This window comes from Paraburkholderia kururiensis JCM 10599 = LMG 19447 (genome assembly GCF_003986935.1).
GTDB lineage: Bacteria > Pseudomonadota > Gammaproteobacteria > Burkholderiales > Burkholderiaceae > Paraburkholderia > Paraburkholderia kururiensis.
Window position 1 is genome coordinate 113,833 of the sequence record NZ_RJZE01000018.1, and the last position, 56,512, is coordinate 170,344.

At 64.3% G+C, this 56,512-nt stretch carries 53 protein-coding genes (2 of these 53 running past the window's edge); 38 read left to right on the plus strand and 15 right to left on the minus strand.

Going from position 1 to position 56,512, the window contains the following annotated elements; genetic code table 11:
* On the plus strand, window positions 1-1,686 hold the 3' portion of the coding sequence (locus PKKP23_RS21740; protein WP_168724587.1) for a heavy metal translocating P-type ATPase. 474 nt of this gene lie to the left of the window's left edge; the window shows 1,686 of its 2,160 coding nt (coding positions 475-2,160); the start codon falls outside the window, past its left edge; its stop codon occupies window positions 1,684-1,686.
* Window positions 1,687-1,831: 145 nt separating this feature from the next.
* Here the strand turns inward: PKKP23_RS21740 and PKKP23_RS21745 are convergent, their stop codons facing one another.
* The gene (locus tag PKKP23_RS21745; protein ID WP_126878434.1) at window positions 1,832-2,722 is read right to left on the minus strand and encodes a LysR substrate-binding domain-containing protein; all 891 of its coding nucleotides are present in this window, start codon (window positions 2,720-2,722) and stop codon (window positions 1,832-1,834) included.
* Window positions 2,723-2,823: 101 nt separating this feature from the next.
* On the opposite strand from PKKP23_RS21745, the gene PKKP23_RS21750 reads away from it, so the two are divergent.
* Together PKKP23_RS21750 and PKKP23_RS21755 are read left to right on the plus strand one after the other, a co-directional pair.
* Entirely contained in the window at window positions 2,824-3,414 is a 591-nt protein-coding gene (locus PKKP23_RS21750; RefSeq protein WP_126878380.1) for a LysE family translocator, read from the plus strand.
* A 2-nt stretch (window positions 3,415-3,416) separates the two neighbouring features.
* Window positions 3,417-3,800 (plus strand): cupin domain-containing protein, encoded by a 384-nt coding sequence (locus PKKP23_RS21755; RefSeq protein WP_420873243.1) that lies wholly within the window; start codon window positions 3,417-3,419, stop codon window positions 3,798-3,800.
* A gap of 244 nt (window positions 3,801-4,044) precedes the next feature.
* On the opposite strand, the gene PKKP23_RS21760 is transcribed toward PKKP23_RS21755, so the two are convergent.
* The 4 genes from PKKP23_RS21760 to PKKP23_RS21775 all read right to left on the minus strand — a co-directional run bounded on the left by PKKP23_RS21760 (window position 4,045) and on the right by PKKP23_RS21775 (window position 6,097).
* Entirely contained in the window at window positions 4,045-4,761 is a 717-nt protein-coding gene (locus PKKP23_RS21760) for an O-methyltransferase (protein ID WP_126878381.1), read from the minus strand.
* A 132-nt stretch (window positions 4,762-4,893) separates the two neighbouring features.
* On the minus strand, window positions 4,894-5,190 hold the full coding sequence (locus PKKP23_RS21765) for a 4Fe-4S dicluster domain-containing protein (protein ID WP_126878382.1): 297 nt from the start codon (window positions 5,188-5,190) through the stop codon (window positions 4,894-4,896).
* A gap of 1 nt (window position 5,191) precedes the next feature.
* Window positions 5,192-5,500, minus strand: coding sequence for a hypothetical protein (locus PKKP23_RS21770; RefSeq protein ID WP_026121760.1), 309 nt, complete (start codon window positions 5,498-5,500; stop codon window positions 5,192-5,194).
* A gap of 12 nt (window positions 5,501-5,512) precedes the next feature.
* Window positions 5,513-6,097, minus strand: coding sequence for an RNA polymerase sigma factor (locus PKKP23_RS21775; protein ID WP_176049051.1), 585 nt, complete (start codon window positions 6,095-6,097; stop codon window positions 5,513-5,515).
* Between PKKP23_RS21775 and PKKP23_RS33795 the strand changes: the two genes are divergently transcribed.
* Both PKKP23_RS33795 and PKKP23_RS21780 read left to right on the plus strand, forming a co-directional pair.
* Window positions 6,096-6,248: a hypothetical protein gene (locus PKKP23_RS33795; protein ID WP_161978130.1), complete on the plus strand. Its 153-nt coding sequence runs from the start codon at window positions 6,096-6,098 to the stop codon at window positions 6,246-6,248. The genes PKKP23_RS21775 and PKKP23_RS33795 overlap by 2 nt on opposite strands.
* A 90-nt stretch (window positions 6,249-6,338) precedes the next feature.
* The gene (locus PKKP23_RS21780; RefSeq protein ID WP_126878384.1) at window positions 6,339-6,812 is read left to right on the plus strand and encodes a DUF2501 domain-containing protein; all 474 of its coding nucleotides are present in this window, start codon (window positions 6,339-6,341) and stop codon (window positions 6,810-6,812) included.
* Between the two features lie 202 nt (window positions 6,813-7,014).
* On the opposite strand, the gene PKKP23_RS21785 is transcribed toward PKKP23_RS21780, so the two are convergent.
* Window positions 7,015-7,809 (minus strand): DNA-binding transcriptional regulator, encoded by a 795-nt coding sequence (locus PKKP23_RS21785; protein ID WP_017776317.1) that lies wholly within the window; start codon window positions 7,807-7,809, stop codon window positions 7,015-7,017.
* A gap of 152 nt (window positions 7,810-7,961) precedes the next feature.
* Here PKKP23_RS21785 and mhpA point away from each other — a divergent pair, with 152 nt between their 5' ends.
* From mhpA to PKKP23_RS21815, 6 genes are all read left to right on the plus strand, one after another.
* Window positions 7,962-9,770 (plus strand): bifunctional 3-(3-hydroxy-phenyl)propionate/3-hydroxycinnamic acid hydroxylase MhpA, encoded by a 1,809-nt coding sequence (gene mhpA / locus PKKP23_RS21790; RefSeq protein WP_126878385.1) that lies wholly within the window; start codon window positions 7,962-7,964, stop codon window positions 9,768-9,770.
* Window positions 9,770-10,711 carry a 3-carboxyethylcatechol 2,3-dioxygenase gene (locus PKKP23_RS21795; RefSeq protein ID WP_126878386.1) on the plus strand — a complete coding sequence of 314 codons (942 nt, stop codon included), beginning with the start codon at window positions 9,770-9,772 and terminating at the stop codon, window positions 10,709-10,711. Before mhpA ends, PKKP23_RS21795 begins: the two co-directional genes overlap by 1 nt.
* Window positions 10,712-10,735: 24 nt before the next feature.
* Window positions 10,736-11,521: a 2-keto-4-pentenoate hydratase gene (gene mhpD / locus PKKP23_RS21800; RefSeq protein WP_126878387.1), complete on the plus strand. Its 786-nt coding sequence runs from the start codon at window positions 10,736-10,738 to the stop codon at window positions 11,519-11,521.
* Between the two features lie 39 nt (window positions 11,522-11,560).
* On the plus strand, window positions 11,561-12,526 hold the full coding sequence (locus PKKP23_RS21805; RefSeq protein WP_126878388.1) for an acetaldehyde dehydrogenase (acetylating): 966 nt from the start codon (window positions 11,561-11,563) through the stop codon (window positions 12,524-12,526).
* A gap of 15 nt (window positions 12,527-12,541) precedes the next feature.
* Entirely contained in the window at window positions 12,542-13,573 is a 1,032-nt protein-coding gene (dmpG, locus tag PKKP23_RS21810; protein ID WP_126878389.1) for a 4-hydroxy-2-oxovalerate aldolase, read from the plus strand.
* Window positions 13,574-13,671: 98 nt separating this feature from the next.
* The gene (locus PKKP23_RS21815) at window positions 13,672-14,547 is read left to right on the plus strand and encodes an alpha/beta fold hydrolase (RefSeq protein ID WP_126878390.1); all 876 of its coding nucleotides are present in this window, start codon (window positions 13,672-13,674) and stop codon (window positions 14,545-14,547) included.
* A gap of 18 nt (window positions 14,548-14,565) precedes the next feature.
* Here PKKP23_RS21815 and hcaR read toward each other — a convergent pair whose 3' ends face one another.
* A complete protein-coding gene (gene hcaR / locus PKKP23_RS21820) occupies window positions 14,566-15,459 on the minus strand; it encodes a DNA-binding transcriptional regulator HcaR (RefSeq protein ID WP_126878391.1) in 894 nt (297 codons plus the stop codon).
* Window positions 15,460-15,585: 126 nt separating this feature from the next.
* Between hcaR and hcaE the strand changes: the two genes are divergently transcribed.
* From hcaE to hcaD, 5 genes are read left to right on the plus strand one after another with little or no spacing between them, the layout of a single operon-like run.
* Window positions 15,586-16,944, plus strand: a complete 1,359-nt coding sequence (gene hcaE, locus PKKP23_RS21825) for a 3-phenylpropionate/cinnamic acid dioxygenase subunit alpha (RefSeq protein WP_017776325.1) — start codon at window positions 15,586-15,588, stop codon at window positions 16,942-16,944.
* The gene (gene hcaF, locus PKKP23_RS21830; protein WP_126878392.1) at window positions 16,941-17,483 is read left to right on the plus strand and encodes a 3-phenylpropionate/cinnamic acid dioxygenase subunit beta; all 543 of its coding nucleotides are present in this window, start codon (window positions 16,941-16,943) and stop codon (window positions 17,481-17,483) included. Before hcaE ends, hcaF begins: the two co-directional genes overlap by 4 nt.
* 2 nt (window positions 17,484-17,485) lie before the next feature.
* Window positions 17,486-17,809, plus strand: a complete 324-nt coding sequence (hcaC, locus tag PKKP23_RS21835) for a 3-phenylpropionate/cinnamic acid dioxygenase ferredoxin subunit (RefSeq protein ID WP_126878393.1) — start codon at window positions 17,486-17,488, stop codon at window positions 17,807-17,809.
* Complete coding sequence (gene hcaB / locus PKKP23_RS21840; protein WP_017776328.1) at window positions 17,806-18,618, plus strand: 3-phenylpropionate-dihydrodiol/cinnamic acid-dihydrodiol dehydrogenase; 813 nt, start codon at window positions 17,806-17,808, stop codon at window positions 18,616-18,618. Before hcaC ends, hcaB begins: the two co-directional genes overlap by 4 nt.
* A 20-nt stretch (window positions 18,619-18,638) precedes the next feature.
* Window positions 18,639-19,871 (plus strand): 3-phenylpropionate/cinnamic acid dioxygenase ferredoxin--NAD(+) reductase subunit, encoded by a 1,233-nt coding sequence (gene hcaD / locus PKKP23_RS21845; protein ID WP_126878394.1) that lies wholly within the window; start codon window positions 18,639-18,641, stop codon window positions 19,869-19,871.
* A 25-nt stretch (window positions 19,872-19,896) separates the two neighbouring features.
* Here the strand turns inward: hcaD and PKKP23_RS34850 are convergent, their stop codons facing one another.
* From PKKP23_RS34850 to PKKP23_RS21860, 3 genes are all read right to left on the minus strand, one after another.
* Window positions 19,897-20,520 carry a YadA C-terminal domain-containing protein gene (locus tag PKKP23_RS34850; RefSeq protein ID WP_126878395.1) on the minus strand — a complete coding sequence of 208 codons (624 nt, stop codon included), beginning with the start codon at window positions 20,518-20,520 and terminating at the stop codon, window positions 19,897-19,899.
* A 46-nt stretch (window positions 20,521-20,566) separates the two neighbouring features.
* A complete protein-coding gene (locus tag PKKP23_RS21855) occupies window positions 20,567-22,111 on the minus strand; it encodes a methyl-accepting chemotaxis protein (RefSeq protein WP_017776331.1) in 1,545 nt (514 codons plus the stop codon).
* 177 nt (window positions 22,112-22,288) lie between these two features.
* Window positions 22,289-23,857 carry a methyl-accepting chemotaxis protein gene (locus PKKP23_RS21860; RefSeq protein WP_161978131.1) on the minus strand — a complete coding sequence of 523 codons (1,569 nt, stop codon included), beginning with the start codon at window positions 23,855-23,857 and terminating at the stop codon, window positions 22,289-22,291.
* Window positions 23,858-24,309: 452 nt separating this feature from the next.
* On the opposite strand from PKKP23_RS21860, the gene PKKP23_RS21865 reads away from it, so the two are divergent.
* The 3 genes from PKKP23_RS21865 (at window position 24,310) to PKKP23_RS21875 (ending at window position 28,008) form a co-directional block, all read left to right on the plus strand.
* On the plus strand, window positions 24,310-25,749 hold the full coding sequence (locus PKKP23_RS21865) for a purine-cytosine permease family protein (RefSeq protein ID WP_126878397.1): 1,440 nt from the start codon (window positions 24,310-24,312) through the stop codon (window positions 25,747-25,749).
* Window positions 25,750-25,858: 109 nt separating this feature from the next.
* Window positions 25,859-26,401, plus strand: a complete 543-nt coding sequence (locus PKKP23_RS21870) for a VOC family protein (RefSeq protein WP_126878398.1) — start codon at window positions 25,859-25,861, stop codon at window positions 26,399-26,401.
* Window positions 26,402-26,421: 20 nt separating this feature from the next.
* Window positions 26,422-28,008: a phytoene desaturase family protein gene (locus tag PKKP23_RS21875; protein ID WP_126878399.1), complete on the plus strand. Its 1,587-nt coding sequence runs from the start codon at window positions 26,422-26,424 to the stop codon at window positions 28,006-28,008.
* A gap of 63 nt (window positions 28,009-28,071) precedes the next feature.
* Here the strand turns inward: PKKP23_RS21875 and PKKP23_RS21880 are convergent, their stop codons facing one another.
* Window positions 28,072-28,983 carry a LysR family transcriptional regulator gene (locus PKKP23_RS21880; RefSeq protein ID WP_017776336.1) on the minus strand — a complete coding sequence of 304 codons (912 nt, stop codon included), beginning with the start codon at window positions 28,981-28,983 and terminating at the stop codon, window positions 28,072-28,074.
* Window positions 28,984-29,162: 179 nt separating this feature from the next.
* On the opposite strand from PKKP23_RS21880, the gene PKKP23_RS21885 reads away from it, so the two are divergent.
* The 6 genes from PKKP23_RS21885 to PKKP23_RS21910 all read left to right on the plus strand — a co-directional run bounded on the left by PKKP23_RS21885 (window position 29,163) and on the right by PKKP23_RS21910 (window position 35,260).
* Window positions 29,163-30,185, plus strand: coding sequence for an AraC family transcriptional regulator (locus PKKP23_RS21885; protein ID WP_161978132.1), 1,023 nt, complete (start codon window positions 29,163-29,165; stop codon window positions 30,183-30,185).
* Between the two features lie 218 nt (window positions 30,186-30,403).
* Window positions 30,404-31,516 (plus strand): porin, encoded by a 1,113-nt coding sequence (locus PKKP23_RS21890; protein ID WP_240659091.1) that lies wholly within the window; start codon window positions 30,404-30,406, stop codon window positions 31,514-31,516.
* Window positions 31,517-31,783: 267 nt separating this feature from the next.
* Entirely contained in the window at window positions 31,784-32,581 is a 798-nt protein-coding gene (locus tag PKKP23_RS21895; RefSeq protein WP_017776339.1) for an SDR family oxidoreductase, read from the plus strand.
* Window positions 32,582-32,617: 36 nt separating this feature from the next.
* On the plus strand, window positions 32,618-33,862 hold the full coding sequence (locus PKKP23_RS21900; RefSeq protein WP_126878401.1) for a styrene monooxygenase/indole monooxygenase family protein: 1,245 nt from the start codon (window positions 32,618-32,620) through the stop codon (window positions 33,860-33,862).
* Window positions 33,863-33,872: 10 nt separating this feature from the next.
* Window positions 33,873-34,418 (plus strand): flavin reductase family protein, encoded by a 546-nt coding sequence (locus PKKP23_RS21905; protein WP_126878402.1) that lies wholly within the window; start codon window positions 33,873-33,875, stop codon window positions 34,416-34,418.
* 47 nt (window positions 34,419-34,465) lie between these two features.
* Entirely contained in the window at window positions 34,466-35,260 is a 795-nt protein-coding gene (locus PKKP23_RS21910; RefSeq protein WP_126878403.1) for a cyclase family protein, read from the plus strand.
* Between the two features lie 83 nt (window positions 35,261-35,343).
* Here the strand turns inward: PKKP23_RS21910 and PKKP23_RS21915 are convergent, their stop codons facing one another.
* Window positions 35,344-36,372, minus strand: a complete 1,029-nt coding sequence (locus tag PKKP23_RS21915; protein ID WP_168724588.1) for an AraC family transcriptional regulator — start codon at window positions 36,370-36,372, stop codon at window positions 35,344-35,346.
* A gap of 442 nt (window positions 36,373-36,814) precedes the next feature.
* Here PKKP23_RS21915 and PKKP23_RS21920 point away from each other — a divergent pair, with 442 nt between their 5' ends.
* The 9 genes from PKKP23_RS21920 (at window position 36,815) to PKKP23_RS21960 (ending at window position 47,902) form a co-directional block, all read left to right on the plus strand.
* Window positions 36,815-39,013, plus strand: coding sequence for a thiamine pyrophosphate-dependent enzyme (locus tag PKKP23_RS21920; RefSeq protein WP_126878405.1), 2,199 nt, complete (start codon window positions 36,815-36,817; stop codon window positions 39,011-39,013).
* A gap of 53 nt (window positions 39,014-39,066) precedes the next feature.
* Window positions 39,067-40,584: an indolepyruvate oxidoreductase subunit beta family protein gene (locus tag PKKP23_RS21925; protein WP_126878406.1), complete on the plus strand. Its 1,518-nt coding sequence runs from the start codon at window positions 39,067-39,069 to the stop codon at window positions 40,582-40,584.
* The gene (locus PKKP23_RS21930; RefSeq protein ID WP_126878407.1) at window positions 40,581-41,006 is read left to right on the plus strand and encodes an acyl-CoA thioesterase; all 426 of its coding nucleotides are present in this window, start codon (window positions 40,581-40,583) and stop codon (window positions 41,004-41,006) included. The genes PKKP23_RS21925 and PKKP23_RS21930 overlap by 4 nt, the downstream gene beginning before the upstream one ends.
* Window positions 41,007-41,019: 13 nt before the next feature.
* Window positions 41,020-43,347 (plus strand): bifunctional salicylyl-CoA 5-hydroxylase/oxidoreductase, encoded by a 2,328-nt coding sequence (locus tag PKKP23_RS21935; protein WP_126878437.1) that lies wholly within the window; start codon window positions 41,020-41,022, stop codon window positions 43,345-43,347.
* A 70-nt stretch (window positions 43,348-43,417) separates the two neighbouring features.
* Window positions 43,418-44,542, plus strand: coding sequence for a cupin domain-containing protein (locus PKKP23_RS21940; RefSeq protein WP_126878408.1), 1,125 nt, complete (start codon window positions 43,418-43,420; stop codon window positions 44,540-44,542).
* Between the two features lie 49 nt (window positions 44,543-44,591).
* Complete coding sequence (locus tag PKKP23_RS21945; protein ID WP_126878409.1) at window positions 44,592-45,542, plus strand: fumarylacetoacetate hydrolase family protein; 951 nt, start codon at window positions 44,592-44,594, stop codon at window positions 45,540-45,542.
* A 37-nt stretch (window positions 45,543-45,579) separates the two neighbouring features.
* On the plus strand, window positions 45,580-46,611 hold the full coding sequence (locus PKKP23_RS21950; protein ID WP_017776350.1) for a carbon-nitrogen hydrolase family protein: 1,032 nt from the start codon (window positions 45,580-45,582) through the stop codon (window positions 46,609-46,611).
* Complete coding sequence (locus PKKP23_RS21955; RefSeq protein WP_126878410.1) at window positions 46,608-47,366, plus strand: maleate cis-trans isomerase family protein; 759 nt, start codon at window positions 46,608-46,610, stop codon at window positions 47,364-47,366. The genes PKKP23_RS21950 and PKKP23_RS21955 overlap by 4 nt, the downstream gene beginning before the upstream one ends.
* 92 nt (window positions 47,367-47,458) lie before the next feature.
* Window positions 47,459-47,902, plus strand: a complete 444-nt coding sequence (locus PKKP23_RS21960; RefSeq protein WP_026121766.1) for a MarR family winged helix-turn-helix transcriptional regulator — start codon at window positions 47,459-47,461, stop codon at window positions 47,900-47,902.
* Between the two features lie 54 nt (window positions 47,903-47,956).
* Here PKKP23_RS21960 and PKKP23_RS21965 read toward each other — a convergent pair whose 3' ends face one another.
* Complete coding sequence (locus PKKP23_RS21965; protein WP_126878411.1) at window positions 47,957-48,580, minus strand: flavin reductase family protein; 624 nt, start codon at window positions 48,578-48,580, stop codon at window positions 47,957-47,959.
* Window positions 48,581-48,793: 213 nt separating this feature from the next.
* Entirely contained in the window at window positions 48,794-49,711 is a 918-nt protein-coding gene (locus tag PKKP23_RS21970; RefSeq protein WP_126878412.1) for a LysR family transcriptional regulator, read from the minus strand.
* A 135-nt stretch (window positions 49,712-49,846) separates the two neighbouring features.
* Here PKKP23_RS21970 and PKKP23_RS21975 point away from each other — a divergent pair, with 135 nt between their 5' ends.
* Window positions 49,847-50,602: an SDR family NAD(P)-dependent oxidoreductase gene (locus PKKP23_RS21975; RefSeq protein WP_017776355.1), complete on the plus strand. Its 756-nt coding sequence runs from the start codon at window positions 49,847-49,849 to the stop codon at window positions 50,600-50,602.
* A 32-nt stretch (window positions 50,603-50,634) separates the two neighbouring features.
* Here the strand turns inward: PKKP23_RS21975 and PKKP23_RS34855 are convergent, their stop codons facing one another.
* Window positions 50,635-51,126, minus strand: coding sequence for a winged helix-turn-helix transcriptional regulator (locus PKKP23_RS34855; protein WP_275094583.1), 492 nt, complete (start codon window positions 51,124-51,126; stop codon window positions 50,635-50,637).
* Between the two features lie 68 nt (window positions 51,127-51,194).
* On the opposite strand from PKKP23_RS34855, the gene PKKP23_RS21985 reads away from it, so the two are divergent.
* The 3 genes from PKKP23_RS21985 to PKKP23_RS21995 all read left to right on the plus strand — a co-directional run.
* On the plus strand, window positions 51,195-51,971 hold the full coding sequence (locus tag PKKP23_RS21985; RefSeq protein WP_126878413.1) for an SDR family oxidoreductase: 777 nt from the start codon (window positions 51,195-51,197) through the stop codon (window positions 51,969-51,971).
* Window positions 51,972-52,355: 384 nt separating this feature from the next.
* Window positions 52,356-55,238: an ATP-binding protein gene (locus tag PKKP23_RS21990; RefSeq protein WP_126878414.1), complete on the plus strand. Its 2,883-nt coding sequence runs from the start codon at window positions 52,356-52,358 to the stop codon at window positions 55,236-55,238.
* 191 nt (window positions 55,239-55,429) lie between these two features.
* Window positions 55,430-56,512: the 5' portion of a sensor histidine kinase gene (locus tag PKKP23_RS21995; protein ID WP_126878415.1), read on the plus strand. 711 nt of this gene lie beyond the right edge of the window; only the first 1,083 of its 1,794 coding nucleotides appear in the window; its start codon is at window positions 55,430-55,432; its stop codon lies off the right edge, out of view.

Sequence of the window (56,512 nt, forward strand, 5' to 3'; positions counted from 1 at the left end):
TTCAGCATAGAGACGCTGATGTCGGTCGCCGCGCTGGGCGCGCTGTCGATCGGTGCGGCACAGGAAGCCGCGGCCGTGATTTTCCTGTTCGCGGTGGGCGAAATGCTCGAAGGCGTGGCGGCCAGCAAGGCGCGCGCCGGCATCGAGGCACTCGTGGCCCTCGTGCCTCGCGATGCGCTGCGCGAGCGCGCCGGCACCCTGGAACGAGTGCCGGTCGGTCTGCTCGTGATTGGCGACGTCGTCGTCGTACGTCCTGGCGATCGCATCCCGGCCGACGGCAACGTGGTCGACGGTGCGGCGGACGTCGACCAATCGCCGGTCACCGGCGAGTCTGTGCCGGTCGCGAAGGCCGCGGGCGCTGCCGTGTATGCGGGCAGCGTGAGCATCAACGGCGAGTTGCGCATCGACGTGCAACGCGCGGCCGCCGATAACACCATCGCGCGGATCGTGCATAGCGTGGAGGTCGCGCAGGAATCGAAGGCGCCCACCGCCCGGCTGATCGACCGCTTCAGCCGACGATATACGCCGGCGGCGATGGCGATCGCGCTGCTGGTCGCCATCGTGCCGCCGCTCGCGCTCGACGGGGCATGGCAAACGTGGATCTACCGCGGCCTCGCGACGCTGCTGATCGCGTGTCCGTGCGCGCTGGTCATCTCGACGCCGGCGGCGATCGCTTCGGGCCTCGCCGCGCTCGCGCGGCGCGGCATCCTCGTGAAGGGCGGCGCGGCGCTCGAAACGCTCGGGCGCATCCGGACGGTCGCTTTCGACAAGACCGGTACGCTGACGGCAGGCCGCCCGGAGGTGACCGACGTCGTCGCGCTGGCGGCCACGCCGGACGAACTGCTCGCGAAGGCAGCCGCCGTCGAGCGCAAGGCGAGCCATCCGCTGGGCGCGGCCATCGTCGCGGCCGCGTGCGAACGCAGGCTCGAACTGCCGGCGAGTTTTGGCGCTGCGCTGACCGTGCCGGGCAAGTCGATTACGGCGCGTCTGAAGACCGGCTTCGTGTCCGTCGGCTCACCGCGTTACGCCGCCGAACAGGCCGCCCTCGACGATGCTGTCGCCGCACAAATGCAGGCGCTCGAACAGCACGGCAAGACGGTCGTCGTCGTACTGGAGGGCAAACGCGTGCTGGGGCTGATCGCGCTGCGCGACGAACCGCGCAGCGATGCGAAGCGCGCAGTCGAGACATTGCACCGGATGGGCGTGGACACCGTGATGCTGACGGGCGACAACCGCCGCACGGCGGACGCGATCTCTGGTGTGCTCGGCGTGCGGTCGGTGGCGGAATTGCTTCCCGACGCGAAACTCGCGGAGATCGCGTTGCTGCGCGAGCGTGGCGCGGTCGCGATGGTCGGCGACGGCATCAACGACGCGCCTGCGCTCGCTGCGGCGTCGGTCGGCATCGCGATGGGTGGCGGCACCGAGATCGCGCTCGAAACGGCGGAAGCTGCGTTGCTGCGCGACGAGATGATGGGGGTAGTCGAGCTGCTCGCCGGGGCCAAAGCGACGCTGGCCAACATCTGGCAGAACGTCGGGCTCGCGCTGGGAATGAAGGCCGTGTTCCTCTGCACGACGCTGCTTGGCGTGACGTCACTGTGGATGGCCATTCTCGCCGACACCGGCGCGACGGTGCTCGTGACCGCGAATGCCTTGCGGCTGCTCCGCCGGAGCGCGGTTGCGGCGTGACGATGGCGATCTCCGGCTCGCCGCGCTGCGCACCCTCGAGTTCGAGGCCGCTATCTGCCTCGTCGCGGCGCACGACGAAAGCGACGCCTTCAACGACAGGGTGAGCCGGCTATTCGCCATCCAGGCGCGCCCATCGCCTCCTGCATCACGCGATTTTCTCGAGCCGCGAGTGTGGGACGCCTGCATTGTTCGACATCGATTCGCGTACGTAGCGCGCGAACGCCAGCGCCGACGGCTGCGCCGTCGAGGGCAACCGCAGACAGATCGCGAACGCCGGAAGTGCAGGCAAGCCGGCTGCGTGTGGCTGGATCGTTTCCAGGTCGGGCGGGACCGTCGAGGCGAGCCACGCCGTGATCGCGAGGCCGGCACGCACCGTTGCAGCGGTCGCCTCGATATTCCCGCTCTCGAACACCGTGCGCCAGGCAATGTCCTCGCTCGCAAGCGCGCCGAGTACCACCGGACGAAACGCGCAGCGCTCGTCCACCATCGAAAGCGGCAACGGCCGCTTTTGCCAGGCCGCACTGCCGCGACAGCTCACCCACACCAGCGGTTCGATGCGGATCACTTCTCCCCTGGCTTCACTCGCGACACATTCGACCAGTGACAGGTCGAGGCGTCCGCTGGTTACGGCGTCGCCGAGTTCCGGCGACGCGGCGCACACGAGCGAAAGCTCCACGCGCGGATGCGCTTCGGCGAATGCTTTCATTGCGGGTGCAAGCGGTGTTACGAGGTCGTAGGGCACACCGATGCGCAGGACGCCCTGCAGCGACTGCGCGTTCATGTCGGCCCAGATGTCGTCGTTGAGCTGCAGCATCTGCCGCGCCTTCGCAAGAAGTTGTTCGCCCTCGCGCGACAGTTCCAGCTTGCGTGCTTTGCGGATGAACAGCTGGCACGCGAGCCCGTCTTCCAGTCGTTTGATCTGCTGGCTGACGGCGCCCTGCGTCCGGTGCAGCCGATTTGCGGCCACCGTCATGCTGCCGCTGTCGGCAACGCTGACGAAGGTTCGGATCAGATCGAGGTCAAGATTTCGGGTCATCGACGCATTATGCGGCTTAATGGATGGCATCAATATTATTGCCTGTTCTGATGCGTGGGCAATCCGTACAGTACGAGCCACGACTACCCGCACGTGCACCCATGAGCTCGATCCTGCCGCTTCTCCTGTTCGTCACCGTCGCGACTTTCACGCCGGGCGGCGCCACCATGCTGGCTACCGCATCGGGCGGCCGCTTCGGCTTTGCGCGTTCGATTCCGCTGATGCTCGGCATCGCGATCGCACTGGCCTCGCTTGCCGCGGTCGCGGCGCTCGGCCTCGGCAAGCTGCTGCTTGCGATACCTGCGCTGCAGACGACCGTGAAAGCCATCGGCTCCGCCTATCTGCTGTGGCTCGCGTGGCGCATCGCGCGAAGCGGTTCGCCCAACGCCGGCGCCGGCCCCGCGCAGCCGGTCACGCTCATGAGCGGCATCTTGCTGCTATGGCTCAATCCGAAGAGTTGGGCCATGACGGTGGGCGCCGCAGCGTCTTTTGCTCTGCTCGCAAGCAGTCCGAGCCGACTCGCGCTGTTGCTGGGCACCGCGTTTGGGGTTGCCGCATGCGTCTCGCTCGCCCTGTGGTGTGCGCTCGGCATGCTGCTGGCACGGCTTTTCCGCACGCCGCTTCATTGGCGCATTCTCAATCTTGTTATGGGCGTGCTGCTCGCTTCATCCATCATTCCGACCTGGAGGTGATCGTGTCAGTCCATCCATTTGCCGAGTCGTTCGCGCTGGAAGCCGCGTTCGGCGATGTGTCGGAATATTGGTCGCCGAAAGTCGTCGCACAGGTCAACGACCAATTCGTGAAAGTCGCGAAAGTACGCGGCCAGCTTGTGTGGCACGACCACGCGCACGAGGATGAACTTTTCTTCGTCGTGCGCGGGCATCTGAAGATCGAATACGAAGCAGGGCGCGTTGTCGATCTGCCCGCCGGTTCGATGCACGTGGTGCCACGCGGCACGCTGCACAACCCGGTTGCCGACGAGGAATGCTGGATCGTGCTGATCGAACCGATGCAGACGAAGCACACGGGCGAAGTGGCGTCGCCGTTGACGAAGACGATCGAGGAGCAGTTGCGCTGAGTACGTTCGGTTCGTCGCTACGCGATGTCAAAGTCCTGACCGCTATCGGACATTGCGTTATCGGACATTGATGGACGATGTCGAATCCAACCTCTTCGGGGCGCGTAGAGCCGACCATCTTCGCTGGCTCGATATGCAGTCGCCAGAGCCGCCAGAGCCGGCAGGCCGAGACTCGGGGTACGGCTTCGGTCACTGGCGTGCACGGTCAGCCTGGTCCGCAGTGTATTCCATCGACGACATCCGTTCAGGAAACGACGACGGTAAATTCGATGCCCGATTCGAAGTCCAGCGTCGTGGTCGAGAAACGCGGATCGTTGTCGAGGTAGTGCTTGTACGGTCGAACGGCGTCCTCGGCGGTGTACATGTTGTCGGCGAGTACGACCGACCCCGAGCGCAGCAGATGCTCGATCTGCCTGAAGAGCCTGAGATAGGTGTCGGCCCAGACGTCGATGAATACCATGTCGAACGCACCGTCCAGTCCTGCAACGGTCTCGAAGACGTCGCCTTCCCTCAGGTCGACATAAGCGTTCAGGGCCGCGGCTTCGACGTGGGTGCGCAGATGTGCGCACTTGAGCGCGTCACATTCGGTTGCTACGACCACGCCACGGCCCAAAGTGCGCAGGGCCTCGGCGAAATACAGCGTGGACACGCCGCAGGAGCTGCCGAGTTCGAGGATTCGGGCCGGCTGTCGCGAGAGCACCATGTTGCGCAGAAATCTTCCCGTCTCCGCCGACACGGCCAACAATAGAGAACTGCCTTGCGAGGATTCGAAGTCTTCGCTGGACAGCCCGAGCGTTTCGAGAAACCGTCCCCGCAACCGGGGCGCGAGCGCTTCGTATTCTTCAGCGAGCGTCAGAAATGCCTCGTTCGACCCCGGGTACTGCGCGCGTGCGCGCGCCATCATTTCGATCTGACTCTGTTCGTGAAGCCGTTGCAGAAGAAGGGCGGTGGATGAAACCATGTGCGTTCCTTGGCGAGATCGATAACGGCGCTGGCGGCGCTGATGTCGCTGATGTGGATTACGCAGTCGGCGACTATTCTTTCGTCGGGCGTCCTGCGCTGTCGTTCCGTCTGCGGCGAATACGGTGGGAGGCTATGCCCTTCGGACCAGCGTGATGGCGCGTTCAGGGCATGCCGTTACACAGAGTCCGCACGACTGGCAGGCGTGCGCATTCGGCGTGTAGGCGACTTTCATTCCGTGCACCCGCTGCTTGAGGCGATGCATCACATTGAGGCCGAGGTAATCGGCCTTATCGATGTGCCGGATCTCAGATACGTTCTCAGGGCAGACAGCGACGCAATCGCCCTTGCCTTCGCAACGTTTCAGGTCGACGACAGGCGCAATTACGCCCGGCTTCTGTTTGCAGCCGCTCGTTGATGTCTCGCGCACGTCACTCTCCTGTGCGCCGGGTGCGGCCCGAGCGCCATGCGGTGCGGAAAAGCTCGCGCTCTTCGGGCGTCATGGATTCCCATTTGCGCCAATGGCGTCGGCCGTGCCAGCCGCGGTGTCCGCGGAATCCGCCGAACAGAATGCGGCTCAACACCAGCAGGCCCAGCGCGTGGGCGAAGTCGATCGCGCGGGCGCCGACGAACAGCGCCGGAATCACCCAGTTCCACAGCGTCATGACAATCCATCCGAGCACGCCTATGGCGATCACCACGAACAGCGCTTTACCCATACATCTGATTCGAAAATTCATCCGCCGACTCCTCTAGAGATCCAGTTCGTCATAAATGGGCTGCAGTCGGGCCCGCAGATGCAAGACTGCGTATCGCTTGCGCCCGAGCAGGGTATTGAGCGTGACGCCGCTTTGCGCGGCCATGTCCTTGAAGGATCGGCCCTCCAGTTCGTGCGCGATAAACACCTCGCGTTGATTCGGCGGCAACTCGTCGAGCGCGTTCTGCAAGGCCTTGAGCAACAGCGCGCGTGCGTACAGCGCTTCAGGCCCGGCATCGTGCGCCGGTAGCGCGAGGTCGAGGCGATACTCGCCGCTGGCGTCGTCGTCTTCGGCTTCGAGCAGTTCGGTGAGCGGCTGCTCCTTCTTCTTGCGAAACCGATCGACGATGCGGTTGCGTGCGGTACGGAAAAGCCATGCACTCGCCTGTTCGATCGGCGCAGGAAGCCGGTAGGCCTGCACGAATTCGTGGAATACATCCTGCAGGATGTCCTCGGCGTCGTCCGGGTCGCGTATTCGGCGCCGGATGAAATTGACGAGCCTTGTTCGTTCACGCATCACGGTCGCGGTGATGTCGCGGTCTGGGTCGGTCATCGGGCGCGAAGTGGGTGGCGATTCCATGCGTCTGAAGACGTTTCAGGCGCGCGAATATTGTGGCGAGCGCGAAAAATCTGCTGCGCAACGCGTCGGGCTGGCGGTGATCCCATTTACTGAGACTGGGCGGGAGAACGCGATGAGCGGACGAAAACCCATGGAAGACGTCCTTCCCTGACCTTTCCAGCCGTAGTGCACGGATATAGTGACGCTGAGGCAACGTATCGTGCCGCGCCTGGCACGACGGCGGCCTGTCCGGAGAACTGCCATGAACACAAAGAAGCTCATTTGTCGATCCGCCCTGGTCGCCTCGCTCGCGGTGGCGTTGCCATGGTCAACTGCGCAGGCGCAGCTCGGAAATTTTCTCAATCAGGCGGGCGGTGCGGCCGCCAGCGGGTCCGGCGCGGGCTCGGGTTTATCGGGCCTCGGCTCACTTGCGGGTGGATTGACCGGCGGCGGTACGTCGCTTATGCCCGGCAGCCTCGGCAACGTCGCAGGGCTGCTGCAGTACTGCGTCCAGAACAACTACCTGAGTGCCAATGGCACGTCGTCGATACAGAACGCGCTCATGGGCAAGCTTGGCGGAAATCCCTCGTCCAGTCCCGGCTACACGAGCGGCACGAGCGGCCTGCTCGATGCAGGCAATGGCAAGACGCTCGACCTGAGCGGCGACGGGGTGAAACAGGCGCTCGCGAAGCAGGTGTGCGACCGGGTGCTGGCGCAGGCCAAGTCGATGTTTTGACCCGAAGCCCGGTGCGCTGCATTGCCGCGTGACGGCCGTCGACCGCGTCAACGTCGCGACGCTCGACGTCCCGGTGCTCGCCAGTATCTACGGTGGGCCGCTGCCCGTGCAGCCTCGGCCCGGCACACGGCCACTCGTGCCGCTCGCCGCCATTTCACCGTGGGCACCGTTCGCGCGGTGCGTTACGCCGGCGCGCTCGTCGCTACGCAATGGCAGGCCCCGCAAGCGCCTCCGCGATTTCTCCGGCCGCCTCTTTCAGCGCGGGAAGAAAGCGCTTCACGGCCTCTTTCGCCGCGATGGCCTTCGACAGGTAGATCACATTGAGGCTGGCCAGCACGCGTTCATTCGACCCCACGGCGACCGCCAGCGCGCCGATCTTCCTTTGTTCGGACCAGTCGCCATGATTGGAGCCGAAGCCGTCTTCCCGCGTTTGACGCACGAGGTTGCGAATGTACGCGTCGTCGCATGCGAGGCTGCGCTGGGCGTCGCCGCCCGCGCCTGAGCGCAGCAGGTCGAGCATGTCTTCGCGTTCGGCGTCGGGGCACGTCGAAAAGTACACGCGGCCTGCGGCCGTCAGCAGAATCGGCAGACGCCGTCCCACCATGGAACGGTGAAACGAGAGCGGGCTGAAGCGGTGCGTCGTCTCGCGGATCAGCATGGCGTCGCCGTCCGGCGTCGTGAGATCGGACGGCCAGACCACGCGCTGCAGCAGCCGCCCCATGATGGGCGGCGCGACCATTGCGATGCGTTCGTCGTCGGTGAATCCTTCGCTTAACGAACGAACGCCGAGCGCAAGCCGGAAACTGTCGTCGGACGTGCTGCGGCGCACGCAGCCTTCGTCTACGAGCGTTTCGAGAAGCCGGCGCACCGTCGTGCGGTGCAGCCCCGTCGCTTCGCTGATCTGTTGGCTCGTGGCCCGCCCGCCCTCCATCGCGTTGAGCGCCCGAAGCACCTGTAAGCCCCGCGCGAGGCCGCGCACGTTGGCGTATTTCGTCACGAAAAATCCTTTAAAAACAGTAATGTGCATTCAGTGCACATTCTTGTCAATTGTTTGAGCACGACGGGGGCGCTCCTTAGACTTTCCTCAAAAGCGGCGTGGACGCATCGCCATATGCCAGTCCCCATGCCGCGTCGACATAGGAGAGAGACATGTCCCCAGTCAATGGAGCGCGCACGGGCGCGCTCTCGGCCGACGTCGCCATCATCGGCGCCGGGCCGGTCGGACTCACGATCGCCAACCTTCTCGGACAGCAAGGTGTCAGCGTGATCGTGATCGAGAAGCTCGATCAGATCATCGACTATCCGCGCGCAATCGGTCTGGATGACGAAGCATTGCGCGTGTTCCAGTCCATCGGCCTCGCCTCGACGCTGCTGCCGCACATCACGCCCGATCACTGGATGCGCTTTACCACCGGCGACGGCCAGTGCTTCGCCTCCATCGAACCGCGCACCGACGAGTTCGGCTGGTCGCGCCGTAACGCTTTCCTGCAGCCGCTCGCCGATCGCGTGCTGTACGACGGCCTGAAGCGCTTCCCGCACGTCGACGTGCTGTTCGGGCACGGCGTCGTGTCGTTCATCCAGAACGACCAGGGCGTGACGATCGAAGCAGAAGATTCGAACGGCGCGCGGCGCACGATTCGCGCGGCCTACATGGTGGGCTGCGACGGCGGCGGCAGCAGCGTGCGCCGCGGTCTCGATCTGCCATTCGAGGGGCGCACCAAGCCGAACCAGTGGATCGTGGTGGACGTGCGCAACGACCCGGTCGGCACGCCGCACGTCTATCTCGTGTGCGACAACGAGCGGCCGTACGTGTCCGCGGCGCTGCCGCACGGCATCCGCCGCTTCGAGTTCATGGTGATGCCCGACGAGACCGAAGAGGAACTCTCGAAGCCGGAGAACCTCGCCAAGCTGATGCGCAAGCTTGTCGCGGAGCCGGACAAGGTCGACTACATCCGCAAGCGCGTGTACACGCACAACGCGCGCCTCGCGAGCACGTTTCGCGTGGGGCGCATCCTGCTGGCCGGCGACGCTGCGCACATCATGCCGGTCTGGCAGGGGCAGGGCTACAACAGCGGCATGCGCGATGCGAGCAACCTCGGCTGGAAGCTCGCCATGGTGGTGAAGGGCACGGCGGGACCGGGCCTGCTCGACAGCTACACCGCCGAGCGCCGCGCGCATGCGCGCTCCATGATTCACCTCTCCGAAGTGGCCGGCGACATCGTTGCGCCCTTGTCGACGCTCGGCAAGGCGATGCGGGCCGTGCTGATCAGAAGTGCATCGATTTTCCCGTCCGTGAAGCGCTATTTCGTGGAGATGCGCTTCAAGCCGATGCCACGCTACGAGCGCGGCGTGGTGCTGCTGCCCGAGCCGAAGCAGACGGGCGGCTGGCTTGCGCGCCGTCTCGAACGGGCGGGCGACGGCCCGCTCGGGCGCTTGCTCAACCTGATGTCGCAGAACCGCGCGTCGCTGATCGGCCGCCTCGCCTATGGCCGCGATCCGCTCGAGAAGTCGCCGGTTGGCCGCATGTTCATCCAGCCGTACGTGCGCACGCCGGCCAATGAGGTCGTGCGTCTGGACGACGCCATCGGCAACGGCTTCACGGTGCTGGCCTGGGGCGCGGACCCCACCTTCGGATTGACCGACGAAGCGCGCGGCATCTGGGAGCGCCTGGGCGGCCGCTTCGTGTTCGCGAAACCCGATGTTCAGATGACCTATACCAACGACGTGCCGCCCGGCGTGACGGCGCTCGGCGATGTTCAGGGGCGCCTCAAGGACTGGTTCGGCGCCCAGCCGGCATCCGTTGTGCTGCTGCGCCCGGACCGCTTCGTCGCCGGCCTGTGCGCACCGCACGAAGTGTCGCGCGCCATTGTCGAACTGGCCGGCAAGCTCGACTTGCGCGCCGCGCCCTCTGTACCGAAGCAACACACTGCCGTCCGCGAGACCGTTGGAGCCCTGTAATGCCGATTCACCTCGAATGTTTGTCCCACACACCGCTGCACGGCTACTACGATCCGGCGCCTGAAGTCGTGGCCGAAGTCGAGCGCGCGGGCGCGGCTGCGCGGGAGCGCGTGCGCCGGTTCGATCCCGAACTCGTGATCGTGTTCGCGCCGGACCACTACAACGGCTTCTTCTACGACCTGATGCCGCCGTTCTGTATCGGCGCGGCAGCGACCGCGGTGGGCGATTTCAAGAGCCTTGCCGGCGCGCTCGACGTGCCGTCCGACATCGCGCGGCAGATGGCCGAAAGCGTTCTCGCCGACGATGTCGACGTGGCCCTCTCGTACCGCATGCAGGTGGATCACGGCTGCGCGCAGGCGCTCGAAGTGCTGACGGGTGGCCTCGACCGCTATCCCTCGATTCCGGTGTTCATCAACTCGGTTGCGCCGCCCATGGCCACGCTGCGCCGCTCGCGCCTGTTGGGCCAGGCAGTGGGCCGCTTTGCGGCGCGCACCGGCAAACGCGTGTTGCTGGTCGGCTCGGGCGGCATTTCGCATGAACCGCCGGTGCCCGAACTTGCCGGCGCGAACGACGAAGTGGCGCAACGCCTGATTTCAGGCCGCAACCCGACGCCCGAGGCGCGGGCGCAGCGCCAGCAACGGACGGTGGCCGCAGCCCGGGCGTTCTCCGCCGGCGACGCGCCGAATATGCGTGCACTCAATCCCGAGTGGGATCAGGCCTTCCTCGCACATCTCAAGGACGACTTGCTGGCTGTGGACGGCATGACCAACAGCGCGATCACGCGCGAGGGGGGCCGGTCGGCGCACGAGATCCGCACGTGGGTGGCCGCGTTCGGCGCGCTGGCGGCCTGCGGTCCTTATGAAGCACACGTCGATTTCTACCGCGCGATTCCGGAGTGGATCGCCGGCTTTGCCGTGATGCACGCGCAGCCCGCAAATTGAACGGTCAGGAAAGGAGAATCAGGAATGCTGAATCAGGACGCCATAACAGCGCTGGCCGTTCGCCTGCGTGAAGCAGGGCGTACGCGTGAAGTCGTGGAACCCGTGCGCGGCGAGATCGCGCTCGACGACATTGCGAGCGCCTACGCTGTGCAGCAAGCCAATGTCGACGCACGCGTGGCGGCGGGCGAGCGCATTGTTGGCCGCAAGATCGGGCTCACTTCGCTCGCAGTGCAAAAGCAGCTTGGCGTGGATCAGCCGGATTTCGGCACGCTGTTCGCGAGCATGGCTTACGGCGACAACCAGCCGATGCCGCTTGCGAGCCTGATCCAGCCCAAGGTGGAAGCCGAGATCGCTCTCGTGCTGAAACGCGATCTCACCGCCGGCAAGCATACGTTCGCCGACCTCATCGACGCGACCGCCTACGCGCTTGCCGCCATCGAAGTGGTGGACAGCCGCATTCGCAATTGGGACATCCGGTTTGTGGACACGGTGGCCGACAACGCATCGAGCGCGCTCTTCGTGCTGGGCAGCCGTCCGGTGGCGCTGGCCGACCTCGATCTGGTGGCAGCCGGCATGACGCTCGAGCGCGACGGCGAAGTGCTGTCGCGCGGCAACGGGGGCGCCTGCCTCGGCAATCCGCTCAATGCGGCCGTCTGGCTCGCAGACCGCATGGCGCAACTGGGCACACCGCTCTGCGCAGGCGACGTGCTGCTCACCGGCGCGCTGGGGCCGATGGTGGCCGTGACCCAGCCGGGTACCTACACCGCGCACATCGAAGGGCTCGGCAGCGTGCGTGCGAGCTTCGCATAACTCCCCGCGAGACACATTCATTTCGTCAAGGAATTCGACATGGCTTCCGCCAAACTCAAAGCGGCGATCATCGGCTCGGGCAACATCGGCACCGATCTCATGATCAAGATCATGCGCCACGGCAAGCACCTGGAGATGGGCGCAATGGTCGGCATCGACCCGAACTCGGACGGCCTTGCACGTGCCGCGCGTCTTGGCGTTGCGACCACACACGAAGGCGTGCAGGGTCTCGTCAATCTGCCCGTGTTCAACGACATCGACTTCGTGTTCGACGCAACCTCCGCCGGCGCGCACGTGAAGAACGACGCGTTTCTGCGCCAGCACAAGCCCGATATTCGCGTAATCGACCTCACGCCTGCTGCGATCGGTCCGTACTGCGTGCCCGTGGTCAACCTCGACGCGCATCTCGACGCAAAGAACGTGAACATGGTCACCTGCGGCGGGCAGGCCACCATTCCCATGGTCGCGGCCGTATCGCGCGTGGCGCACGTGCATTACGCGGAGATCGTCGCGTCGATCAGCAGCCGCTCGGCGGGGCCCGGCACGCGTGCCAACATTGACGAGTTCACCGAAACAACCTCGATGGCGATCGAAGTGGTAGGGCGCGCTGCGCGGGGCAAGGCGATTATCGTGCTGAACCCGGCCGAGCCGCCCGTGATGATGCGCGACACCGTCTACGTGCTTTCGGAAGCGGCGGACCCGGCGCGCATCGAAGCCTCGGTTGAAGAAATGGCGAAGGCCGTGAACGCCTACGTGCCGGGCTACCGCCTCAAGCAGAAGGTGCAGTTCGACGTGATTCCCGAGAGCGCGCCGCTCAACATTCCGGGCCATGGCACGTTCAGCGGCCTGAAGACCTCGATCTTCATCGAAGTGGAAGGCGCGGCGCACTACCTGCCCTCGTATGCGGGCAACCTGGACATCATGACCTCCGCCGCGCTCGCCACTGCGGAGCGCATGGCGCACGCTGCCGTGGCCGCCGCCCTGGCCGCTGACGTGGCTGAATAAGAGAGCGAGGAACGCATGAACACGAGCAAGAAACTCTATATCTCCGACGTGACGCTGCGCGACGGCAGCCACGCAATCCGCCATCAATACTCGATCCAGAACGTGCAAGACATTGCGCGCGCGCTGGACAAGGCGAAGGTGGATTCCATCGAGGTGGCGCACGGCGATGGCCTGCAAGGGTCGAGCTTCAACTACGGCTTTGGCGCGCACAGCGATCTCGAATGGATCGAGGCGGTGGCCGACGTAGTCACGCATTCGAAGATCGCCACGCTGCTGCTGCCGGGCATCGGCACGCTGCACGACCTCAAGGCCGCGTACGAAGCGGGCGCGCGCGTGGTGCGCGTGGCCACGCATTGCACCGAAGCGGACATCTCGAAGCAGCACATCGAATACGCTCGCGAACTCGGCATGGACACGGTCGGCTTCCTGATGATGAGCCACATGACCTCGCCCGAAAATCTCGCGCAGGAAGCGAAGAAGATGGAGCGCTACGGTGCGACGTGCATCTACGTGGTGGACTCGGGCGGCGCGCTGAGCATGAGCGATGTGCGCGACCGCTTCCGTGCAGTCAAAGCCGTGCTCAAGCCGGAAACCGAAACCGGTATCCACGCGCATCACAATCTGAGCCTCGGTGTGGCGAACTCGATCGTCGCTGTGGAGGAGGGCTGCGACCGCATCGATGCATCGCTTGCCGGCATGGGCGCGGGCGCCGGCAACGCTCCGCTCGAAGTGTTCATCGCCGCGGCGCAGCGCATGGGCTGGAACCACGGCACCGATCTCTACACGCTGATGGATGCGGCCGACGACATCGTGCGCCCGCTGCAGGACCGCCCGGTGCGTGTGGACCGCGAGACGCTCGCGCTCGGTTACGCCGGTGTGTATTCGAGCTTCCTGCGTCACTCGGAGGTGGCGGCGAACAAGTACGGCCTCAAGACGGTGGACATCCTGGTCGAACTCGGCAAGCGGCGCATGGTGGGCGGCCAGGAGGACATGATCGTCGACGTTGCGCTCGACTTGCTGAAGAAGCAGGAAGCCGCACAGGCATAACAACGGACATGAACACGAGCGGCGCGCGGATTTCCGCTGCGCCGCTTAGGGTCGTTTTATCGCTGCACGAGCAGCATATTCAAATGAAGGATTCGCACATGAGTGCCAACGCATCTGCCTCTACCGAAGCCTCTTCCAGCCGGTTCGTGAAGGTTCGCGACGGCGAGGCCGAGTTCAACGTCCACTACAACGACGTCGGCCCCGCCTCGGGCCAGACCGTCGTGATGCTGCACGGCTCCGGGCCGGGCGCGACCGGGTGGGCGAACTTCCACCGCAATATCGATGCGTTCGCCGCCGGGGGCTACCGCGTGTTGCTGATCGACATGCCGGGCTGGGGAAAAAGCGACGCATTCCTCAATACCGGCGGCTCGCGCTCGGACTTCAACGGCCGCATCGTCAAGCTCGTGCTGGACCATCTCGGTATCGAACGCGCACACGTGGTGGGCAATTCGATGGGCGGCCACAGCGCCACGGCTTTCGCGCTCGCGAACCCCGAACGTATCGGTAAGCTCGTACTGATGGGCGGAGGCACAGGCGGCCCGAGCCAGTTCGTGCCGATGCCAACCGAAGGCATCAAGCTGCTGAATCACGTCTACCGCGAGCCGACGCTCGAAAACGTGAAGCGCATGATGAATGTGTTCGTCTACGACGCCAGCGCGCTCACTGACGAGTTGCTGCAACTGCGCGTGGAAAACATGCTGGCGCGGCGCGACCATCTGGAAAACTGGGTCAAGAGTCTCGCGGCACAGCCGAAGCAATTCAGCGACTACGGTCCGCGCCTTGCGGAAATCAAGGCTCACGCGTTGATCATCTGGGGACGCGACGATCGCTTCGTGCCGTTCGATATCGGCCTGCGTTTGCTGTGGGGCATGCCGAACGCGGAGATGCACATCTTCAACCGCTGCGGTCACTGGGCCCAGTGGGAACATGCGAACAAGTTCAACCGCATGGTGCTGGAGTTTTTGCAGGGTTAATGCACGTCATAGCGCGCTTCAGGCGCCCGGACGAAAGGACGCTCGCCGCATCAGCTCGATGAGGGCTTCGATCTGCGGCGAGTGCGGCCCCGGGCGCGAAACCATCAACAGATCGATGGAGGGCGCGGGCTGTGCGAGCGGGCGGCAGCACAGCGATTCTCCCGTGAGTGCCGTGACGTACTCGGGCAACAGCGCAACGCCGAGCCCCATGCCCACGAGGTTCAGGTTGAGCAGGATGTTCGTTGCGACCTGTACGACCTCGGGGCGTATGCCGTGCGTCTCGAAGTAGCGTTGCACGATGTCGTAGAGCTGGCCGGCATAGGCGGGGTCGGTGCGAATGAACGGCAGGCCGTCGAGCATTGCCGGCGTGATGCATTCGTGTGCCGCGAGCGGATGGTTTGCCGGCATCAATACGATGAGCGGCTCCGTCAGCACGGTCTCCGTCTGTAGCGCCGCCGTGCGCACCGGTCGACGCATGAACGCGATATCGATGTCGCCGCGCAGCAGCGCGTCTTCCTGCTCCATCGTTGGAAGGCTGCGCAACTCCACGTTCAGTTCCGGAAACTGAAGCCGCAATTTCGGCAACACGGTCGGAAAGATCCGTATCTCGGCAGCGGGCACGAAACCGATCGTCACTGTGAGCGCGCGTTGCTCGCCCACCTGCCGCGCACGCGCAATAGCGTGCTCTACCTGCGCGAGCGCAAGCCGCGCCTCTTCCAGAAACGCCTTGCCGGCCTCCGTCAGTTCGACCTTGCGCTTCGAGCGCACGAATAGCGGCGTGCCCACTTCCTCTTCGAGATCGCGAATCTGCTGGCTGAGCGAAGGCTGTGCCGTGTTCAGACGAAGCGCTGCGCGCGTGAAATTGAGTTCGTCCGCGACGGCAACGAAGTAACGCAGGTGTCGGAGTTCCATTGGATGAATGATCGCCGAAAAGTCTCAGAACCTACAAACAAAGTATTTCACAGCGCAGGCGCGAACAAGGATCATGCACCGCGTGCTTACCGATATGGAATGGGTAATGCCACGGAGGAGACACGGATGACCACCACCAAACTCAACGTCGACGCGCTCGTGGATGCCGGCAACGGACGCGTGACATCGGCAATCTACACCGACCCCGCAATCTACGAACTCGAAATGGAGCGCATTTTCGGGCGCTGCTGGCTGTTTCTCGCGCACGAAAGCCAGATTCCGAAGGCGGGCGATTTCTTCAACACCTACATGGGCGAAGACCCGATCGTCGTCGTACGCCAGAAGGACGGCTCGATCAAGGCATTCCTCAACCAATGCCGCCATCGCTCGATGCGCGTGAGCCATGCCGACAGCGGCAACACGCGCGCCTTCACGTGTCCGTACCACGGCTGGTCGTACGGCGTGGACGGCGCGCTGATCGAAGTGCCGCTCGAACCGCGCGCCTACCCGCAGGGACTGTGCAAGGAGAAGTGGGGCCTGCTCGAAGTGACGCGCGTGGAGACCTACAAGGGCCTCGTGTTCGGCAACTGGGACGCCACGGCACCTGACCTGCGCACCTACATGGGCGATATAGCGTGGTATCTCGACGGCGTGCTCGATCGCCGCGAGGGCGGCACCGAGATCATCGGCGGTGTGCAGAAGTGGGTGATCGACTGCAACTGGAAATTTCCGGCCGAGCAGTTTGCGAGCGACCAGTATCACGCGCTCTTCTCACATGCATCGGCAGTCGAGGTGCTCGGCGCGAAGAGCGGCGATGCGAACAAGGCGCTCGGCTCGGGCCAGACCGCGCGCCCTGTCTGGGAGACCGCGAAGGACGCCGTGCAATACGGCGAAGACGGTCACGGCAGCGGCTTCTTCTTTACCGAAAAACCCGACGCGAACGTGTGGGTGGACGGCGAGGTGTCGCAATACTTCCGCGACACGTATTCCGAGGCCGAGGCACGCCTTGGCAAAGTGCGCGCGCTGCGTCTTGCCGGTCACAACAACATGTTCCCCACGCTGTCGTGGCTCAACGGTACGGCGACGCTGCGCGTGTGGCATCCGCGCGGGCCGCACCAGGTGGAAGTCTGGGCATTCTGCATCGCCGACAAGAACGCACCCGACGATGTGAAAGCGGCGTTCGAGCGCAGCGCCACGCGTGCGTTCGGTCCCGCGGGCTTTCTCGAGCAGGACGACTCGGAGAACTGGGCCGAGGTACAGAAGGTACTGCGCGGCCATCGCGCGAAAAAGACGCGGCTCTGCCTCGAGATGGGGCTGCACGGCGAGCGCGTTCGCGAAGACGGCGTGCCTGGCATAACGAACTACATTTTTTCCGAGACGGCCGCTCGCGGCATGTACCGGCGCTGGGCCGACCTGCTGATGTCGGAAAGCTGGGAAGAGGTCAACGAACGTACGAGCGCGTACAAGCAGGAGGTGCTGAAATGAATGTGCTCGAAGCACCGCAATCCGCCGCTGTCTCTCTGGAACTGCATCACGAGATCTCGCAGTTTCTGTATCGCGAGGCCGCTTTGCTCGACGACTGGAAATTTCGCGACTGGCTGGACCTGCTTGCCGAAGACATCGGCTACGTGATGCGTACGGTGGTGAACGCGCAGACACGCGATCGGCGCAAAGGCGTGCAGCCGCCCACCACGTGGATTTTCAACGACACGAAGTTCCAGCTGGAGCGGCGCGTAGCACGTCTTGAAACCGGCATGGCATGGGCGGAAGAACCGCCGTCGCGCACGCGGCATCTGGTCTCGAACGTCCAGATCGAAGCCACCGATGCGCCCGGCGAATTCGACGTGCGCGTGAACTATCTGCTGTACCGCTCGCAAAAAGAGCGCGACGAAGCGTTTTACGTCGGCATGCGCCGCGATCGCGTGCGTCGCGCGGACACCGCACACGGCTGGCTGCTCTGCCGCCGCGAGATCGTGCTCGACCAGGTAGTGTTGACGTCCCATAACCTCAGTGTGATTTTCTGATCATGAGCCGTATTACCGTTTGCCCGGTCGGCACGCTTGCCGAAGGCGAAGCCGTGAAGATTGAAGGGCCGTCCGAGGCGATCGCCGTCTTCAACGTGCAGGGCGTGTTCTATGCGACGACCGACCGCTGTAGCCACGGCAATGCTTCGATGTCCGAGGGATATGTCGAGGACGACGGCACCGTGGAGTGCCCACTGCATGCCGCACGCTTCTGTCTGAAGACCGGCACGGCGCTCTGCCAGCCTGCAACGGAGCCGCTCGCCACTTATCCGGTAACGGTGGAAGACGGCACGATCTACGTCGAAGTGGCGGAGGCCGAAGCATGAGCTGGCTGAAGGAAGAGGTGGCGCTCATCACGGGCGGTGGCTCCGGCCTCGGGCTTGCGCTCGTGGAGCGCTTTCTCGACGAGGGCGCGCACGTCGGCGTGCTGGAGCGCTCGGCCGAAAAGGTTGCGGCGCTGCAGGCACGCTTCGGCGAAAAAATTGTTGCCGTGCAGGGGGACGTGACGCGTTACGCCGACAACGAGCGCGCGGTGACGGCGGTGACGGCGCGCTTCGGCAAGCTCGACACGTTCGTTGGCAACGCCGCGATCTGGGACCATGCCGCATCGCTGATCAGCCTTTCTCCAGAGCGCCTTGCCGAGGGCTTCGACGAACTCTTCTCGATCAACGTCAAGGGATATCTGCTCGGAGCAAAGGCCGCCGCGGACGCGCTCATCGCATCGCGTGGCAGCATGATCTTCACGCTCTCGAATGCGTCGTTCTATCCGGGTGGTGGCGGGCCGCTCTATACCGCGAGCAAGCATGCGGCGGCCGGTTTGATCCGGCAGTTGGCCTACGAGCTGGCGCCCAAAGTGCGCGTCAACGGCGTCGCGCCGTGCGGGATGGCAAGCGATCTGCGCGGCCCTGCTTCGTTGGGGCAAGACGGCATACGCATCATGGATTCGCGCAGCCCCGAAGACATCGCGAGCATCCTGCCGTTGCAGTTCTTCCCGAATCCGGATGATTTCACCGGGCCGTTCGTGCTGCTCGCCTCGCGTGCGAACAACCGCACGTTGAGCGGCGTGATGATCAATGCGGACGCCGGGCTCGGCATTCGCGGCATCCGCCATGTTGCGGGCGGACTGGCGCTGTGAGACTCGCGCACGAAAACATCATGGATCAGCCCACATTCGTTATCGTCGGCGCGGGCCAGGCCGGCGCGAGAGCAGCGATGGAGTTGCGCCGGCAGCACTTCGAAGGTCGCATTGTGCTGATCGGCGACGAGCCGCATATGCCATATGAGCGGCCGCCGCTTTCGAAGCAAGTCTTGTGGAATCCTGATGAGTGTCAACCCGGTATTCTTCCTCGCGAATTCGAGCGTGAGACTGGCATCGTGCTGATGTCGGGCGTGGCGGTGCAAGTGCTCGATCTACGCGGACACGCGTTGACGCTGGCCGACGGCAACCAGCTTGTCTACGACAAGCTGCTGCTGGCCACGGGCGCAAGGGCGCGCCGCCTGCCGCTGCTCGACCGGCTAGGTGCCGGCGTGCACACGCTGCGCACGCTCGACGAGGCGCGTGCACTGGCGGCCTCGCTTCGCCGTGCGCGGCGCGTGGCGATTGTCGGCGGCGGGGTCATCGGGCTCGAAGTGGCGTCCAGCGCGGTCGAACTGGGTGTGGAGGCGACCGTGATCGAGCAGGCGGATGCCGTCATGGCGCGCAACGCGCCCGCTGTGCTGAGCCGTTACCTTGAAAGCGTGCATCGGCAACGTGGAGTGGCGTTGCTTACGGGGCGCCGCCTCGTGGACGCGCGCCGCGACGGCGATGCATTCGCTCTCATACTCGACGACGGCACGGAAGTCCGGGCGGAAACAGTGGTCTACGGAGTCGGCGCAGAGCCCAACGTGGAACTGGCGCGCGACGCGGGCCTGGCGGTCGGCAATGGCATCGTGGTCGACGCGAACTGCCGCACGTCGGACGCGGACGTGTTCGCTGCAGGGGATAACACGTGTCAATGGGACACGTGGACGGCACGGCACGTGCGCCGCGAAACGTGGGAAAACGCGAACAGGCAGGCCGAAACCGCGGTGAGTGCGATGCTGGGCCACACGCCGGCACTGGGTGGCGTACCCTGGTTCTGGACCGATCAATACGGCATGAACATCCAGTTTGCCGGCGACATGCAGGCGCCCACGTGGGTTGTGCGCGGCACGCTCGACGATCCCGCCTTCGTGCTGTGCGGCCTGCAGGGCGAAACGCTCACAGGCGCCGTCACGGTGAACCGCGGTCAGGACATGCGCAGTCTCAAGGATCTGATCGCGATGCGGGCGGCGGTAGGGGCCGAGGTGCTGACCGACAGTACGCAAAACTTGCGCGCGTTGGCAAAGCGTCTGCAAGAGACGGTTTGAGCGCGACGCGCGCTTCGTCTCTCCGTTACCACTGATAGCTCGCGCCGGCGCCGTAGGAATATCCTCCGGCGCCGCCGTTCACGCCTCCTTTGATCTTCAGATTGTTGGCGATCCGGGCACTGAAGCCGAGCGCAGCGGCGCTATAGCCCTGGTAACTCCCTGTGCCGATTCCGATGGCGAGCGTCTTGCCCCGATCGACCTCGGGGATCATCGTCAACGCCGTGGCCGCTGGAATGCCCGTGTAAGCCGCCCGGCCGTTCTGAGCGGCGGCGGCATGGCCAATGGCGATGGCGCCGTCCCAACTTGCGGTGGCGCCGTTACCGAGAGCAACTGCACTCGCACCCACCGCTACGGCATACGAGCCCGTTGCGCCCTTGTTGTCGTAGTTGCCCAATGTCGAGCCACCGTCGTTCACGCCGTAATAGTGCGGGGCTGACGCCGATACGACCGTCGAAAGAGAACTCACGCTCGCAAAGGTGGATGCCGACAACGTGGAGAGCAGCGAACTTGCGGTGGTCGATATCGAAGTCGAGAGGTTGGCTACTGTGCTGTCGGTTGTGCTCAGGCCGGTGGAAAGCGAACTCACGCCGGCCGGGAGTGAACTGCTCGTAGTCGAGGTCGAAGTCGAGGTCGAGAGGCTGGCTGTCACGGGCGGCTCGCCGTTGCAGCAGCCGCCCGAAGATGATTGGTACGCCTTATTGAACCCGGAAGATCGCCACGGCCGATTTCAACTCGCCCGCTTGCGATTCGAGCGATGACGCGGCGGCTGCCGCCTGCTCGACGAGCGCGGCGTTCTGCTGGGTCACCGAATCCATCTGCGAGACGGCCTGGTTGACCTGGCCTATCCCCTTGCTTTGTTCAACCGATGCGGCGGCGATCTCGCCCATGATGTCGGTCACGCGCCGTACGGACTGCGTCACCTCTTTCATCGTCGCGCCTGCGGAGTCGACGAACTGCGTACCGTCTCGCACACGGTCCACCGATTCCTGAATCAGCTCCTTGATCTCCTTCGAAGCCGACGAAGAGCGCTGGGCCAGCGAGCGCACTTCGGCGGCGACCACCGCGAATCCGCGTCCCTGTTCACCCGCGCGTGCCGCCTCCACGGCGGCGTTCAGCGCCAGGATGTTGGTCTGAAAGGCGATGCCCTCGATCATGCCGACGATGTCGGCGATCCGGTCCGAACTTGCATGGATGCCGTTCATCGTCTCGATCACCTGGCTCACGATATGGCTGCCACGCTCGGCAACCTCCATGGCCTGGGCGGTGACCTGGCTCGCCTGGCGCGCGTTCTCGGCGTTCTGGTTGACGGTGCCCGTCAGCTCTTCCATGCTGGCTGCGGTCTCCTGCAGGGCAGCCGCCTGTTCCTCGGTGCGCTGCGAAAGGTCCTGATTGCCGGCCGCAATCTCGCTGGTTGCGGTAGCAATCGAATCGGTCGATACCTTGATCGAGCGGATCGTGCCAGCCAGCTGGTCCTGCATGCGTTTCATCGAGAAGAGCAGGCTGCTGCTGTCGCCGGGCGCGGTCTGCACCTTGAGAGCGAGGTCGTTGTTGGCGATGTGCTCGGCGATTTCGGCGGCGTACGCCGGCTCGCCGCCGAGCGTGCGCAGGATGCCGCGGTTGATGACCACGACGATGACACTCAGCAGCGCAGCCGCGACGGCCAGCAAACCGATGCTTTGATAGAGTGCGGATCGGAAGGCGGCGTCGATATCGTCGATGTAGACGCCTGTCATGAACACCCAGTCCCACGGACGATAGCTGTCGTTATATGAGAGCTTCGGAAAGACGCCTGTCGCGTTAGGCTTGGAAAACGAGTAGGAAGTGAAGCCGTGTCCATCGCGTTTGATCTGATCGAGCACGTCGCGGTAGAGCAGCACGCCGTTGGGGTCGGCGAATGAAGCCATGTTGCGGCCTTGCAGCTCAGGCCTGAACGGGTGCATCAGTACGACGGGTTGCGAGTCGAGAATCGTGAAGTAGCCCGAATCACCGTAGCGGATGTCGCGTATGACGTCGAGTGCCCGTTTCTTCGCTTCGTCTTCGGTGATCTTGCCGGCTGCCGCCTGCGCGGCGAACGTCTTGACCACACTGAGTGCTGCCTGGGTGGCATGCACGAGATCGGTCTTTCTTTCATCCAGACGGATCGTGCGTGTTCGCCACGCATCGGTCACCGCCAACGTGGCGAGACAGAGCAGGCTGGCCAAAAGCGGCATCCATAACTTCTGCGAAAAAGACAACTTCATCACCGACACACTCCTTGTGGGAAACGAACGCGAGTCCGTCGGCTCGCGCCTCTTCTGCTATGTCAGTGTTTACGACGATCCTTTCGAAAACGTGAGGGTTTAGCGCAAGAATATTTCCTCAGACCTCCATACGATTAGTACTATCTTTCGCAGCGTGCCCACAGCATTGCACGCGTATCAGCGGTCTGTTTCTCTGAGCCTGAAGGCCGCCATCGCAACGTCGAGTGTGCTGCTTTGATCGAGCAACCCCTGCGCGGCCGTGGCAGCTTCGTTCACCATTGCCGTGGTTTGCGCAACCGATTCGCTGAGTTCCGAGACCTTTCCGCCTATCTCGCCGGCTGCGAGGCTCTGCTGGTGCGTGGCATCGGCAATCGAAGCCACGATGCCTTCCACTTCGGCAATCGCTGCGGCAAGCCGTTCGATCGTGCGGCTGTTGGCCACCACCTGGCTTGCTCCCGTGTCGATCTGCGCGAGTGCATTGCTGACCACCTCGCCGATCTCTTTGGCCGCTTCCGCGCTGCGTTGCGACAGCGCGCGCACCTCTGCCGCGACCACCGCGAAGCCGCGTCCTTCGGCGCCGGCACGCGCGGCTTCCACGCTCGCGTTCAAGGCAAGAATGCTGGTCTGAAAGGCGATCGATTCGATGGTCGCGGAAATGCCCGCGATCCGGTGCGCCTGCGTGCTGACGGCCAGCATCGTGTTGTCCGCTTCCTGGGCGGAATGGAGCCCTTGCGCGGCCAGCGCGGTGGCGCCGCGCATTCGTGCGTGCGCTTCGGTCGTGTTGTCGCGGTTGTTCTGCACCGCCTGACTGAGTTCTTCGATGGCAACGGCCGCCTGTTCGAGCGCCGCGGACTGCCGCGCCGCACGATTCGAGAGATCCGCCGTAGCCGACGCGATTTCGCCGGCTGCATGACGTGTGGCGAAGGAGCCCGCACGCATGTCGGAGACGGCGAGCAGAAAGCCCCGTCGCATCACGTCGAGGGTGTGGGCAAGCCGCCCGGCGCGATAGTCTTGCTTGCCCGCCGGCACCGCACGCGAGAGATCGCCGGCTGAAAACAGCCTCACCGCGTCGAGTGCTTCGGTAAGCGAACGCGCGGCCTTGCGACCCTTGCGTGCGACATAGAGCAGGACGCCGGCCGCCGCACCGATGAGCGCGGTATCGGCGCCTTGCATTGCGTCGAGCGGCGAGAGCCGCTGCAACGCGAATGCAGCGCTACCGCCGAGAACCCCCGAGGCGAGGACAGCGAGCACGCGCCACGCCCGTGGGCCGAGCGCCGTGGAAAGCCACTGCACCGAGCCGCGCGCCACGACGGCGCCTGCGCGTATTGCGTAGCGGCCCTTCGCTCCGGCCTTCCATTGACCGTAGGCTGTCTCGGCCAACGCTGCCTGCTCACTGTCAGCACGTGTTCTGACGCTGACGTAGCCCACCACCGCGCCATGACGCACGTCGGCCGCCACCGTGGTGAGCGTCCAGAAACCGCTGCCGTCTTTGCGCCGCAGTTTCTGCAGACCTGTCCACGTGCAGCCGCGCGCGAGGGTGGCCCAGACGTCCGCGCCCACCTGGTCGGGCATGTCGGCGTGATAGAGCACCTTGGTGGAGGCGCCGCGTAACTCGTCGAGCGTGTATCCGGTCACGTGTTCCCAGCGCTCGTTGACGTACGTGATCTTCCCTTGGGCGTCGTTTCGGGTAATGAGGTACTCCTCATCGTCGAGGAGGTCGGGTAACGCGGGCGAAGTGTTTTTCATGAGGAGCGGTGGGAACGCGAGTCGGAACGATGGCTCCGATGGTGCGTAACCTTGCGCGCCGCGACCATCCCGCCACTGCAAGCGGACGTTCAAAGATCCGCCCAGTGCACAAATCTGCATGACATGTGCGCCCAGGCAGGGAAAACCCAATTTCACGCCAGCCGTGGACAGTGAATGCGCTGCATGGATAACCCCCGGCGGGTGGACGACCTATCGTTGTCTTGCATGTCGACACACCTCTTTGCCGCATAGAACAAACGGGCCCGATTCGGGCAGGCGTGCATCGAGCCGGGCGCAGGCGAGGCGCCCTGGTTTCTTCACTTGCGGGATATCTGTTGCCGGAACCGGATAGCCATACGATTTGTGGACCTCGAACATACGCCGGAGCACAGGCCGGTGCGAGGTGAATCTCGCGCCGCATACGAAGAGACCAAATCGAAGAGGAGTGGAGCATGAAGGACGAAAGCCTCGGCAGCGTGATGGAAGATCACGCGCTGGAACGGGTACCCGACAACGCCCGTCAGGGATGGCTCGCGCTGTCTTGGAATACGGCAGGAATCGTGACGACGCTCGTGCAGCTCTTTCTCGGCGCGCTCGTCACCTTCGTCGCGGGATTGAAGATCGCGTTGCTGGCGGGGGTCTGCGTGACGGTTCTCGGCGCGCTGCTCGGCTGGGCATGCGGGCACGTGGCATACCGTTCGGGGCTGTCGAGCACGGTGATGTCGCGACACTATGGGTTCGGGCAGAAGGGATCGATCATCTCGTCGCTGATCTTCGCGTTCATGATCATCGGCTTTCTCGCACTGGAGAATGCGCTGCTGTATCGCGGCTTCATCTTCTACCTCGGCATTGCGGATACCGTGGTGGCACGCATCGTGATCTACGGGTTACTCAGCATTGCCTGGGTTCTGTTGACGGCGTACGGGTTTGCGCTCGTCGCACGCGTTTCGTCGATCACGCTGGTGTTTTTCCTCGCTGTGCTGGCCTATATCGCGCACAGCGTCATCACCGGGGCGGGGCACTCGCTTTCCGAACTCGTCTCGTTCGGCTCGCAGTTTCCTGCCGACGTGCTCAAAGCCATGGGCGCGGACGACGACGTGAAGAAGTTCATTTTCTGCGTGAACGTGCTGATCGGTTCGGCTGGCGCGCTGGCACTCGTGGATGCCGACCTTGGCCGTTACGCGCGGCGTTCGCGCGACATCGGCATCGCTGCGCTGATCGGCAACATCATGATGGACGTGCTGATGCTGGGTCTGGGCGGCGTCATCATGTATGCGGGCATCCCGGCGCTGGTGGACTTCTACATGCGCACGGCAGGCATGTCCCACGAAGCGGCGATGCATGCGGCGCTGCAAAGCCCGGACAGCATCACGGCGGCATTCGTCGTGTTCGGCGGCGCATTGGGCGCGCTTCTCATGGTGCTGGCGCAGAGCAAGGCGCAGGTCATCAACACATATAGCGCGTCGCTGTCGCTTTCGAACCTGTTCGACGCGCTGAACGTGCGCCCTGGCCGCCTCACGTTCGTGATCGTCGCGAACGTGATCGGGCTCTTGATGCTCTACGGGCAGATCCTTGCGCTCGTCAATTCGTGGATCACCATTCTCGGCGTGCTCACGACGGCATTCGCGGGCGTGATCGTTGCCGACTTTTTTATCGTGAGGCGCCTTGCGCCGTCGCTGGATACAGGTGCTGATCGGCCTGCGGAAATCGTCAACTGGGCCGGCGTGCTGACTTCGATCGTCGCAGTCGGGGTGTCGCACTATCTGCTGGCGCGTGTCGTACCGGTGGAGGCGCTCGCCACCATCGCTATCTGCATCGTGTTGTATCCGGTGCTGCGCCTCACCGTGCTCAAGCCGGCACGGAGCACGCAGACGGCTTCAGCGGGCGTGTGAGCGTAGCGGAATCGTTCGGGTAACAGGCTATTGCCTGGCGATCCAAATCAAAAGAAAAGCCGCCCGCGGGGTTGAAGGAAATCCCGCTGCGGCACAACAGGAGAACAGAATGGGACACGCGAGCTTGCCCGGCGTGATGCACGTGGATCACGTCGCATTGACGGTGCCGGACCTCGATGAGGCCGTGCGCTTTTATCGCGACATGCTGGGCGCAATCGAGCTTTACCGGATGGGCCCGTTCGACGCGGCCGAGTTGCCTGCCACAGCGGACGGTACGGACTGGACTGCGGCACATCTGAACATCGCCGGCGCGCGGCTCAACTTCGTGATGATGGCGCTTGGCAAGAACCTGATGCTCGAGCTGTTCCGCTATGAACGGCCGCTCGATGCTGCGCAGAAGCCGCCGCGCAATTGCGATATCGGCGCGAGCCACATTGCGCTCAAGGTCCAGGACCTGGACGAAGCCCTGGCGTTCCTGCGCGAGCGAGGCGTGCGCGTCATGAACGGGCCCATCGTGGTGGACTGCGGCCCGTGCGCCGGCCTGAGGGTGAACTACTTTCTCGACCCGTTCGGCAACCAGCTTGAACTGGTGGAGTACGGGCATCTGCCGTTCATGGACGGTACGGACGCGCCGCTGTTCGGCCGCGCGTAAGCAAACAGACACAGACAGGTATGCAGATGCGGGAAGAAGCGGACGTCGTCATTGTGGGCAGCGGGATCAATTCGCTCGTCTGCGCAGCGGTGCTGGCGCGGCGGGGCAAGCGCATCGTCGTTATCGAGCGCAATGCCGAGGCGGGCGGCTGCATTCGCAGCGAGGAACTGTTTCCAGGCTACGTCCACGACGTGCTCTCGTCGTGGTATCCGCTCTTCGTGGGCAGCCCGGGCTACGCGGAGTTGAAAGACGATCTGCATGCAGCTGGCCTCGAATTTGTTCAGGGTAACTACACAACGGGCGTCGTCACGCCCGATGGTCGGTCCATGGCGTTTCGCCAGGATCTCGACGACACCGCGCGGCAGTTCGACCAGCGGCACTCGGGAGACGGTGCGGCGTTCGCCGCGGCAGCGGGCCGTTTGTTCGGTGCCGATGCGGCGCTGACCTTCGGGCTGATGGGCGAGAACCCTTATGGCTGGAAGATGGCCCGTTTGCTGTGGCGCGAGTGGCGCGCGCGCGGTGTGGACGGCCTCGCGGCGTTCGCGGGCAGTGCGCTGGAGAGTTTTCGACGCTGGAGCGCGCGTGAATTGCATTCGGACCTCGTGCGCGCGGCCATTGCGCCGTGGGCATTGCATACCGGGCTGGGGCCGGACGATGCGGGATCGGCTTTGATCGGCAAGTTGACGTTCGCCGCTGTGGTGGCCGGAGGCATGCCGGTGGTGAAGGGCGGCAGCGCGAATATCGTCAAGGCATTCCGTTCGGTCATCGAAAGAAATGGCGGCATCGTGCTGACCGGCACGGAAGTGGAACGCGTCGTGATCGAGCGGGGTAGGGCCGTTGGCGTGGATGCGGGTGGCCGGACGTGGCGCGCGCGACAGGCCGTGGTGTGCAACGTGACGCCGGGCCAGCTCTATGGACGGTTGCTGCCCGAGGCCCCGCCGCAGTGGCGTGAGCGCGCCGATGCCTATTACTTCGGCCGCGGCGACATGCAGATTCATTTCGCACTTTCGTCGCCGCCCGACTGGGTGAACGGCGAATTGGCCCACGTGCCGCTCGTGCATCTGACCGAGAGCATGGAGTCCGTGTGCCTTTCGGTGGCTCAAGCGAACAACGGCCTTATTCCGAGCCACCCGACCATAGCGATCGGCCAGCCCACGGCGGTGGATCCGAGTCGCGCACCAGCGGGCGGCGCGATTCTGTGGCTGCAACTCCAGGAGATGCCATCGCGTTTGCGCGGCGACGCGCTGGGCGAGATCGACGTGCCGGCCGACGGCACCTGGACCGACGCGGTGCGCGAGCGCGTAGCAGACCGTGTGCAACGCCGACTCGAATGCGTGATGCCGGGGCTCGCGGACAAGATCGTAGGGCGCCGCGCCTATTCGCCTGCGGACCTTCAACGCCTCAATTGCAACCTGGTGGGCGGCGATCCCTATTCGGGCGTGTGTTCGCCGGATCAGTTCTTCTGGCTGCGGCCCTTCGCCGGCGTGAAGGGGCGCCGCGTTCACGCTACACCTTATGCCAACCTCTATCAGATCGGTGCGTCCACGCACCCGGGGCCCGGGCTTGGCGGCGCGTCGGGATGGATGGTCGCGAACCGGCTCGCATGACGCGGCACCTGCGCGCGTGTGTGCTCATACACAGGCGCGGGCAGGTTCGCGCTGCGCGGACGCTCACGCGCGCGCGTCGCTCAGCTTCGCGATGACGAGTTCCCTGATCCAGCGGTTCGCTGCGTGGTCGTCGAAGTCCGCGTGCCAGTGCACCGTCACGGTGACGCCTGGAATTTCCGCGGGTAAATCGTAGACCGCAAATTCGTTCGCAGGATTGAGCAACTGAACGGCGCGCCGGGGCAGCGTCACGATCCATTCGGTACGGGCGAGGATGTGCGGCACCACCGTGAAATGCGGCACCTGTAGTGCGATCTGCCGATGGATGTTGCGCTTGCGGAAGTTTTCCTCGATCTGGTGATGAGCGCTTTCGAGCGAGCCAACCAGCACATGAGGGGAAGCCAGATAGCGTTCCAGCGTCATCGTGCGTTTAGGCAGGCCGGTGCGGCGCCGCGTCATGCACACGTAATCCTCGTGAAAGAGCGGGTGGTGGCGTGTGCGTGCCGTCAATGCCGGCAGGTTGCCGATGGCGAGATCGAGCCGTCCTACCCGCAGCGCTTCTTCGAGTTGCCCGAGCGGGACCGACTGGATGTCGAGGCGCACGTGCGGCGCGCATTCTTCGAGTGCGGCGCAAAGTGTGGGCAGAAACGCGAGTTCCCCGATGTCGGACATGGAGATCCGGAAAACCCGTGTGCTGGTGGTCGGCTCGAACGGCACCATCAATTGCAGTGCGTACTCCGCCGCCGCCATGGCGCGGCGCAACGGCTCGCGCATTTCCAGTGCCGCCGAGGTGGGTTGCATCTCATTGCCGCTGCGCATGAAAAGCGGATCGTCGAGAATGGCACGCAGCCGGCCCAGCGCATAACTCACCGCGGGCTGAGACAGCCCCAGCCGGTTTGCCGCGAGCGTGAGATTGCCCTCGTCGAGTATGGCGTGGAAAACGCGCAGCAGGTTCAGATCGATGCGGGAGGTATCCAAAGAGGGCTCGCGGGTGGTCGACGCGTTGAATGGCCGCCTTGAAATGGCGGCTTCTGTCTGGCGGTCAGTCTGGATTGCCAATAAATCATTCTATCCGGCTGCCGAAATTTGATCGATTCGGGAAAATGCCACCATTTTCATATACTTCGGGTACCTCCCACCTAACCGGGTACGCCGCGATGGACATCCTCCCGTCTACCTTCAATCGCAAGCCGGACGCGTTCGATCATTTCAGCGTCGAGATCGAAGGCCACGCCGACCCCGATCTCGTGGTCGACACGGTGGCGCGCGCGTTCAAGCCGCACCGCATGTCGATTGCCGAGCCGGCGCGTTCGCTGGACGCGGCGTTTCGCTCGCTCAAGGTGGGCAACCTGCAGATGTTTTATCTGCAATACGGCGCGCGCGTGGACGTCGATCCAGGCACGCTGGACGACTTCACGCTCATCCAGATGCCGATTCACGGCTTCGCGCGGTACGTGAGCGGGGCCGAGGAAGTGATGGGCGGTCCGGGCACCGCAGCGGTGCTGTCGCCGCGCGAGGCCACGCGTCTGCATTTTCCCGCCGACCTGCGGCAGATCATCGTGCGCCTAGACCAGAAGGCGCTTGAACGCGCCTGCGTCGAGCATCTCGACGCGTTGCCGGGCAAGGCTATCCGCTTTCATCCCACGCTCGACCTGGGCACGCCCGCGGGCGTTGCGTGGCGCAGCGCGCTGGAACACATCGTCGTCGGTAACGTTGCCTTTCCCGCGCTGCTGCAGTGCCCGTCTTACGCGGCACGCTGCGAGCGCATGTTGATCGACACCCTGCTATTCGCCCATCCGCACAATCTCTCGGACCACTTTCGCGGCGGACAGAACCGGCGCACGATCACGCCGGCCTACGTGCGGCGCGCCGAAGACTATATGCGTGCGCACATTGCCGATGTGACGTCGGTCGACGAAATCTCGCGTGCGGTCGGTGTCAGTTCTCGTGCCTTGTTTTATGCGTTCAGGCAGACCTACGACCAGACGCCGATGGCCTATCTGCGCGAACTGCGTTTGAAGGCCGTGCATGACGAACTGAAATCCGGCGATCCGGCCGCCATACGCCTCACCGACGTCGCCATGCGTTGGGGCTTCGCCCACTACGGGCATTTCGCTTCGCACTATCGGCGCCGTTTCGGCGTTCGCCCTCAAGACACACTTCACTCGCGCGGCAGCTAGCCTCGTTCGGAGCGCTTTTTCCCATTGTGCCGCGCCGTGTTTCGAACACACGTTGCGGCGCGTGACGAAGTCTTCTTCACCACGCGGATGCACGCTGCAGGAATCGGATAGCCAGTCTCGTTTTGGAATTTGATGATCCGCACATGCGAAGCAGCTTTGCTGCACCAGCATGAAAAGGATCACGGAGCAAAACAACTGACTGTCTGAGGAGAGTGGTGATGAGCGGCAAAAATCGAAAAATGCGGCAATTCCGGGGTAATGCCATCTCGATGGCGTTGTGTGCTGCTGCGTCGTTCGTGCCTTTCACGGCGCGTGCACAAAGCAGTGTGACCCTGTATGGCCTGATCGATGCGGGCATCGACTACAACACGAACGTAGGCGGCAAGCATCAGGTGTCGATGGGTACGGGGATCCTGTCGCCGAATCTGTTCGGATTCCGAGGCAAAGAGGATCTGGGTGGCGGCTTGTCGGCCATCTTCCTGTTGGAGGGGCAGTTCAACGCGGGCAATGGCGCGCTGATCGGCAACGAATTCGGGCGGCAGGCATATGTGGGCCTGAGCGATACAAAGTGGGGCACGCTGGTTGCCGGGAACCAGTATGACTTCATGTTCACCTCGCTCGCGGTGAAGCGTTACGGGCCGGAATTCCCGTTCGTCTCGTTGCAGAACCTGCGGCAGGGCCCGTTCAACGGCCTTGGCGTGCCGAACCAGCCCACGGGTGCGTTCGACTTTGACCGCGTGGCCGGCGAGCGGATCACGAACTCGGTGAAGTATGAGAGCCCCAGTTTCAACGGCCTGAGCTTCGGTGCGATGTACGGGCTGGGTGGCGTAGCGGGTTCGTTTTCACAGAACAGCTCGCAGAGCTTCGGCATCGACTATGCGAACGGCGTCTTCAATCTGGACGCGGCGTATACGTACGTGAAGTATCCGGGCATCAACAACGGCAATTCAGGCATCCGTAACTTCGGTGCGGGCGGCGGTATCGTGCTGGGCAACGCCTATCTCGATGCGCTCTACACCTACACGAAGAACACGTTCACGGGGGCGCGCGTCGACGTGTATGAACTGGGCGGGATCTACAACTTCGGCGGCGCATTCCATCTGGTCGGCGCGTACCAGTTCATGGACGGCAACAAGGTGCTCAATGACAACAAGGCGCACCAGATCAACCTCACGCTCGACTACTCGCTCTCCAAGCGCACGGACGTCTACACGAGCGTGACGTACCAGCACGCCACAGGCGACGGCGCACAGGCGCAGATCATCCTGTTCGGCCCGTCTGACGGCAAGAACCAGATGGCGTTGCGCGTAGGGATGCGCCACGTCTTCTGACGCCCGGCAGCAACGCGCGCAGCGCCGGCACCACGAGTGCATAGCACAAAGGCCGCAACTGGGCGCGTTGCTGCATCTGCACAGATGACATGCATCGCACCTCGAGCGAATACCGGCAGACAGCGGATAGCGCCTGCGGGTCCTGGATAGGTCCATGCCATTGTGGCGAGCCATCATCCTTTCACGACATCTCGTCGGGCGGTTTCCGGGCAGCCCCTATAAGCGGGGGCCGCGGGCTTCGAATTCGTTGATCAGGAGGAGGTTCTCGTGAAAGGTCTTGAGGGCAAAGTGGCAATCGTGACAGGCGGCGCCACCATCATCGGAGCCGCTGTGGTGCAGGCGCTCTGCAGTTACGGCGCAAAGGTGGCGCTATTCGACATCGATGCGGCGGGCGGAGAGAAAGCCGCATCGGCGCATGCCGGGGCCGTGCGGTTCTGGCCGGTCGATATCGTCAACGACGAGCAGTTGAGCGCAGGCGTGGCCGAGGCGGCGGCACACTTCGGGCGCGTGGATTTTCTCGTCAACCTCGCCGCAACATATCTCGACGACGGCGCGCGATCGGGCCGGCGCGACTGGCTCACTGCGCTCGACGTCAACGTGGTGAGCGCCGTCATGGCTGCGCACGCGGTACGTCCGCACATGGTCGCCGCGGGCGGCGGCGCCATCGTCAATTTCACCAGTATCTCGTCGAAGGTTGCGCAGACGGGGCGCTGGCTCTATCCCGTTTCGAAGGCAGCACTGGTTCAACTGACACGCAACATGGCGATGGATCTCGCCGCGGACACTATTCGTGTGAATTCGGTGTCGCCGGGCTGGACGTGGTCGCGCGTGATGGACGAACTCACGCATGGCGACCGGGCAAAGACGGACCGCGTGGCTGCGGACTATCACCTGTTGCGGCGTGTAGGCGACCCGCGCGAAGTGGCCGACGTGGTGGCCTTTCTGCTCTCGGAACACGCTTCGTTCGTGACAGGGGCGGACTACGCCGTGGATGGCGGCTACTCCGCGATGGGCCCCGAGCAGGCCGTGCCGGCCATTGCCCGTCTTGCCAGCGAGGGCGTGTAGCCCGCGAACCACGTCAATTTGAAAGGAGAACTAGCCATGCGTCGAATCGCAATTGTGGGGGGCGGCCAGGCAGGCCTGCCGTTGGCGTTCGGGCTGCTCGAACAGGGCTACGAAGTGACTGTGGTGAGCAATCGCACGCCGGAGGACATCCGCGGCGGCAAGGTCATGTCGAGTCAGTGCATGTTCGACCCGGCGCTGCAGATCGAGCGCGATCTTGGTATCAACGATTGGGAGCGCGCGTGCCCCGAGGTGCACGGCATTGGCTTCGCGGTGCCGCATCCTCAGGAGCGCGGCGCGAAGGTGATCGACTGGAACGCGCGTCTCGACAAGCCGGCGCAGTCGGTCGACCAGCGCGTGAAGATGTCGGCGTGGCTGGAGCAGGTCGAAGCGCGCGGCGGCCGTCTTGTGATTCAGGATGCAGGCGTCGCCGAGCTCGAAGCGCTCGCCGACACGCACGACCTCGTCGTTCTCGCCGGCGGCAAGGGGGAGGTGGTGCGGCTCTTCGAGCGCGACGCGTCGCGTTCGCCGTTCGACAAGCCACAACGTGCGCTCGCGCTGACCTACGTGCACGGCCTCGAAAAGACGCCAGACTATGCGCGCATCTCTTTCAACATGATTCCGGGCGTAGGCGAATACTTCGTGTTTCCCGCGCTGACGCTCAGCGGGCCCTGCGACATCATGGTGTTCGAGGGCGTGCCGGGCGGCCCGCTCGATTGCTGGCGCGACGTGCGCACGCCGCAGGAGCACCTGGCCGCGAGCAAGCGCTTTCTCGAAGGCTATCTGCCCTGGGAAGCCGAGCGTGCAAAGCACGTCGAGCTGACCGACGACAAGGGCATACTGGCCGGCGCCTTCGCACCGACCGTGCGCAAACCGGTATTGACGCTACCTTCGGGGCGCCCGGTGTTCGGTCTTGGCGACGCGGTGGCCACGAACGATCCCATTACGGGACAAGGTTCGAACAACGCGACGAAGGCGTGCAAGGTGTACCTCGATGCGATTCTCGCGCGTGGCGAGCAGCCGTACACGCGCGAGTGGATGGAGGACACGTTCGAGCGTTTCTGGGACTACGCGAAGTGGGTCGTGCAATGGACCAACTCGCTGCTCACACCACCGCCACCGCATATCCTCAATCTGCTTGGTGCGGCGGGGCAGTTGCCGTCGCTCGCGAGCGCGGTGGTGAACGGCTTCAACCATCCGCCGCGCTATTTCCCGTGGTGGGCCGATGAGGCCGAGTGCGAACGTTTCATCGCCAGCCATCAGACGGCCGCTTCCGTGGCTTGAGGAGAACAGCATGTCGACCTGCATTGCCGCTGATATGGCCTCCACGGATTCCGGTTCGGCGTGGGGCAGCGTGGATGTTCAACCCGCCGCGCTGCGCAAGCTGTTTGGCGCCTATCCCACGGGTGTGGCGATCGTCACGACGCGCGGACCGCAAGGTCGCGCGATCGGACTCACTATCAATTCGTTCGCATCGCTCTCGCTCGACCCGCCGCTCGTGCTATGGAGCCTCGTCCAGCATTCCCCGAGTCTCTCTGCTTTTCAGGACTGCTCGCATTTCGCGATCAATATCCTGGCCAGCGACCATGAGGCGCTGGCACGACGCTTTGCGAGTTCGGCGATAGCGGACAAGTTCGCGGACGTAGCGGTGGCGGAGACGCCGGAGGGCGTACCTGCCATCGAAGGCGCTATTGCCACACTGGTGTGCGCGCACGATCATTGCCGGCAGACAGGCGATCACCTGCTCTTCGTGGGGCGCATCGTGCGGACGGCCGGAGACGGCGGCGCGCCACTGGTGTTTCATGCGGGCCGGTTCACATCGCTGGACCCGGTTTCCTGAGCTTCATTTCACATCACACCCTCGACTGATACTGACGGAGACATCCCATGACGTCCACGGCCCAATCGATATTGCCCGCGCTGGCCGCGCAACTTGCAAGCGGCGCCGTCCGCGTGATCGACCTCACGCAGACGTTGTCGCCGTCGTTCCCCGCGCTGCAACTGCCGCCGCAGTTCGGGCAGGTTCAGCCGTTCAAGATGGAGCGCATTTCGCACTACGACGAATCCGGGCCGGCGTGGTACTGGAACAACTTCTCGTGCGGCGAGCACACGGGCACCCATTTCGACGCGCCCGTGCATTGGGTGAGCGGTCGCGACTATCCGAACAACAGCGTGGATACCATCGCGCCGGAAAACTTTGTCGCGCCAGCCGTCGTCGTGGATGCGAGCGCGCAGGTACGCGAGAACGAGGACTGGGTGTTGACGGTGGATTTCCTCGAGGGATGGGAGCGGGCGCATGGACGCATTCCGGCGCATGCGTGGGTGCTGTTTCGCACCGATTGGTCGAAGCGCGCCGACAATCCGGCGGCATTCCTGAATGTGCGCGAAGACGGCGCTCATACGCCCGGGCCGAGCCAGGAAGCCGTGGAGTGGCTGATCCAGCAGCGCGACGTGCACGGCTTCGGTGTGGAGACGATCAACACCGATGCAGGTCAGTCCTACGCGTGGCCGGTCGCCTATCCGTGCCACACCCTGATGCATGGGGCGAATCGCTATGGCCTGCAATGTCTGAAGAATCTCGATCAGTTGCCGCCGCAGGGGGCGCTGATCGTGTCGGCGCCGCTGAAGATCGAGGGTGGCTCGGGCAGTCCGCTTCGTGTGCTCGCGCTTGTGGAAGCGTAAGCCGACCCGTTTGAGATCTGCAAGAGGGTGACTCGCCGGCCCGTGGTTGGGGCCGGTTTTTTTGTTTTCCGCGTTATTGACGTTTATCGTCTGCGCAGCGTCTGACTCGGGCTTTCCCCATACCGCAGCTTGTATTCGTTGCTGAAGCGGCCCATATGAGCGAACCCCCAGCGCAGTGCGACACCCGACACGTTGGAGACCTCGCCCGTCATCAACTCCGTGCGCGCGCACTCCATGCGCAGGTCGCGCAGATACTGCATCGGGCTCACGCCCAGAAACTCTTTGAAGCCGGCATAGAGGCTGCGCATGCTAACGCCCGCTACCAGGGCTAGTTGCTCTGCGCTGATCGGCTCGTGCGCATTCGCCTTCAGATAATCCTGGGCGCGCCGGATGTGCCGGGGCAGGATGGTCGTGCGGCGCACGGGGCCCGTTTCGCTGTAGTTATGACGATGCGCCGCGAGCAGCGTGGAGGCCGCCAGCTGCTCGATCTGGTCCATCACGAGCTTGTGTTGCGCAAGTTCGGGAAACTGCGCGGAGCACTCCGCCAGATAGTTCATCAGACAACGCCACGCTACCGTGTCGCGCCAGCGGAAGCCGAGTTCGAAGCGCAGCGGGCGGTCCAGGGGGTGACCCAGGTAGCCGATCAACGTACGTTCCACGAGCGAACGCGAAATGCGCAGCATGAATTGCTCGTTGCCCGCTTCCCACCGCATGCGCGTTTCGTCGTCGGGACTCAGTACAGAGGCCAGCTCCTGCGTCGATTCGATCTGCTGTGCACCGCTTCGAATCTCTGCGCCGCCAGTGAGGGGCATCTGCACCAGAAAAAAGCTTTCGAGCGGACCGGGTTCGATCTCGACCGTTGCCCCATAACGCAAGCGGCTCACGGAGAGGTCGCCTAGCGCCGCGTGGTACATCCGTGCGTCCAGCCGCGGGCCGTGCCCGACCACGCCAAGGCGGTGCGGTTTCATCACTCTTCCCACCATGGAGCGTACTTCGTCGATATCGGCTGAGGCGAACAGCAGCCGTTCGCGATCGCCGAGCGCGCGTTCGACCGGCATGCCGGAAAGAGGCGCCGCGCGAACGACGGTGGTGGATGACAGGGCAGTAAGCATGGCGGTACCCCACGAACAGCGGGTGTGCATTACGGTGCCTGAAGCTGCCGTTCGGTGGCTTCAGGCACCAGATGTTCTTCTGTAGCGGCGTGCGTGACGCGAGAGTCGTTACGCAAGAACCATGCCGCTATATATGATTTTTCATGCAAGCGTGCGGCGCAGCGCAGCGATTGCATGAATCGCGTTCGATCGTACGCCTGAGTCTGGATGACGGGAATCCGCAGAAAACCTGGCATCGGCAGTGCGTTTCGCCACCCGTTATTGCGGGAGACGGCGTCCGCTGACCGGCCCCGGAGCCGCTTCCTATCCCGATCGTGCAGCGTTTGTCCGCGGCCTGCAAAAAGTAGAAACACATGATTAATCATGTATTGACGCATGCAATGTGGCCGACGAAAGTGCACCCATGAACTGAGTGTGGGACGAAACGCTAGAGAGGAGCACGATGGCCGAGCGGTCGTTTGTGGAGGAAGTGAAGAAGCTGCGTCTTGGCGACGGCGAGCTGTTCAGCGGCGAGGGCATTCTCGCCGTGACGAAAGCGCTGCTCGAATCGGGCGTGGCCTATGTGGCGGGCTATCAGGGCGCGCCGATTTCGCACCTGATGGATGTGCTTGCCGACGCGCAAGACGTGCTTGCCGAACATGGCATCCGCTTCGAGAACAGCGCGAGCGAAGCCACGGCGGCTGCGACCCTGGCCGCTTCGGTCAACTATCCGCTGCGCGGTGCCGTCACGTTCAAGGCGACGGTGGGCACCAACGTGGCGTCTGACGCGCTCGCGAATCTTGCGTCGGGCGGCGTGCTGGGCGGCGCGCTCATCATCGTGGGCGAAGACTACGGCGAGGGGTCGTCGATCATGCAGGAGCGCAGCCACGCGTTCGCGATGAAGTCGCAGATGTGGCTGCTCGATCCGCGTCCCAACCTGCCGTGCATTGTGCAGGCCGTCAAAGACGGTTTCGATCTTTCCGAAGCGAGCAGTACGCCCGTCATGTTGCAGATGCGCATTCGCGCGTGCCATGTGCACGGTCAATTCGTGACGTCGGCGAACCGACGCTCGGCATTCACGATCAAGGACGCACTGGAGCAGCCCACGCGCGACCTGAGCCGCATCGTGTTGCCGCCTGCGAGCTTTCAGCACGAAAAGGAGAAGGTGGAGCAGCGCTGGCCCGCGGCCATCCGCTTCATTCAGGAACGCAAGCTCAACGAGTTCTTCGCGGAAGATGCGGCGGACGTGGGCATTGCATTGCAGGGCGGCACCTACAACACGCTGATCCGCGCGCTCACGAAGCTGGGTTTCGCCGACGTCTACGGCGAAACGAAGATTCCGCTTTACGTCATGAACGTGGCGTATCCGCTGGTGGACGACGAATTCGAGCGGTTCTGTCGCGGCAAGCGCGCGGTACTCGTACTCGAAGAGGGCCAGCCGAATTTCGTCGAGCAGAACGTGGGCAGCATTCTTCGCACGCTGGGCATCGAGATCGAACTGCACGGCAAAGACCTGCTGCCGCTTGCGGGCGAATACAACACCGCGACGGTACTGGCCGGCGTGCGGGCGTTTCTCGAACGATACGGCGTGCTCCAGGCACAATCCGTGGTGCAGCCCGCGGCAGAGGCAGTGGCACCGCAGCGCAAGGTCATCCCGGTGGTGGCCGCGTCTAGCCAAAGCGAGGACGCCAACGAACTGCCCGCGCTCGATCACGCCGTGCATGCGCGGCCGCCCGGTTTCTGCACCGGTTGTCCCGAGCGCCCCATCTTCACCGCGATGAAACTCGTCGAGCGTGAACTGGGCCCGCATCACGTGAGCGCCGACATCGGTTGCCACCTGTTCTCCATTCTTCCGCCGTTCAACCTCGGCAACACGACGATGGGCTATGGCCTGGGTGGTGCCGGTGCTGCCGCGCTCAATGCGCCGGCCGGCAAGCGCGCAATCTCGGTGATGGGCGACGGCGGCTTCTGGCACAACGGGCTCACGAGCGGTGTGGCCAATGCGGTGTTCAATCGCAGCGACAACCTCACCGTGATCGTGGACAACAGCTATACGTCGGCAACGGGTGGTCAGGACATTCTGTCTTCCACGGCGCTCAATCCGACGCGCAGCACCGGACACGAAATCGAACGGGCGGTGCGTGGCGTGGGCGTGCAATGGGTTCGCACGATCAAGCGCACGTACGACCTCAAGGCCATGACGGCGACGTTGCGCGAAGCCCTGACCACGAAGGTGAAGGGGCCGAAGGTGCTGATCGCCCAGAGCGAATGCATGCTGAACAAGCAGCGGCGCGAGAAGCCGAAGGTGCGCAAGGCCATTGCCGCGGGCGAGCGCGTGGTGCGCGAGCGCTTCGGCGTAGACCCGGATACGTGCACAGGCGATCACTCGTGTATCCGGCTCTCGGGGTGCCCATCGCTTTCGATCAAGCCGAATCCCGATCCGCTGCGTCGCGATCCGGTTGCCACGGTGGTGGACAGCTGTGTGGGCTGCGGCTTGTGCGGCGAGGTTTCGCATGCGGCGGTACTGTGCCCGTCGTTCTATCGCGCGCAGATCGTCAGTAATCCGACGCGTATCGACCGGTTGCGTCAGCGTGTTCGCAACGCCGTCATCGGCTGGTTGCAGCGCGGCGAAGCGAAGCGGCGCGCGCGGTATGCATTCTGAGGACGGCGCCATGAAAACGAGCACCCGTAACAACGCATTGCAGGAGTTCCACCATGGTTGCTGAGCCAATCAAGATCGCGATACTCGCCATGGGCGGGGAAGGCGGCGGCGTACTGGCCGACTGGGTCGTCAACCTGGGCGAGGAGAACGGCTATTTCGCGCAGACCACCTCTGTGCCCGGCGTCGCGCAGCGTACCGGCGCCACGATCTATTACGTCGAGTTGTTTCCGCACGGTGCCGAACCTGCGCCGCGTGCACCGGTACTCGCGCTGATGCCCATGCCGGGCGACGTGGATATCGTCCTAGCGTCCGAACTGATGGAAGCTGGGCGCGCAGTGCAGCGCGGCATCGTCACGCCCGAACGCACCACGTTGATTGCATCGAGCCATCGCGTGTACTCCATCGCGGAGAAATCGGCAATGGGCGATGGCCGCGTGAACAGCGATGCGCTGGCACATCACGCGCAACGCGCCGCGAAGCGCTTCGTCAGCTTCGATATGGCGCAGGTGGCGGAACGAACCGGCAGTGTCATCAGCGCCGTGCTGTTCGGCGCCCTGAGCGCCGCGGACGTGCTGCCGTTCAATCGCGCGCAGTTCGAGGCGACCATCGAGCGCGGCGGCGTAGGCGTCAAGCCGAGTCTCAAGGCATTCGATGCGGGCTATACGGCTGCACGCGCGGCGCGCCCGGCAGGCGGGGCGGAGGCTACCGCGACGCCTGCTTCAACGGTCGGCAACCCGCGCGACCCTGCGGTTGCCGCGCTCGTCGAGCGGGTACGGGCTTTGCCCGCCGACGTTCAAACGCTCGCGCTCGAAGGCGTGCGGCGCCTGCTCGACTACCAGGACGTGCCGTATGCGGACTTGTATCTGGACCGGCTCGATGCGGTGCGCCTCGCATCGCGCGACGCCGATGCCGAATTGCTGGGCGAAACGGCGCGGCACCTCGCACTGTGGATGTCGTACGAAGACACGATTCGTGTGGCAGACCTGAAGACTCGCGCGAGCCGCTTCGAGCGGGTGCGCGGCGAGGTTCGCGCGAAGGCCGACCAGCTGTTGCAGATCAACGAGTTCATGCACCCCCGCATGGACGAGATCTGCGAAACCTTGCCTGCGCCGCTGGGCCGCTGGCTTGCGCGACCGCACGCGGTGCACCGTTTCGTGGCGCGCTTCACCACGGCGGGCCGCGTGGTGCGCACGAGCGGGCTGGGTGGCTTCCTGCTGCTGTATCTGCTGGCGCGCTGGAAGCGCGGGCGGCGCACCACGTTGCGCTACGCGCTCGAGAACGCGCGTATCGAGACCTGGCTCGCTCGCATTCGCAGCGCAGCGGGTGTGGATGCAGTACTGGCGCTCGAAATCGCCCGTTGCCAGCGGCTCGTGAAAGGCTACGGCGACACCCATGCACGCGGTCTGAAGAATTACGAAGCCTTGATGGCTGTGGTGGATCGGCATCTGCGCTCGCTTGCGCCGCGCACGTTGCGCGAACTTAGAGAGGCCGCGCTTGCCGACGAGCACGGTCACCAGCTTCGCGCATGCCTCGATCGCCACGCGTTTTCGCTCGGAGGGCAGCCCGCATGAGCCCGCGCAAATTTTCGAAGCCGCACCGCATCCGCTTCGCCGAATGCGATCCCGCGGGCATTGTGTTTTACCCGCAGTACTTCGTGATGTTCAACAACCTGCTGGAAGCGTGGATCGACAGCCTGATTCCGGAGGGCTTCGCCGGTTATATCGGCAAGCATCGGTTCGGCTTGCCGACGGTCCGCCTGGAAGCGGATTTCCGTGCCATCAGCCGCATGGGCGACGACGTCGAACTGACGCTTGAGGTGGCGCGCCTCGGCGGCAAGTCGCTGACGCTCGCGCTCAGTTGCGTGGGTGCGGACGGCGAGGTGCGCATGAGCGTGACCCAGGTGGTGGTTTCCACGTCGCTGGAGACGCACCGTGCAATCGATATTCCCGACATTCTGCGGCGGGCTCTGACCGCCGATGCGGTCAACGGGTAAGAAGGAGACGATGATGAAAATTGCGTGTATCGGCGGCGGCCCGGCGGGGCTTTATTTCGGGTTGCTGATGAAGCTCCAGAATCCGTCCAACGAAGTGGTCGTGATCGAGCGCAACCGCCCGTATGACACCTTCGGCTGGGGCGTGGTGTTCTCCGACGCCACGCTCGACAATCTGCGCGCAGCCGACCCTGTGTCGGCCCAGCAGATTGCCGACGAGTTCAGCCGCTGGGACGACATCGACATTCATTTCAAGGGCCAATGCGTTCGCAGCGGCGGCCACGGTTTCATCGGCATCGGCCGAAAAAAGCTGTTGAACATTCTCCAGGCGCGCTGCGAGCAGGTCGGCGTGCAGCTCGTATTCGAGACCGAGGTGCGCGACGATCAGGAGGTGGCAAGACATTACGGCGCCGATCTCGTGATCGCGTCGGACGGCATCAACAGCCCCGTGCGCACGCGTTACGCCGAGACGTTTCAACCGGACATCGATCAGCGCCAATGCCGCTTCGTCTGGCTCGGTACGAACCGGCTGTTCGATGCGTTCACGTTCATCTTCGTGCCGACCGAGCACGGCTGGTTCCAGGCGCATGCCTACCGCTTCGAAGAAGGTCGCTCCACGTTCATCGTCGAGTCCACCGACGAGACGTGGCACGCCGCAGGTATCGACAAGATGTCGCAGGAAGAGGGCATCGCCTTCTGCGAGCAACTCTTCGCGCCGTGGCTGCAAGGCGAGCGGTTGATCTCGAATGCGTCACACCTGCGCGGCTCGGCCATCTGGATTCGCTTTCCGCGCGTGATCTGTGGCAAGTGGGTGCATTGGACTCGGCCTGACGGCAATGCCGGCCGCGAAGTGCCGGTCGTGCTGATGGGCGATGCGGCGCATACGGCGCACTTCTCGATTGGATCGGGCACCAAGCTGGCACTAGAAGATGCCATCGAGCTCACCAACGTGCTCAAGGCCAAGCCCGACGATCTGCACGACGCACTCGCGCATTACGAAGCGGTGCGAAGCGTCGAGGTACTGAAGATCCAGAACGCCGCGCGCAATTCCACGGAGTGGTTCGAGAACGTCGCGCGCTATGCAGACCTGGAGCCCGAACAGTTCGCCTATTCGCTGCTCACGCGCTCGCAACGCATCTCGCACGAGAACCTGCGCCTGCGTGACCCGAAGTGGCTGGACGATTACGAGCGCTGGCTCGCACAACGTGCCGGAACACCAGCCGCGGCAGGCGAGCGGCCGCGGCCACCGCTGCTCACCCCTTACACGGTGCGCGGTGTGACGTTGAAGAACCGCGTCGTGGTTTCGCCCACGCTGCTTTATTCGAGCGAGAACGGCGTGCCTGGGTCGTTCCATCTCGTTCATCTGGGTGGACGCGCACTAGGCGGTGCGGGGCTCGTGCTGACCGAGGCGACCGCGGTCTGTGCCGAAGGCCGCATGACGCCGGGATGCCCGGGCCTCTGGAACGATGAGCAGACCCAGGCATGGCGAGGCGTCACCGATTTTGTTCATGCGCACAGCAGCGCGCGTATCGGCGTGCAGTTGAGTCATGCGGGGCGACGCGGCTCCACGCAACTGGGCTGGCAGCAGCCCGATCGTCCGCTCGCGCACGGCAACTGGCCGCTCGTTTCGGCAAGCGCGCTGCCGTACCTGCCCGGCGTTTCGCCGGTACCGCGCGAAGCGAGTCGTGCCGATCTCGAAGAGATCCGCTCGCTCTTCGTCGCCGCAACGCGGCGCGCTATCGAGGCCGGCTTCGACTGGCTGGAACTCCAGGCGGGCCACGGGCAGTTGCTGTCCAGCTTCATCTCGCCGCTCACGAATCACCGCACCGACGAGTACGGCGGCTCGCTCGAGAACCGGCTGCGCTTTGCGCTGCAAGTGCTGGCGTCTGTACGCGATGCGTGGCCGGCCCATCTGCCGCTTTCTGTGCGCATATCGAGCACGGACTGGGTGGCAGGCGGCACGACCGTGGACGAAGCGGTGGAAATCGCGCGGCGCCTTCATGCGGCCGGTGCCGATCTCGTGGACGTGTCGTCGGGCGAAGTCTCGGCAGAGCAGAAACCCGTGTATGGCCGCATGTTCCAGACGCCGATGGCCGACCGCATCCGCAACGAAGCGGGCGTGCCGGTCATCGCGGTGGGCGCGATCACCGAAGCGGATCAGGTGAACGGCATCGTCGCGTCGGGCCGCGCGGATCTTTGCGCGCTGTCGCGTCCACATCTCGCGGATGCGTCGTGGCTCTTGCGTGAAAGCGCGCAGATGGGCTGGAAGGACGTGGAATGGCCCGCACCGTGGCTGCCCGGTAAAGACCAGCTGGAACGCAGCTTCGCGCGAGGCCGCTCATGAGCGCGCGTCATCCGGCGCGAGCGTGCGTGGCCGCGCAATCCGGATTTCATCGACACCTGGGAGATTGACGATGACCACTCAACCGTACGACCAGTATCGCGAAGAGGTGGCGGGACGCGCAAACGTGGCCGATACGCCCGAACTGCTGTCGTATTACGCGGAACTCGATCGCCTGAAGACGGGCGCGCTGTGGACCGTAGCGAACAAGATCGAACCGTGGCAGCCGCAGTCGGAATCGGTGCCGGTGCTGTGGCGTTATGCGGACCTGCGCGAGCACGTGCTGCGCTCGGTCGCGCTCGTCACGCCCGAGCGCGCCGGGCGTCGCGTCATCTATCTGAACAACCCCGGGCGTCGCGATGTGTCGGCGGCAGTGGGTTGGCTGTACTCGGGGTTGCAGGTGATGCACCCCGGCGAGCGGGCGTCGGCGCACGCGCACTCGTCGTCGGCGTTGCGCTTCATCATGGAAGGGCGGGGCGCCTACACGATCGTGGACGGCCACAAGATGACGCTGGGCGCGAACGACTTTGTGCTCACGCCAAACGGCACGTGGCACGAACACGGCGTGGAGACCGATGGCCTGCCCTGCATCTGGCAGGACGGTCTCGATATTCCGCTCGTCAACGCCCTGGAGGCGGGCTTCTACGCCGTGCATCCCGACTTGCAGCAGGCGGTGGGCTACCCCGTGGACGATGCCGTGTCGCGCTGGGGCGGCGCCGGGTTGCGGCCGCACGAGGCACGCTGGAACAAGCCGTATTCGCCGCTCTTCAAATACGAGTGGGCTCCCACGTATGAGACGTTGCAGCGCTACGCCAAAGCGTGTGCCCCCGATCCGTTCGACGGCGCATTGATGCACTACACGAATCCCGTGACAGGCGGCCATGTGATGTCGACGATTGGCGCCAGCATGCAACTGCTGCCGGCCGGATTCGCCGGCAAGGCGCATCGCCACACGGGCAGCTTCATCTATCAGGTGGCGAAGGGGCGAGGCTACTCCATCGTCAACGGCCACCGCTTCGACTGGCAGGAGCGCGACATCTTCTGCGTGCCGTCATGGGCGTGGCACGAGCACGCGAACGCGAGCAACAGCGAAGACGCGTGCCTGTTCTGTTTCAACGACTTGCCCGTCATGGAAAAACTTGGCCTGTATCGCGAGGAAGCGCTGGCCGACAACGGCGGCTTTCAGCCGCTGGCGTAACCGCGACGGCGCTTTCCTTTAAGAGCCCGAACCTTCTCTGGAGAATGACATGCGACTTGTAACCTTCCGCGCTCACGTTGGCGCTGCGGCACGTCTGGGTGCCATCGTGAGCGACACCGTGGTGGACCTGCAGCGCTTCGGCGAGCAGACGGGCCACGCGCTGCCGGACGACATGCTGGAATTCATCGACCTCGGCCCGCAAGCGGTGGCCGCCACCACGGCGTTGCTTGCCGAATACGATGGACGCTGGCCGCTCGGCACAACGGTACCGCTTGCGAACGTGAAGCTGCTCGCGCCTATTCCGCAGCCACGCAAAAACATCTTCGGCATTGGCCTCAACTACGTGGAGCACGTGGCCGAATCGAGCCGCACGCTGGACACGTCCAAAGAACTGCCGAAACAGCCCGTCATCTTCAGCAAGCCGCCCACCACGGTGATTGGCCCGGGCGATTCGATCGAGCACAACGAAGCCATCACGAAGCAGCTCGATTGGGAAGTGGAGCTGGCGGTGATCATGGGCACGCGCGCGAAGAACGTAAGCGAAGGCAACGCGCTGCGGCACGTGTTCGGCTACAGCCTGCTGATCGACATGAGCGCACGCGACTGCCGACGTGCCGGTCAATGGATTTACTCGAAAGGGCAGGACACGTACGCGCCGTTCGGTCCCGTCATCGTCACGGCCGACGAAATTCCCGACCCGCACGTGCTCGATTTGAGTCTCAAGGTGAATGGCGTGACGAAGCAGAGCTCGAACACGCGCTACATGCTGTTCAAGGTTCCGACGCTCATCGCGGATATCAGCGCAGGCATTACCCTGGAGCCGGGCGACATCATCGCAACGGGCACGCCGGAAGGGGTGGGCGCAGGCCGCAATCCGCAGGAGTGGGTGTGGCCCGGCGACGTGATCGAAGCGACGCTGGAAAAGATCGGCGAACTGCGCAATCCCGTGGTGGGCGTGGGCAGTGCCGGCTTCGAGCGCGCCAACGCGCGCCGCGCTTAACGCGTACTCACACGCACACGGACAGAAGGATCGCGTCATGCTCGAACTTCCGCAATTCAAGGCCGCTGCGGTTCAAGCCGCGCCGGCGTTTCTGCAAACCGATGCGACGGTGGACAAGGTCTGCCGTCTCATCGAAGAAGCCGCCGACAACGGTGCCCGGCTCGTGGCGTTTCCCGAGGTGTTCGTAGCCGGCTATCCGTACTGGAGCTGGATCATGAACCCGGTGGAGGCAAGCCCGTGGTTCGAAAAGCTCGCGCGTTCCGCGATCGAACTGCCGGGCCCAGAAATCGCGAAGATTGCCCAGGCCGCGGCACGGCATCGCATCAACGTGGTGATCGGCGTGAACGAGCGCAACCGGCATGGCATCGGTACGCTGTACAACACGGTAGTCACCATTGCTGACGACGGTCGCATTCTGGGGCGTCACCGCAAGCTCGTGCCGACGTGGGCCGAAAAGCTCACGTGGGCGCCCGGCGATGCATCGGCGCTGCGCGTGCACGACACCAGCATTGGACCGCTCGGCGCGCTGGCATGCGGCGAGAACACCAATACGCTCGCGCGGTTCGCATTGCTCGCACAGGGCGAACTCGTGCACGTGGCGAGCTATATCGCGTTGCCCGTGGCGCCTGCGGACTACGACATGGCGGAAGCCATCAAGGTGCGCGCGGCGGCCCATTGCTTCGAGGGCAAGCTGTTCACCATCGTCTCATGTTCTACGGTATCCGAAGAGATCATCGAGGCGATGGCCGCGACGCATCCGCAGTCGCGCGAACTGCTTGCCCGTCGGAACAGCGCGTTTTCTGGCGTACTCGGTCCGGATGGGCGCGTGATCGGGCAGCCCCTCATCGACGAGGAAGGCATCGTGTATGCCGATATCGATCTGTCGCGCTGCATTCAACCGCGACAGATGCACGACATCACCGGCCACTACAACCGCTTCGACGTGTTCGATCTGCGCGTGAATCGCCGTCCTCTGCAAGCAGCGCGTTTCGAAGACACCGCGGCATACGACGAACTCAACGTTGCCGCGGAATCGAGTTTCGACCTCAACCAGGAGACGCAGCCTTGAGCGCCGCCCGTACTTACCGCGTCGGCCAGATCGTGCCGTCGTCGAACACCACGATGGAAACGGAAATTCCCGCGATTCTGCGCGCACGCGAGGCCGTGGCGCCGGAGCGCTTCACGTTCCATTCCAGCCGCATGCGCATGAAGCACGTCACGAAGGAAGAGCTGGCGTCGATGGACGCGGACAGCGACCGTTGCGCGCTCGAACTTTCGGACGCGCGCGTGGACGTGCTGGGCTATGCGTGCCTCGTGGCGATCATGAGCATGGGGCGCGGCTACCACCGCGTGTCCGAAGAACGGCTAGCCCGTCGCACGCAGGAGAACGGCGGGCCGGCGCCAGTCGTGACGAGCGCGGGCGCGCTCGTGGATGGCCTGCATGCGCTGGGCGCAAAGCGCGTGTCCATTCTCACGCCCTACATGAAGCCGCTCACGCAACTCGTGATCGACTACATCGAGAACGAGGGCATCGAGGTGGTAGACAGTATTTCGCTGGAAATTTCGGACAACCTGGAGGTGGGCCGTCAGGACTCGCGTGCGCCCATCGAGATCACGAAGCGGCTTAACACGGCCAACGTCGATGCGGTGGTGGCCTCGGCCTGCGTGCAGATGCCGTCGCTGGCGTCGGTTCAGCCGATTGAAGACCGCGTGGGTTTGCCCGTTCTTTCGTCATCCGTAGCAACGACATGGCAGATGCTCAAGCGGCTGGGTTTGAGCACCGCGGTGCCGGGGTTTGGGTCGCTGCTGGACGGGACGCATTGACGGTGTCTGCGCAACCCGATGCCTCGCGGACCGACGCCGCGGGGCAGGTAGAATCGCTGCTGGTTCCGCAAGACGATGAGGCAGCGACGGGCATGTCCAAAACCAAGGCGTTTGTCGACGACTATTTGCCGGCGCTGCTCGGTCAGGCCTGGCATCTCGTTTCCACCGAGTTTCATGCGGTGGTCGAGCAGCGCGGGCTTTCGGTGCTGGAATGGCGGGTGCTGTCGACACTCGCCAGTAACGGACCCTTGAGCATTTCCGTGCTGGCCCAGATGACGGTCAGCAAGCAGCCCACCGTCACGCGTCTGCTGCTGCGCCTCGAGGCCCAGGGGCATGTGGAGCGCTCCACGAGCCGCGACGACCGGCGCTATACGCTGGTGCGCGTCACGCGCAACGGGCGGCGCCTTGTCGCAGGGCTGATCGCGCTCGCGGAGGAACACGAACGCGCAATTCTCGAACCGTTCAGCCAGCAGAAGATCGATACGTTGAAGGATATTCTGCGCGAACTCATCGAACGGCATCGGCCGCCGGCGTAATGCGGCGCACCCGCTCCGCCACACCTCAGCTGACCACACCTCGGCCGGCCGCACCTACTTCGGCCGATACATCGTGAAACGCCCTTGCGGCAGGATCTCGAAGTAGTCCGCGGGGCCGCCTGCCCGCAGAATGGGCCGTGCGCTCACAGTGTCGTAGATGCCGTCGCGCAGCAACGCGCGATCGATATGCACGGCGACCACTTCACCCATCACCATCCACGTGTCGAGCGCGTGCCCGTCGGCGCGAGTCAACTGCTGGATTTGCGTGACGCGGCACTCCAGCGCGACCGGACTCTGCGCGACACGTGGAGCCGCCACGATGGAACAGGCAACTGGAGTCAGCCCCGCAAGAACGAACTCGTCCACCTCGGGACCGGCTTCGATACTTGTTTGATTGAGCGGTTCTGCAAGGTCGCGCGTCGCCAGGTTGCAGACGAATTCGCGCGTGGCTTCGGCATTACGCACGCTGTCTTTCTTGCCTACGCTTGAAAAGGCAACCAGTGGCGGGCGGTAGTTGAAGACGTTGAAGAAGCTGTAGGGCGCGAGATTCAGACGGCCTTCGGTGTCGCACGTGGAGATCCAGCCGATCGGGCGCGGACCGAGAATGGCCGGAATCGGATCGTGAGCCAATCCGTGTCCGTTTTCGGGTTGGTAGCTATGCATCGTGTTGCTGATCATCAGGCGCCTGGCTTGAAGTGGGACGAAGTCATGACGCAAGCGTAATTCGAAACGGCGGCGGTTCGGCGAGCCCACGCGAAATACTTGCAGGAGACGGTAGTTGCTTGCAGCGGCTGGACTGCGAGCGCGGTTGCCTGTGCCATGCAACGGTTGCCGTCGAAAAGCGATTACAGCGGCGCGTTGCCCTTTACCTCTTCGCGTCGCATTCTCGTATCACTTTGGCCACTGCCACGAAGGCTCGGACAGATGCTTTACCAGGTAGTCCGATAGCGCGCTTACCTTCGCGGGCCGTGCACGCGCAGACGGCGTGACGAAATACAGACCGCCCGTCGTCAGCGACCAGTCGGTGAGGATGGCCTCCAGTCGACCGTCGGCCAGATACGCCGCCGCGATGAACTCAGGCAGTTCCGCGATAGCAAGTCCGTCAAGCAAGGTGGGCAGCAGCGCGTCGGCATTCGTGACGCGCAGCGGACCCACGGGCGTGACCGGCTCTTCGTCGCCAGCGTCGTTCGTGAAGCGCCAAACGTCGCTGCGCGCGCGGTACGCGTACGAGAGACAGGGACGGTCGGCCAGCTCGCGCGGATGGGTAGGCCGGCCCTCGCGTTTCAGGTATTCGGGCGATGCCACAACGAATTGCTTCACCGTGCACAGCTGGCGCACCACCAGCGACGAATCGGGCAACGCCGCGATGCGCAGCGCCGCATCGAAGCCCTCGGCCACCAGATCGACGGTTGCATCGGACAGGTGCAGATCGATGCTGACCTCCGGATACGTGCGAAAGAAGCCGGGCAGCAACGGCGCGACCCAGCGCAAGCCGAACGACATCGGTACGGCGAGGCGAACGAGCCCGCGTGGCTGCACCGACATCTCGCGCGCCGCGCTTTCCGCTTCTTCCGCCTGGCGATAGATCTCGCTCGCCTTCTCGCAGATGGTGCGCCCGAACTCCGTCAACGCGAGCTGTCGCGACGTGCGGTTGAAGAGCCGAGCGCCCAGCCGGTCTTCAAGACGCGCCACGCCGCGTGAGACGGTAGCGACGGACACGCCCATCGCGCGGGCCGCCGCGGCGAACGACCCTTCTTCAGCCACCTTGGCGAACATCGCGAGTCCTTCGAAATCGGGCAGTTTCGTCATTTCATTTCTGCAACGTTGGTTTTCGATTAATTCTATTTCGAAAAGAAGAGGTCGTCGATATTCTCCTCACATCGCAGCACGAACACCGAACCGCAGTACCTCATTCACGCATTGAACGAACGAAGGAGAAACGTCATGGCACGCAAACTCGAAGGCAAGATCGCACTCGTTACCGGCGCAACCAGTGGCATCGGCCTCGCCAGCGCCCGTCGCTTCGCCGCGGAAGGCGCGCACGTCTACGTTACCGGCCGCCGCGAAGCGGAACTGGAGGCGGCGGTGAAGTCGATCGGCGCAAGCGCCACGGGCGTGCGCGTCGATTCGACGAAGCTGGCCGAACTCGACCGCCTCTATGCGCAGATTCGCGAAGAGAAGGGCCGTCTCGACGTGCTGTTCGCGAACGCCGGCGGCGGGTCGATGCTGCCGCTTGGCAGCATCACTGAAGAGCACTTCGACGACACGTTCGACCGCAACGTCAAGGGCATGCTGTTCACGGTGCAAAAGGCATTGCCGCTGCTCGGCAAGGGTTCGTCAGTGATCCTGACGGGTTCGACGGCGGGCAGCGCCGGAACGGCCGCGTTCAGCGTCTATTCAGCCTCCAAGGCTGCCGTACGTGCCTTCGCACGCAGCTGGATTCTCGACCTCAAGGACCGCGGCATTCGCATCAACACCATCAGCCCAGGCGCCACGCGTACGCCCGGCCTTGCCGAACTGGCGGGCCCGGACGCCGCACAACAGCAAGGCTTGCTCGACTATCTCGCCACGCTGATTCCGATGGGCCGCCTCGGCGAGGCCGACGAAATCGCGAGTGCCGCGCTGTTCCTTGCCTCGGACGATTCGAGCTTCGTGAATGGCGCCGAACTCTTCGTCGACGGCGGCCAGCAGCAGATCTGACGTGACCGCGAACGCGGGCTCTTCATCAGCGCCTACGCGCCGTCCTTCGCTGCTCGCGACGGACGGCGCGACGCCTTGATAGAGCGCAATTCGCTGCCATGCGCTTCGACCCATAGCCACACGCTGCAAAACGCCGCGCACAGGCTCGATCCGAGTTCGGTCAGTTGATACTCCACGCGTGGCGGCACTTCGGGGTAAACGGTGCGTGTCACGAAACCGTCGTCTTCCAGTTGCCGCAACGTCTTCGTCAGCATCCGCTGGCTGATGCCGCCCACCAGTTCGCCGATGCGTGTAAAACGCAGCACGCCGTTCTGTGCCAGCACTTCCAGCACACACATGGTCCACTTGTCGGCAATGCGCGCGATGGCCTGCATGACCATGTCGTCGATTTCGGGCGTGGACGGCGTGCCGTGTGGCGATTGAAATACGACTCGCCTGCCGGCTGCGGAGTGGGTCTGCGTGGGTGTCTGCCTGGGTGTCGCCGCAGTTGTCCCATTACTTACCGTCGTGTTCGTATCGGCCATAAAAGTGCCTACTTCCGGAAAGAGACTGACGGAATTATGCTCCGCTACGTCAACCCCAGGAGAACACGATGAACGTCACCGGAAATACGATTCTGATCACGGGCGGCGGCTCGGGCATCGGTCGTGCGCTGGCCGAAGCGTTCCACGGCCTTGGCAACAAGGTCATCATCGCGGGCCGTCGCGAGGCGGCATTGCGTGAAGTGGCCGAGGCGAATCCCGGCATGGAAACAGCCGTGCTCGACGTCAGCGACGCCGGCGCCATCGAACGCTTCGCAGCGAAGCTCGTGCACGACTATCCGACGCTCAATGCCGTGCTCAACAACGCGGGCATCATGGCGCTGGAGGACTGGCGTAAAGAGCCGGTCGATCTCACGGTGGCCGAATCGACCATCACGACAAATCTGCTCGCGCCGATACGTCTCACGGCTGCCTTGCTGCCGCATCTGAAGAAGCAGGCGCGCTCCACCGTGATGTTCGTGTCGTCGGGACTGGCGTTCCTCACGCTGGCACCCACCGCCACGTATTGCGCGACGAAAGCGGCCATTCATGCTTTCAGCGATGGGCTGCGCTATCAGCTGCGCAATACGTCGGTGGATGTCGTGGAGATCGTGCCGCCTTATGTGCAGACCGAACTGCTGGGCGCACATCAGGCGACGGACCCGAACGCCATGCCGCTTGCCGAATTCATCGACGAGGTCATGACGATTCTGAAGACCCAGCCCGACGTGCGCGAAGTGCTCGTCAAACGCGTGCATCCGCTTCGGTTCGCGGCGCAGCAGGGTGACGAGAAATACCGTGAGCAGTTTCAGGCCTTCAACGACCGGTCTGAAGAAGCGCTGCCTTAGGTCGGTCATCTCGATACGGTTTGGCGTTCGCGCTGCTTCTCTGAGAAAAACTCGGCGGCCATTGTTCTGAAATCGAGTTTCGTCGCTGCGGCGACGAAGCAACGCACTGGTGCGGGATCGAGCACTGCTCGCCGGCCGCAATCTCCTTTAAGCGTTCCCTTCGCCGCTGGCGCCCGGCGACCCACCGCCGCTCCGGCGTGCGCGGTGCACCCTGTCTCGTCCTTTTGTCGTTGTACACTCCGGTCTCCCGCTGTCGTCGGGCAACGACGTGGCGGTGCGCCGCCGTCCCCGTGATCGCCGTTGCCATTCGACGCGGCATCGAAGCATGTGAGCATGGGCAGCAGTTGATTGCCAGCGTCATGGTCTTCAACACCACTCCTTCTCATGAAGACGATCAAGATCGGGCAACTCGAAGTCTTGCTCGACCGCCGCGAAGTGCGGGTGGACGGGCGCAAGGTGCGCACAGGCAGCCGGGCCTTCGACATCCTCGCGCTTCTGATTGCGGCGAGAGGCGACGTTGTGGCGAAAGACGACATCATTCGCCGCGTCTGGCCGACCACGGTGGTCGAAAAGAACAATCTCGAAGTCCACGTCTGCGCGCTGCGCCGCGTGTTCGGCCGCGAGCGGGATCGTATTCGTACGGTGCCTGGGCGAGGGTACCGGTTGATTCTGGACGGCGCGCCGCAGAGCCTTTCCACGCCCGGCCCGGCGAAGCAGGGCAGACCTGGGCAAGGCTCGTCGAAGCCCGTTGTAAGCCCCACTACAACGCCGGCGGCAAGGCCCGTCGTGCAGGCACCCGTCGACTCATCGCAACCCGCTCGCGAAGGCACGGCGCAACCGTCGGTTTCGGACAACCCTCAAGAGCCGGCGCTATCCGACGCCAGGTCAAGGTCGCGCCAACCGCTGCCTGCGCGTATGCCGGAGTTGATCGGCCGGCATGAAGCGCTCGCCGGGATAGCTGATGCGTTGCGCGCACACCGCATCGTGACGCTCGTCGGGACGGGCGGCATCGGCAAGACCCGCCTCGCTATCGAACTCGCGCATTTCCTGCAGCATGAGTTTGCGGATGGCGTGGTGTTCGTCCCGCTTTCGGCCGCGGATGGCTGGCGCTCAGCGCTCGATGCGCTCGCGGTCGCCATGGGCAGCCGGCTTGCGGCGGGCCCCGCTGCGCTGGCGCAAGTCGCTGACGAATGGCGCCAGCGCGAGGCGCTGATCGTGCTCGACAACTGCGAACAGATACTCGACATCGCCGCCGCCATCGCCGAATCTCTCGTGGCGGCCGACGGTCGCATCCGCGTGCTGGCCACGAGCCGCGAAGCGCTGCGCGTGCAGGACGAAACGGTCCACCACGTTCAGCCCCTCGCATTACCGTCGCCCACGGTCGGGGTGAGCGACGTGCTCGACACGCCCGCCGTGCAGCTTTTCCTCACGCGCGCGCAGGCCGACGGTGCGCATTTCGTGCTCGACGAAGCCGCCGTTCGACTTACCGCAGACGTGTGCCGCAGGCTCGACGGCATTCCGCTCGCACTGGAACTGGCTGCGTCGCGCGCGGCCGTGCTGGGGCTCGGCCAGCTCGCGGCGAACCTCGACGACCGCTTCAGCATCCTCACGGGCGGCCGCCGTACGGCGTTGCCGCGCCATCAAACGCTGCAGGCTACGCTCGACTGGAGCTACCGCCTGCTCGGCGAGGAAGAACAGAAGCTGTTGCGCTGGCTGGGCATGCTGGTGGGCAGCTTCACGTTCGACGCCGCACGCGCCGTGGGCGACTACGCGGGCCTCACCGCAATCGCGACGCTCGATGCACTCAGCGGACTCGCGGCGCGCTCGTTGCTTGCCACGGAACCGGAAGGCGCGGGCTACCGTTATCGCCTGCTCGAGACGACCCGCGCGTACGCCCGGCAGCAACTCGACGACGGGGGCGAGCGCGCGCGAGCCGCCGACGCGCATGCCTCCCTCGTCCTGACGCTGCTTCGCGAATTGCAGAAGCAATGGACCCAGCAGCCCGTCGAAGAATGGCTCATGCACTTCACACGCGAACTCGGCAACGTGCGTGCTGCGCTCGACTGGACGCTCGAAGGCGCCGGGGATGCCGCGGTGGGAATCGAACTCGCGGCCATCACGGTCCCATGGCTGTATGAGCTTTCGCTGGTGGAGGAGTGCTGCAGCCGTGCCCGCGCAGCGTTGCGACGCATCGCGCAGCGAGGCGAGGCCGCGTTGCCCGTCGACCCCGAAACGCCTATGACGCTGGTTGCCGGCCTCGCGGCAGCGGCCGTTTATACGGACGGTCCGCTCGAAGAAACACGCGAGGCCTGGTCGCGCGTACTGGATCACGCGCTGGGCGCCGGCAACACGGGGCACGCCCTGCGCGCGCGTTGGGGCTTGTGGAACTGGCATCAATACGGCGGACGCGCCCGCGAGGCGCTTACGCTCGCGCGCCGTTTCGGCGAGCAGGCGCGCGCGACCGGCGAGGCGATTCATGCCGTGCTCGCGGCCCGCGTGGAAGGCATCGCGGAACACTACGCGGGCAATCAGCCGCGCGCGAGAGAGTTGCTCGAACAGATGATCGGGCAATACGAAGCGCCGCTTGCGCGCTGGCACACAATGGGCTTTCGCATCGACCATAGCGTCGTCGCGCGGGCCACGCTCGCCCGGGTGCTGTGGACGCAAGGCGAACGGCACGATGCGTGCGAACTGGCCGCCCAGAGCTTTCACGCCGCCATGCGTGCGGACCACGAGATCGTCACGTGCTACGTGCTCGTGGAGGCGGCGGTGCCGCTCGCGCTCCTCAATGGCGATGCGGCTGCGGCGAAGCAGGGCATCGGCGTATTGCAGCGCCTGTCCACGCGTTTCGGCCTCACGATCTGGAGCACCTGTTGCACCTGCTACGACGCCTGGCTCGCCACGCTGACGCAGCCCGGGCCTGACGCCACGGCGCGCCTCGCGGTCGCCATTGCCGCGTTGCGGGCCACGCGCTTTCTTGCGCCGCTGCCGATGCTCTCGGGCCAGCTCGCGCGCGCACTCATGAACGAAGCACGCGACGGTGAAGCGCTCGCGGTGATGGGCGAGGCAGGCCGTCATTGCGAGCAGAGCGGTGCGCGCTGGTACAAGGAGGCGCTGGAGCGCATCCAGGACGAAATACTCGGCACGCCCTACGGCGATAGTGCCGCGCGGCGCACCGTCGCGGCCGTGACAGGCGACCTCGACCGGCCGCTCATGGCGGCGCCCGAGATTCGCGCCGCCATGGGCGCACCGCGTTTGCCGCAGTAGCGGTCGTTGACGCGGCAAACGCCCGCTGTCTGGGCTCTAGGTCGCGCGACAAAGCGTGACGACGATGCCTGGCGCATAGGGTTATGCCTGCGAAAGCAGGCCCCGAAAACCCACAAAAACCCGGTAGTTACGGCAGGTTTTTCATGTGCGAGAATAAGTTTCCGATTCGCGAACGGTAGGTGGGCCATTGCATGCGATCGGGTCAGGCCATCGGGGGAGGCGAATTGAGGGCGCTCACGGACGTATCGCATCTGTTCCTGTCGACGCTGCCGCCCGACCGGCGCCAGCGCCGGCTTGCGGCGGTCATGATGGTTGCCTCCGTGGCGATGCTGGCCGCGCTTGCGCCGTTTGCGCGCGTGCAGTTGCCTGCGGTCTGGGCCTTCATTCCCGTCTACGAAACCGCGATCATCGTCATCGACCTGGTCACGGCCTGGCTGCTGCTCAGCCAGTTTTCGATTCTGCGTTCCCGTTCGTTGCTGCTCCTTGCGGGCGGCTATCTGTTTTCCAGCCTGATCGCGTGCGCGCACATGCTGAGCTTTCCCGGGCTGTTCGCGCCGTCGGGACTGCTCGGCGCGCACGACCAGACCACCGCCTGGCTCTATATGTTCTGGCACGGCGTGTTTCCCGTCGCGGTGATGGGCTATGCATCGAGCCGCGGCGAGGGCGGCTCGCGCCCCGCGTCGGCGCGCGGTGCCGCCATACCGGTTGTGTTGTGCGTTGTCGGCGTGGCGGTGGGCGCAGCTGCCTTCATCCTTCTTGCGACCACGTGGCACGACGCGCTGCCGCGCATCATGCGCGGCTCGACCATGGCGTCGAGCATATTCGTCGTGGTGGGCACGGTCTGGGCGCTGAACGTGGCCGCGCTCGTGGCGGTGTGGCGCCGCACGCCGCGCTCGGTGCTCGATCTTTGCGTGATGATCGTGCTCGTTGCGTGGCTATGCGATATCGCGGTGTCCGCGGTACTCAATCACGGTCGCTTCGACCTGGGTTTCTACGCGGGGCGCGTATATGGCTCTCTCGCTTCGACCGTCGTGCTGTTCGCGCTGCTGTTCGAGAACGGCAAGCTGTACGCGAAAACGGTGCGGGCGCTGGAAGGCGAGCGCTTCAAGCACCGCCTCGTACAGGAGAAGACCGACGAGTTGAACGAAGCCAACGAGCAGCTCGAACAGCGCGTCATGGCGCGCACGGCGGAACTTACCGCATCCAACGACGAACTGCGGCGCGAGGTGGAAGAGCGCCAGCGCGCACAGCGTGACCTTGCCGCGTCGCGTGAG

Bases quoted from the DNA above. Each gene is read 5' to 3' on its own strand.
- PKKP23_RS21745 (WP_126878434.1), bottom strand. From the start codon at position 2,722: ATGACCCGAAATCTTGACCTCGATCTGATCCGAACCTTCGTCAGCGTT.
- PKKP23_RS21750 (WP_126878380.1), top strand. From the start codon at position 2,824: ATGAGCTCGATCCTGCCGCTTCTCCTGTTCGTCACCGTCGCGACTTTC.
- PKKP23_RS21760 (WP_126878381.1), bottom strand. From the start codon at position 4,761: ATGGTTTCATCCACCGCCCTTCTTCTGCAACGGCTTCACGAACAGAGT.
- PKKP23_RS21770 (WP_026121760.1), bottom strand. From the start codon at position 5,500: ATGAATTTTCGAATCAGATGTATGGGTAAAGCGCTGTTCGTGGTGATC.
- PKKP23_RS33795 (WP_161978130.1), top strand. From the start codon at position 6,096: ATGCGTCTGAAGACGTTTCAGGCGCGCGAATATTGTGGCGAGCGCGAA.
- PKKP23_RS21775 (WP_176049051.1), bottom strand. From the start codon at position 6,097: ATGGAATCGCCACCCACTTCGCGCCCGATGACCGACCCAGACCGCGAC.
- PKKP23_RS21780 (WP_126878384.1), top strand. From the start codon at position 6,339: ATGAACACAAAGAAGCTCATTTGTCGATCCGCCCTGGTCGCCTCGCTC.
- mhpA (WP_126878385.1), top strand. From the start codon at position 7,962: ATGTCCCCAGTCAATGGAGCGCGCACGGGCGCGCTCTCGGCCGACGTC.
- PKKP23_RS21795 (WP_126878386.1), top strand. From the start codon at position 9,770: ATGCCGATTCACCTCGAATGTTTGTCCCACACACCGCTGCACGGCTAC.
- mhpD (WP_126878387.1), top strand. From the start codon at position 10,736: ATGCTGAATCAGGACGCCATAACAGCGCTGGCCGTTCGCCTGCGTGAA.
- PKKP23_RS21805 (WP_126878388.1), top strand. From the start codon at position 11,561: ATGGCTTCCGCCAAACTCAAAGCGGCGATCATCGGCTCGGGCAACATC.
- dmpG (WP_126878389.1), top strand. From the start codon at position 12,542: ATGAACACGAGCAAGAAACTCTATATCTCCGACGTGACGCTGCGCGAC.
- PKKP23_RS21815 (WP_126878390.1), top strand. From the start codon at position 13,672: ATGAGTGCCAACGCATCTGCCTCTACCGAAGCCTCTTCCAGCCGGTTC.
- hcaR (WP_126878391.1), bottom strand. From the start codon at position 15,459: ATGGAACTCCGACACCTGCGTTACTTCGTTGCCGTCGCGGACGAACTC.
- hcaE (WP_017776325.1), top strand. From the start codon at position 15,586: ATGACCACCACCAAACTCAACGTCGACGCGCTCGTGGATGCCGGCAAC.
- hcaF (WP_126878392.1), top strand. From the start codon at position 16,941: ATGAATGTGCTCGAAGCACCGCAATCCGCCGCTGTCTCTCTGGAACTG.
- hcaC (WP_126878393.1), top strand. From the start codon at position 17,486: ATGAGCCGTATTACCGTTTGCCCGGTCGGCACGCTTGCCGAAGGCGAA.
- hcaB (WP_017776328.1), top strand. From the start codon at position 17,806: ATGAGCTGGCTGAAGGAAGAGGTGGCGCTCATCACGGGCGGTGGCTCC.
- hcaD (WP_126878394.1), top strand. From the start codon at position 18,639: ATGGATCAGCCCACATTCGTTATCGTCGGCGCGGGCCAGGCCGGCGCG.
- PKKP23_RS21855 (WP_017776331.1), bottom strand. From the start codon at position 22,111: ATGAAGTTGTCTTTTTCGCAGAAGTTATGGATGCCGCTTTTGGCCAGC.
- PKKP23_RS21860 (WP_161978131.1), bottom strand. From the start codon at position 23,857: ATGAAAAACACTTCGCCCGCGTTACCCGACCTCCTCGACGATGAGGAG.
- PKKP23_RS21865 (WP_126878397.1), top strand. From the start codon at position 24,310: ATGAAGGACGAAAGCCTCGGCAGCGTGATGGAAGATCACGCGCTGGAA.
- PKKP23_RS21870 (WP_126878398.1), top strand. From the start codon at position 25,859: ATGGGACACGCGAGCTTGCCCGGCGTGATGCACGTGGATCACGTCGCA.
- PKKP23_RS21875 (WP_126878399.1), top strand. From the start codon at position 26,422: ATGCAGATGCGGGAAGAAGCGGACGTCGTCATTGTGGGCAGCGGGATC.
- PKKP23_RS21885 (WP_161978132.1), top strand. From the start codon at position 29,163: ATGGACATCCTCCCGTCTACCTTCAATCGCAAGCCGGACGCGTTCGAT.
- PKKP23_RS21890 (WP_240659091.1), top strand. From the start codon at position 30,404: ATGAGCGGCAAAAATCGAAAAATGCGGCAATTCCGGGGTAATGCCATC.
- PKKP23_RS21900 (WP_126878401.1), top strand. From the start codon at position 32,618: ATGCGTCGAATCGCAATTGTGGGGGGCGGCCAGGCAGGCCTGCCGTTG.
- PKKP23_RS21905 (WP_126878402.1), top strand. From the start codon at position 33,873: ATGTCGACCTGCATTGCCGCTGATATGGCCTCCACGGATTCCGGTTCG.
- PKKP23_RS21910 (WP_126878403.1), top strand. From the start codon at position 34,466: ATGACGTCCACGGCCCAATCGATATTGCCCGCGCTGGCCGCGCAACTT.
- PKKP23_RS21915 (WP_168724588.1), bottom strand. From the start codon at position 36,372: ATGCTTACTGCCCTGTCATCCACCACCGTCGTTCGCGCGGCGCCTCTT.
- PKKP23_RS21920 (WP_126878405.1), top strand. From the start codon at position 36,815: ATGGCCGAGCGGTCGTTTGTGGAGGAAGTGAAGAAGCTGCGTCTTGGC.
- PKKP23_RS21925 (WP_126878406.1), top strand. From the start codon at position 39,067: ATGGTTGCTGAGCCAATCAAGATCGCGATACTCGCCATGGGCGGGGAA.
- PKKP23_RS21930 (WP_126878407.1), top strand. From the start codon at position 40,581: ATGAGCCCGCGCAAATTTTCGAAGCCGCACCGCATCCGCTTCGCCGAA.
- PKKP23_RS21935 (WP_126878437.1), top strand. From the start codon at position 41,020: ATGAAAATTGCGTGTATCGGCGGCGGCCCGGCGGGGCTTTATTTCGGG.
- PKKP23_RS21940 (WP_126878408.1), top strand. From the start codon at position 43,418: ATGACCACTCAACCGTACGACCAGTATCGCGAAGAGGTGGCGGGACGC.
- PKKP23_RS21945 (WP_126878409.1), top strand. From the start codon at position 44,592: ATGCGACTTGTAACCTTCCGCGCTCACGTTGGCGCTGCGGCACGTCTG.
- PKKP23_RS21950 (WP_017776350.1), top strand. From the start codon at position 45,580: ATGCTCGAACTTCCGCAATTCAAGGCCGCTGCGGTTCAAGCCGCGCCG.
- PKKP23_RS21960 (WP_026121766.1), top strand. From the start codon at position 47,459: ATGTCCAAAACCAAGGCGTTTGTCGACGACTATTTGCCGGCGCTGCTC.
- PKKP23_RS21965 (WP_126878411.1), bottom strand. From the start codon at position 48,580: ATGATCAGCAACACGATGCATAGCTACCAACCCGAAAACGGACACGGA.
- PKKP23_RS21970 (WP_126878412.1), bottom strand. From the start codon at position 49,711: ATGACGAAACTGCCCGATTTCGAAGGACTCGCGATGTTCGCCAAGGTG.
- PKKP23_RS21975 (WP_017776355.1), top strand. From the start codon at position 49,847: ATGGCACGCAAACTCGAAGGCAAGATCGCACTCGTTACCGGCGCAACC.
- PKKP23_RS34855 (WP_275094583.1), bottom strand. From the start codon at position 51,126: ATGGCCGATACGAACACGACGGTAAGTAATGGGACAACTGCGGCGACA.
- PKKP23_RS21985 (WP_126878413.1), top strand. From the start codon at position 51,195: ATGAACGTCACCGGAAATACGATTCTGATCACGGGCGGCGGCTCGGGC.
- PKKP23_RS21990 (WP_126878414.1), top strand. From the start codon at position 52,356: ATGAAGACGATCAAGATCGGGCAACTCGAAGTCTTGCTCGACCGCCGC.